General features: G+C 67.0%; 61 protein-coding genes and 2 tRNA genes (2 of these 63 running past the window's edge). 37 read left to right on the top strand and 26 right to left on the bottom strand.

Annotated features, from left to right (window positions below; translation table 11 throughout):
- The 5 genes from panB to ACG3SL_RS13870 all read left to right on the top strand — a co-directional run.
- Positions 1-59 carry the end of a 3-methyl-2-oxobutanoate hydroxymethyltransferase gene (gene panB / locus ACG3SL_RS13890; RefSeq protein ID WP_448661761.1) on the top strand. The gene continues 799 nt to the left of window position 1, outside the view, so only the last 59 of its 858 coding nucleotides appear in the window; its start codon lies off the left edge, out of view; it ends in the stop codon at positions 57-59.
- 80 nt (positions 60-139) lie between these two features.
- Positions 140-850, top strand: a complete 711-nt coding sequence (locus ACG3SL_RS13885; protein ID WP_448661759.1) for a tetratricopeptide repeat protein — start codon at positions 140-142, stop codon at positions 848-850.
- The gene (locus tag ACG3SL_RS13880) at positions 847-2,169 is read left to right on the top strand and encodes a PQQ-binding-like beta-propeller repeat protein (RefSeq protein ID WP_448661758.1); all 1,323 of its coding nucleotides are present in this window, start codon (positions 847-849) and stop codon (positions 2,167-2,169) included. Before ACG3SL_RS13885 ends, ACG3SL_RS13880 begins: the two co-directional genes overlap by 4 nt.
- A 108-nt stretch (positions 2,170-2,277) precedes the next feature.
- Complete coding sequence (gene der, locus ACG3SL_RS13875; RefSeq protein WP_448661757.1) at positions 2,278-3,651, top strand: ribosome biogenesis GTPase Der; 1,374 nt, start codon at positions 2,278-2,280, stop codon at positions 3,649-3,651.
- Between the two features lie 79 nt (positions 3,652-3,730).
- Positions 3,731-4,156 carry an Hpt domain-containing protein gene (locus tag ACG3SL_RS13870; RefSeq protein ID WP_448661756.1) on the top strand — a complete coding sequence of 142 codons (426 nt, stop codon included), beginning with the start codon at positions 3,731-3,733 and terminating at the stop codon, positions 4,154-4,156.
- A gap of 292 nt (positions 4,157-4,448) precedes the next feature.
- On the opposite strand, the gene bfr is transcribed toward ACG3SL_RS13870, so the two are convergent.
- The 6 genes from bfr to purL all read right to left on the bottom strand — a co-directional run bounded on the left by bfr (position 4,449) and on the right by purL (position 10,031).
- Positions 4,449-4,931, bottom strand: a complete 483-nt coding sequence (gene bfr / locus ACG3SL_RS13865; RefSeq protein ID WP_448661755.1) for a bacterioferritin — start codon at positions 4,929-4,931, stop codon at positions 4,449-4,451.
- Between the two features lie 80 nt (positions 4,932-5,011).
- On the bottom strand, positions 5,012-5,182 hold the full coding sequence (locus ACG3SL_RS13860) for a (2Fe-2S)-binding protein (RefSeq protein ID WP_448661753.1): 171 nt from the start codon (positions 5,180-5,182) through the stop codon (positions 5,012-5,014).
- 76 nt (positions 5,183-5,258) lie between these two features.
- Complete coding sequence (locus ACG3SL_RS13855) at positions 5,259-6,542, bottom strand: DUF418 domain-containing protein (protein WP_448661752.1); 1,284 nt, start codon at positions 6,540-6,542, stop codon at positions 5,259-5,261.
- A 12-nt stretch (positions 6,543-6,554) separates the two neighbouring features.
- Positions 6,555-7,235, bottom strand: coding sequence for a nitroreductase family protein (locus ACG3SL_RS13850; protein WP_448661751.1), 681 nt, complete (start codon positions 7,233-7,235; stop codon positions 6,555-6,557).
- A gap of 68 nt (positions 7,236-7,303) precedes the next feature.
- Positions 7,304-7,708: a hypothetical protein gene (locus ACG3SL_RS13845; RefSeq protein ID WP_448661750.1), complete on the bottom strand. Its 405-nt coding sequence runs from the start codon at positions 7,706-7,708 to the stop codon at positions 7,304-7,306.
- A 103-nt stretch (positions 7,709-7,811) separates the two neighbouring features.
- Positions 7,812-10,031 carry a phosphoribosylformylglycinamidine synthase subunit PurL gene (gene purL / locus ACG3SL_RS13840; protein ID WP_448661749.1) on the bottom strand — a complete coding sequence of 740 codons (2,220 nt, stop codon included), beginning with the start codon at positions 10,029-10,031 and terminating at the stop codon, positions 7,812-7,814.
- A gap of 152 nt (positions 10,032-10,183) precedes the next feature.
- On the opposite strand from purL, the gene ACG3SL_RS13835 reads away from it, so the two are divergent.
- Complete coding sequence (locus ACG3SL_RS13835) at positions 10,184-10,570, top strand: PAS domain-containing protein (RefSeq protein WP_448661748.1); 387 nt, start codon at positions 10,184-10,186, stop codon at positions 10,568-10,570.
- 7 nt (positions 10,571-10,577) lie between these two features.
- Here the strand turns inward: ACG3SL_RS13835 and ACG3SL_RS13830 are convergent, their stop codons facing one another.
- From ACG3SL_RS13830 to aroQ, 5 genes are all read right to left on the bottom strand, one after another.
- Positions 10,578-12,032 (bottom strand): phospholipase D-like domain-containing protein, encoded by a 1,455-nt coding sequence (locus tag ACG3SL_RS13830; protein ID WP_448661747.1) that lies wholly within the window; start codon positions 12,030-12,032, stop codon positions 10,578-10,580.
- Positions 12,029-12,364, bottom strand: a complete 336-nt coding sequence (gene arsC / locus ACG3SL_RS13825; protein ID WP_448661746.1) for an arsenate reductase (glutaredoxin) — start codon at positions 12,362-12,364, stop codon at positions 12,029-12,031. The genes ACG3SL_RS13830 and arsC overlap by 4 nt, the downstream gene beginning before the upstream one ends.
- A gap of 199 nt (positions 12,365-12,563) precedes the next feature.
- A complete protein-coding gene (accC, locus tag ACG3SL_RS13820) occupies positions 12,564-13,919 on the bottom strand; it encodes an acetyl-CoA carboxylase biotin carboxylase subunit (protein WP_448661745.1) in 1,356 nt (451 codons plus the stop codon).
- A 10-nt stretch (positions 13,920-13,929) separates the two neighbouring features.
- Positions 13,930-14,412: an acetyl-CoA carboxylase biotin carboxyl carrier protein gene (accB, locus tag ACG3SL_RS13815; RefSeq protein ID WP_448661744.1), complete on the bottom strand. Its 483-nt coding sequence runs from the start codon at positions 14,410-14,412 to the stop codon at positions 13,930-13,932.
- 36 nt (positions 14,413-14,448) lie between these two features.
- Positions 14,449-14,883, bottom strand: coding sequence for a type II 3-dehydroquinate dehydratase (gene aroQ / locus ACG3SL_RS13810; protein ID WP_448661743.1), 435 nt, complete (start codon positions 14,881-14,883; stop codon positions 14,449-14,451).
- Positions 14,884-14,964: 81 nt separating this feature from the next.
- On the opposite strand from aroQ, the gene thiS reads away from it, so the two are divergent.
- Both thiS and ACG3SL_RS13800 read left to right on the top strand, forming a co-directional pair.
- Positions 14,965-15,969 (top strand): sulfur carrier protein ThiS, encoded by a 1,005-nt coding sequence (thiS, locus tag ACG3SL_RS13805; RefSeq protein WP_448661742.1) that lies wholly within the window; start codon positions 14,965-14,967, stop codon positions 15,967-15,969.
- Complete coding sequence (locus ACG3SL_RS13800; RefSeq protein ID WP_448661741.1) at positions 15,969-16,733, top strand: alpha/beta hydrolase; 765 nt, start codon at positions 15,969-15,971, stop codon at positions 16,731-16,733. The genes thiS and ACG3SL_RS13800 overlap by 1 nt, the downstream gene beginning before the upstream one ends.
- Before the next feature lie 3 nt (positions 16,734-16,736).
- Here the strand turns inward: ACG3SL_RS13800 and ACG3SL_RS13795 are convergent, their stop codons facing one another.
- Positions 16,737-17,333, bottom strand: coding sequence for a class I SAM-dependent DNA methyltransferase (locus ACG3SL_RS13795; protein WP_448661739.1), 597 nt, complete (start codon positions 17,331-17,333; stop codon positions 16,737-16,739).
- 92 nt (positions 17,334-17,425) lie between these two features.
- Between ACG3SL_RS13795 and ACG3SL_RS13790 the strand changes: the two genes are divergently transcribed.
- The gene (locus ACG3SL_RS13790) at positions 17,426-17,596 is read left to right on the top strand and encodes a CsbD family protein (protein WP_448665130.1); all 171 of its coding nucleotides are present in this window, start codon (positions 17,426-17,428) and stop codon (positions 17,594-17,596) included.
- 66 nt (positions 17,597-17,662) lie between these two features.
- Here the strand turns inward: ACG3SL_RS13790 and ACG3SL_RS13785 are convergent, their stop codons facing one another.
- Both ACG3SL_RS13785 and ACG3SL_RS13780 read right to left on the bottom strand, forming a co-directional pair.
- Complete coding sequence (locus ACG3SL_RS13785; protein ID WP_448661738.1) at positions 17,663-17,902, bottom strand: hypothetical protein; 240 nt, start codon at positions 17,900-17,902, stop codon at positions 17,663-17,665.
- Positions 17,903-18,001: 99 nt separating this feature from the next.
- The gene (locus ACG3SL_RS13780) at positions 18,002-19,654 is read right to left on the bottom strand and encodes a thiamine pyrophosphate-binding protein (RefSeq protein WP_448661736.1); all 1,653 of its coding nucleotides are present in this window, start codon (positions 19,652-19,654) and stop codon (positions 18,002-18,004) included.
- Between the two features lie 47 nt (positions 19,655-19,701).
- Between ACG3SL_RS13780 and ACG3SL_RS13775 the strand changes: the two genes are divergently transcribed.
- Positions 19,702-20,436, top strand: a complete 735-nt coding sequence (locus ACG3SL_RS13775) for a glutathione S-transferase family protein (RefSeq protein WP_448661735.1) — start codon at positions 19,702-19,704, stop codon at positions 20,434-20,436.
- 63 nt (positions 20,437-20,499) lie between these two features.
- Here the strand turns inward: ACG3SL_RS13775 and ACG3SL_RS13770 are convergent, their stop codons facing one another.
- Positions 20,500-21,030, bottom strand: a complete 531-nt coding sequence (locus ACG3SL_RS13770) for an outer membrane protein (RefSeq protein ID WP_448661734.1) — start codon at positions 21,028-21,030, stop codon at positions 20,500-20,502.
- A gap of 252 nt (positions 21,031-21,282) precedes the next feature.
- Here ACG3SL_RS13770 and ACG3SL_RS13765 point away from each other — a divergent pair, with 252 nt between their 5' ends.
- The 4 genes from ACG3SL_RS13765 to ACG3SL_RS13750 are packed head-to-tail and all read left to right on the top strand — an operon-like array spanning position 21,283 to position 24,438.
- Positions 21,283-21,990: a CoA transferase subunit A gene (locus ACG3SL_RS13765; RefSeq protein ID WP_448661733.1), complete on the top strand. Its 708-nt coding sequence runs from the start codon at positions 21,283-21,285 to the stop codon at positions 21,988-21,990.
- Positions 21,987-23,039, top strand: a complete 1,053-nt coding sequence (locus ACG3SL_RS13760; RefSeq protein WP_448661732.1) for a 5'-nucleotidase, lipoprotein e(P4) family — start codon at positions 21,987-21,989, stop codon at positions 23,037-23,039. Before ACG3SL_RS13765 ends, ACG3SL_RS13760 begins: the two co-directional genes overlap by 4 nt.
- Positions 23,039-23,704: a 3-oxoacid CoA-transferase subunit B gene (locus tag ACG3SL_RS13755; RefSeq protein WP_448665129.1), complete on the top strand. Its 666-nt coding sequence runs from the start codon at positions 23,039-23,041 to the stop codon at positions 23,702-23,704. Before ACG3SL_RS13760 ends, ACG3SL_RS13755 begins: the two co-directional genes overlap by 1 nt.
- Positions 23,705-23,760: 56 nt before the next feature.
- On the top strand, positions 23,761-24,438 hold the full coding sequence (locus ACG3SL_RS13750; protein WP_448661731.1) for a ferritin-like domain-containing protein: 678 nt from the start codon (positions 23,761-23,763) through the stop codon (positions 24,436-24,438).
- Between the two features lie 38 nt (positions 24,439-24,476).
- On the opposite strand, the gene ACG3SL_RS13745 is transcribed toward ACG3SL_RS13750, so the two are convergent.
- Both ACG3SL_RS13745 and ACG3SL_RS13740 read right to left on the bottom strand, forming a co-directional pair.
- Positions 24,477-25,070 carry a hypothetical protein gene (locus ACG3SL_RS13745; RefSeq protein WP_448661730.1) on the bottom strand — a complete coding sequence of 198 codons (594 nt, stop codon included), beginning with the start codon at positions 25,068-25,070 and terminating at the stop codon, positions 24,477-24,479.
- Between the two features lie 403 nt (positions 25,071-25,473).
- Positions 25,474-26,850, bottom strand: coding sequence for a transposase (locus ACG3SL_RS13740; RefSeq protein WP_448661729.1), 1,377 nt, complete (start codon positions 26,848-26,850; stop codon positions 25,474-25,476).
- 313 nt (positions 26,851-27,163) lie between these two features.
- On the opposite strand from ACG3SL_RS13740, the gene leuC reads away from it, so the two are divergent.
- From leuC to nadA, 13 genes are all read left to right on the top strand, one after another.
- Complete coding sequence (gene leuC / locus ACG3SL_RS13735; RefSeq protein ID WP_448661728.1) at positions 27,164-28,609, top strand: 3-isopropylmalate dehydratase large subunit; 1,446 nt, start codon at positions 27,164-27,166, stop codon at positions 28,607-28,609.
- A 172-nt stretch (positions 28,610-28,781) separates the two neighbouring features.
- Positions 28,782-29,411: a 3-isopropylmalate dehydratase small subunit gene (gene leuD, locus ACG3SL_RS13730; RefSeq protein ID WP_448661726.1), complete on the top strand. Its 630-nt coding sequence runs from the start codon at positions 28,782-28,784 to the stop codon at positions 29,409-29,411.
- Positions 29,374-30,375 carry an NADPH:quinone oxidoreductase family protein gene (locus ACG3SL_RS13725; RefSeq protein WP_448661725.1) on the top strand — a complete coding sequence of 334 codons (1,002 nt, stop codon included), beginning with the start codon at positions 29,374-29,376 and terminating at the stop codon, positions 30,373-30,375. The genes leuD and ACG3SL_RS13725 overlap by 38 nt, the downstream gene beginning before the upstream one ends.
- Positions 30,376-30,433: 58 nt before the next feature.
- Positions 30,434-30,586, top strand: coding sequence for a hypothetical protein (locus tag ACG3SL_RS13720; RefSeq protein WP_448661724.1), 153 nt, complete (start codon positions 30,434-30,436; stop codon positions 30,584-30,586).
- Between the two features lie 70 nt (positions 30,587-30,656).
- Complete coding sequence (locus ACG3SL_RS13715; RefSeq protein ID WP_448661723.1) at positions 30,657-30,980, top strand: DUF1476 domain-containing protein; 324 nt, start codon at positions 30,657-30,659, stop codon at positions 30,978-30,980.
- 1 nt (position 30,981) lies between these two features.
- Entirely contained in the window at positions 30,982-31,221 is a 240-nt protein-coding gene (locus ACG3SL_RS13710; protein ID WP_448661722.1) for a BolA family protein, read from the top strand.
- A gap of 6 nt (positions 31,222-31,227) precedes the next feature.
- Positions 31,228-31,557: a Grx4 family monothiol glutaredoxin gene (grxD, locus tag ACG3SL_RS13705; RefSeq protein WP_448661720.1), complete on the top strand. Its 330-nt coding sequence runs from the start codon at positions 31,228-31,230 to the stop codon at positions 31,555-31,557.
- Between the two features lie 941 nt (positions 31,558-32,498).
- Positions 32,499-32,867 (top strand): BlaI/MecI/CopY family transcriptional regulator, encoded by a 369-nt coding sequence (locus ACG3SL_RS13700; protein ID WP_448661719.1) that lies wholly within the window; start codon positions 32,499-32,501, stop codon positions 32,865-32,867.
- Positions 32,864-34,465, top strand: a complete 1,602-nt coding sequence (locus ACG3SL_RS13695; RefSeq protein WP_448661718.1) for a M56 family metallopeptidase — start codon at positions 32,864-32,866, stop codon at positions 34,463-34,465. The genes ACG3SL_RS13700 and ACG3SL_RS13695 overlap by 4 nt, the downstream gene beginning before the upstream one ends.
- A 149-nt stretch (positions 34,466-34,614) precedes the next feature.
- Positions 34,615-35,472 carry an MBL fold metallo-hydrolase gene (locus ACG3SL_RS13690; protein WP_448661717.1) on the top strand — a complete coding sequence of 286 codons (858 nt, stop codon included), beginning with the start codon at positions 34,615-34,617 and terminating at the stop codon, positions 35,470-35,472.
- The gene (locus tag ACG3SL_RS13685; protein WP_448661716.1) at positions 35,454-36,176 is read left to right on the top strand and encodes a DUF4230 domain-containing protein; all 723 of its coding nucleotides are present in this window, start codon (positions 35,454-35,456) and stop codon (positions 36,174-36,176) included. Before ACG3SL_RS13690 ends, ACG3SL_RS13685 begins: the two co-directional genes overlap by 19 nt.
- Positions 36,177-36,241: 65 nt before the next feature.
- Positions 36,242-37,012: a hypothetical protein gene (locus ACG3SL_RS13680; RefSeq protein ID WP_448661715.1), complete on the top strand. Its 771-nt coding sequence runs from the start codon at positions 36,242-36,244 to the stop codon at positions 37,010-37,012.
- Positions 37,013-37,064: 52 nt separating this feature from the next.
- Entirely contained in the window at positions 37,065-38,093 is a 1,029-nt protein-coding gene (gene nadA, locus ACG3SL_RS13675; RefSeq protein WP_448661714.1) for a quinolinate synthase NadA, read from the top strand.
- Positions 38,094-38,271: 178 nt separating this feature from the next.
- On the opposite strand, the gene ACG3SL_RS13670 is transcribed toward nadA, so the two are convergent.
- A complete protein-coding gene (locus ACG3SL_RS13670) occupies positions 38,272-39,168 on the bottom strand; it encodes a phytanoyl-CoA dioxygenase family protein (protein WP_448661713.1) in 897 nt (298 codons plus the stop codon).
- 136 nt (positions 39,169-39,304) lie between these two features.
- Here ACG3SL_RS13670 and nadC point away from each other — a divergent pair, with 136 nt between their 5' ends.
- Entirely contained in the window at positions 39,305-40,150 is an 846-nt protein-coding gene (gene nadC / locus ACG3SL_RS13665; RefSeq protein ID WP_448661712.1) for a carboxylating nicotinate-nucleotide diphosphorylase, read from the top strand.
- A gap of 11 nt (positions 40,151-40,161) precedes the next feature.
- Positions 40,162-40,869, top strand: a complete 708-nt coding sequence (locus ACG3SL_RS13660) for a ribonuclease T2 family protein (RefSeq protein WP_448661711.1) — start codon at positions 40,162-40,164, stop codon at positions 40,867-40,869.
- Here the strand turns inward: ACG3SL_RS13660 and ACG3SL_RS13655 are convergent.
- Positions 40,859-41,272, bottom strand: a complete 414-nt coding sequence (locus tag ACG3SL_RS13655; protein ID WP_448665128.1) for a DUF4112 domain-containing protein — start codon at positions 41,270-41,272, stop codon at positions 40,859-40,861. The genes ACG3SL_RS13660 and ACG3SL_RS13655 overlap by 11 nt on opposite strands.
- Positions 41,273-41,294: 22 nt before the next feature.
- Positions 41,295-42,758: an ABC transporter substrate-binding protein gene (locus tag ACG3SL_RS13650; protein WP_448661709.1), complete on the bottom strand. Its 1,464-nt coding sequence runs from the start codon at positions 42,756-42,758 to the stop codon at positions 41,295-41,297.
- 209 nt (positions 42,759-42,967) lie between these two features.
- On the opposite strand from ACG3SL_RS13650, the gene ACG3SL_RS13645 reads away from it, so the two are divergent.
- Positions 42,968-43,198, top strand: a complete 231-nt coding sequence (locus ACG3SL_RS13645) for a hypothetical protein (protein ID WP_448661708.1) — start codon at positions 42,968-42,970, stop codon at positions 43,196-43,198.
- Positions 43,199-43,511: 313 nt separating this feature from the next.
- Here ACG3SL_RS13645 and ACG3SL_RS13640 read toward each other — a convergent pair.
- From ACG3SL_RS13640 to rpsA, 3 genes are all read right to left on the bottom strand, one after another.
- Positions 43,512-43,598: transfer RNA gene (locus tag ACG3SL_RS13640), tRNA-Leu, on the bottom strand.
- Between the two features lie 236 nt (positions 43,599-43,834).
- Positions 43,835-44,113 (bottom strand): integration host factor subunit beta, encoded by a 279-nt coding sequence (locus ACG3SL_RS13635; RefSeq protein ID WP_448661706.1) that lies wholly within the window; start codon positions 44,111-44,113, stop codon positions 43,835-43,837.
- Positions 44,114-44,297: 184 nt separating this feature from the next.
- Positions 44,298-46,019 carry a 30S ribosomal protein S1 gene (gene rpsA / locus ACG3SL_RS13630; protein ID WP_448661705.1) on the bottom strand — a complete coding sequence of 574 codons (1,722 nt, stop codon included), beginning with the start codon at positions 46,017-46,019 and terminating at the stop codon, positions 44,298-44,300.
- A gap of 356 nt (positions 46,020-46,375) precedes the next feature.
- On the opposite strand from rpsA, the gene ACG3SL_RS13625 reads away from it, so the two are divergent.
- Together ACG3SL_RS13625 and ACG3SL_RS13620 are read left to right on the top strand one after the other, a co-directional pair.
- Positions 46,376-47,110, top strand: coding sequence for an acylneuraminate cytidylyltransferase family protein (locus ACG3SL_RS13625; protein WP_448661704.1), 735 nt, complete (start codon positions 46,376-46,378; stop codon positions 47,108-47,110).
- A gap of 147 nt (positions 47,111-47,257) precedes the next feature.
- Complete coding sequence (locus tag ACG3SL_RS13620) at positions 47,258-48,478, top strand: HD-GYP domain-containing protein (RefSeq protein WP_448661703.1); 1,221 nt, start codon at positions 47,258-47,260, stop codon at positions 48,476-48,478.
- Between the two features lie 178 nt (positions 48,479-48,656).
- Here ACG3SL_RS13620 and ACG3SL_RS13615 read toward each other — a convergent pair whose 3' ends face one another.
- Together ACG3SL_RS13615 and aroA are read right to left on the bottom strand one after the other, a co-directional pair.
- On the bottom strand, positions 48,657-49,295 hold the full coding sequence (locus tag ACG3SL_RS13615; protein ID WP_448665127.1) for a (d)CMP kinase: 639 nt from the start codon (positions 49,293-49,295) through the stop codon (positions 48,657-48,659).
- A 15-nt stretch (positions 49,296-49,310) separates the two neighbouring features.
- Positions 49,311-50,636, bottom strand: coding sequence for a 3-phosphoshikimate 1-carboxyvinyltransferase (aroA, locus tag ACG3SL_RS13610; RefSeq protein ID WP_448661702.1), 1,326 nt, complete (start codon positions 50,634-50,636; stop codon positions 49,311-49,313).
- 102 nt (positions 50,637-50,738) lie between these two features.
- Between aroA and ACG3SL_RS13605 the strand changes: the two genes are divergently transcribed.
- The 5 genes from ACG3SL_RS13605 (at position 50,739) to ACG3SL_RS13585 (ending at position 53,021) form a co-directional block, all read left to right on the top strand.
- On the top strand, positions 50,739-51,062 hold the full coding sequence (locus tag ACG3SL_RS13605; protein WP_448661701.1) for a TIGR02300 family protein: 324 nt from the start codon (positions 50,739-50,741) through the stop codon (positions 51,060-51,062).
- A gap of 141 nt (positions 51,063-51,203) precedes the next feature.
- Positions 51,204-51,279, top strand: a tRNA-Ala gene (locus ACG3SL_RS13600).
- A gap of 125 nt (positions 51,280-51,404) precedes the next feature.
- A complete protein-coding gene (locus ACG3SL_RS13595; protein ID WP_448661700.1) occupies positions 51,405-52,418 on the top strand; it encodes a LacI family DNA-binding transcriptional regulator in 1,014 nt (337 codons plus the stop codon).
- Between the two features lie 100 nt (positions 52,419-52,518).
- Positions 52,519-52,680 (top strand): hypothetical protein, encoded by a 162-nt coding sequence (locus ACG3SL_RS13590; RefSeq protein ID WP_448661699.1) that lies wholly within the window; start codon positions 52,519-52,521, stop codon positions 52,678-52,680.
- Between the two features lie 101 nt (positions 52,681-52,781).
- Positions 52,782-53,021 (top strand): hypothetical protein, encoded by a 240-nt coding sequence (locus ACG3SL_RS13585; protein ID WP_448661698.1) that lies wholly within the window; start codon positions 52,782-52,784, stop codon positions 53,019-53,021.
- 43 nt (positions 53,022-53,064) lie between these two features.
- On the opposite strand, the gene ACG3SL_RS13580 is transcribed toward ACG3SL_RS13585, so the two are convergent.
- Positions 53,065-53,487 carry the 3' portion of an MFS transporter gene (locus ACG3SL_RS13580; protein ID WP_448665126.1) on the bottom strand. 870 nt of this gene lie beyond the right edge of the window, so only the last 423 of its 1,293 coding nucleotides appear in the window; its start codon lies beyond the right edge, outside the window; it ends in the stop codon at positions 53,065-53,067.

The raw sequence follows: 53,487 nt of genomic DNA, 5'->3' as shown, positions 1-53,487 counted from the left end.
CCGATGTCCGGTCGCGGGCCTTCCCGGGGCCCGATCAGGTCTATGCGGCGCGGGATTGAAGGTCTACCGAGCACAAGCTTTCCCTTCCCCGGCAGCGCGGCTAAGGTCCGCCCCCGCACCGACACCCATGGAGTAGATTTTGGCGCTTCCTCCCTCCGGCACGACTGACGAAGCCTTTCTGCGCGAAGTCGACGAAGAGTATCGCCGCGAACAGGCGATGCGGTTCTTCCAGCGCTATGGGCGCTGGATTCTCGGCGCGATCATGGTGGCGCTGATCGCGCTGGCCGCATTCCTGTACTGGCAGCACCGCCAGACCGTGCTCGCGGGCACCCGCGGCGAGGAATATGACGCGACGATGCGCCTGCTCGAACAGGGGCAGGCGGACAAGGCCGCGCCCGAGCTGGAAAAGATCGCTGCGTCGGGCGACAATGGCTATGCCGTGATGGCGCGCATCGCCCAGGGCAACCTGCTGCTCCAGAAAAAGGACGCCAAGGGCGCCGCCGCCAAGTTCGCCCAGATCGCGGGCGATACCAATGTGGCCAAGCCCTATCGCGACATGGCGCTGGTGCGCCAGACCGTCGCCGAATTCGATACGCTCAAGCCCGATGTGGTGATCGCGCGGCTCAAGCCGCTGACCGATCCCAACTCGCCGTGGCTGGGCACCGCCGGCGAAATGGTCGCCGCCGCCTATCTGAAGGCCGGCAACCGCGCCGAGGCCGGCAAGCTTTATGGCCAGATCGCCCAGGGTGGCGAGAAAGTCCCCGAATCGATTCGTCAACGGGCGGTTCAGCTCGCCGGCGTATTGGGTGTCGACGCCATCGATCAGTCGAAGGAAACCAAGACTCAATGAACAACAAGGTGAGGATGGCGGCCGCGATTGCGGCGCTCGCGCTCGTGAGCGGCTGCGGCGTGTTCAAGGGCGGGGGCAAGAAGACGCCCGTGCTCGGCGACCGCGTGCCGATCCTGATGTCGGAAAACGACATCCTGACCGACAAGACGCTGGCCAGCGTCGATGTGCTGCTGCCCCCGGCAGAGGCGAATGACGGCTGGCGTCAGCCGGGCGGCAATGCGTCCAAGTCGATGGGGCATCTGGCGCTGGGCACTTCGCTGTCGCGCGTCTGGTCGGCGAATGTCGCCCGCCCGTCCAAGCGCGAGCGGATGGCCGCATCGCCGGTCTTGTCCGACAACCGCCTGCTTGCGATCGATACCGATGGCGTCGTCCACGCGCTTGCTGCCGATACCGGCAGCGAGCTGTGGCGCGCGGCGACCGTGGCGGTGAAGGGCAACAAGACCGCGCGCTTCGGCGGCGGCGTCAGCGTCGAGGGCGAGCGCGCCTATGCCAGCAACGGGCTGGGCGACGTGGTGGCCTTCACCGTGGCGGACGGCAAGGAAGTGTGGCGCAAGCGTCCGGGCGGCCCGCTGCGCGGCGCGCCGACGCTGGCCAACGGCAACGTCTATGTGGTGACGCAGGACAACCAGCTGTTCGCGCTTTCGGAAGAGACCGGCGAGATTTCGTGGACGGCATCGGCCAGCCTCGAATCGCAGGGCGTGTTCGGCGTGGCGGCGCCTGCTTCGGCGCAGGGCACCGTGATCGCGGGCTTCTCGTCCGGCGAACTCAACGCCTATCGCTATGAAAATGGCCGCTCGCTGTGGGGCGACGTGCTGTCGAAGTCGAGCATGACGACGTCGGTGTCGTCGCTGTCCGATATCGATGCCGAGCCGGTGATCGACCAGGGCCGCGTCTATGCCGTCGGCCAGGGCGGGCGCATGGTGGCGATGGATATCGCCAGCGGCAACCGCATGTGGGAACAGAATATCGCGGGGCTTTCCACCCCCTGGGCGGCGGGCGAGTGGCTGTTCGTCATCACCGACGACGCCCGGCTGCTGTGCATGTCGCGCGGCAGCGGCAAGGTGCGCTGGATCGCGCAGATGCCGCATTTCCGCAACGCCAAGAAGTCGAAGGGCGAAATCGAATGGGTCGGCCCGGTGCTCGCCGGCGATCGCCTGCTGCTCGCCAATTCGCGCGGGCAGATCGTCTCGGTCTCGCCCAAGGATGGCAGCGTCGTGTCTACCATGGATACCAAGACGCCGATCACGCTGCCGCTCGTCGTCGCCAACAACATGCTCTATGTGCTCGACGACAAGGGGCGGGTTACCGCCTACCGCTGAGATCGTCTTCTCGATCATGGCATGCGGCCGGGGCATCTGCTCCGGCCGCTGTTTTTTTTGATGGCCCGGCAATTTCCCTTCCGCGCCTGACCGGATTAGAACCGCATTATGCACCTGCCCACAGTCGCCATCATCGGCCGCCCGAACGTCGGCAAATCGACGCTGTTCAACCGGCTGGTCGGCAAGCGGCTCGCGCTTGTCGACGACCAGCCCGGCGTAACCCGCGACCGGCGCGAGGGCGACGCGACGCTGCTCGGCATGGATTTCCGCATCATCGACACGGCGGGCTATGAGGACGAGGACGCGGCGACGCTGCCCGGCCGGATGCGCGCGCAGACCGAGGCGGCGGTGGCCGATTCGGACGTCGCGCTGTTCCTGATCGATGCGCGCGCGGGCGTGACGCCGCTGGACGAGGAAATCGCCCGCTGGCTCCGCAGCACCGATCGCCCGGTCGTGCTGATGGCCAACAAGGCCGAAGGCCGGGCGGGCGAATCGGGCATCCTTGAGGCGATGGCGCTGGGGCTGGGCGATCCCATCCCGTTTTCCGCCGAGCATGGCGAGGGGCTGGTCGACCTGTTCGAATCGCTGCGCCCGCATATCGATCGCGAGGATGTCGAGGACGAGCCCGAGGAAGACCCCGAATCTCCCGATGCGCCGCTGAAGCTGGCGGTGGTCGGCCGCCCGAACGCGGGCAAATCGACGCTCATCAACAAGCTGCTCGGCCAGGATCGCCTCATCACCGGGCCCGAAGCCGGGATCACGCGCGATTCGATCGCGATCGACTGGCAATGGACCGATGGCGAGGGCAAGAGCCGCGCCGTGCGGCTGATCGACACCGCCGGCATGCGCAAAAAGGCGCGCGTCCAGGAAAAGCTGGAGAAGCTGTCGGTCGCCGATGCGCTCCACGCCGTGGATTTCGCTGAAGTCGTCGTGCTGCTGCTGGATGCGACGCGCGGGATCGAGGTGCAGGACCTCAAGATCGCCGATCGCGTCCTGCAGGAAGGCCGCGCGCTCGTCATCGCGCTCAACAAGTGGGACGTGGCCGAAGACCCGTCGAAGCTGTTCAACGGCGTGAAGGGCGCGCTGGACGAGGGGTTGGCGCAGGTGAAGGGCGTGCCCCTGCTCACCGTGTCGGCGGCGACGGGCAAGGGGCTCGACGTGCTGATGAAAGTCGCGTTCGAAACGCGCGAGGCATGGTCGCGGCGCATCACGACGGGCCAGCTCAACCGCTGGTTCGAGCGCGCGATCGAGGCCAATCCGCCGCCCGCGCCCGGCGGCAAGCGGATCAAGCCGCGTTACGTCACGCAGAACAAGTCGCGCCCGCCCAGCTTCATCCTGTTCGGCACGCGCGTCGACCTGTTGCCGGTCAGCTATCAGCGCTATCTGATCAACAGCCTGCGCCGCGAATTCGACTTCGGCGCAGTGCCGGTCCGACTGACGCTGCGCGCGCCCAAGAACCCGTTCGACCACGATAAATCGTAAAAATCGCGGGTCGTAGATCAACGGCCTGTTTACGCAATTGGCCTAGATCAAGGCTAGTTGTTCGGGTCGGGAGTCTGCGATGGACGCGACATTTGGCGGCGCTCCGCTAGTGAACTGGGCTCGCTTTTCGCAGGCCCGGGCGGAGCTTGGCGCCAGTTTCGTTCGCATCCTCGGCTATTTCCGCGAAGACGGCATCAAGGCGCTCGCCCAGATCGAAGAGGCGATGCGCGCCCAGAATGCCACGGCGCTGGTGCTGCCCGCGCACAGCCTGAAGGGGAATGCCGGCCAGTTCGGCGCCGAGCCGCTGGCCGATCTGGCCGAACTGATTGAGACACTGGCCCGAGGATGCGTCGAGCGGCACGACACCCCCAGCGACGCGCTGGAGCATGTCGTACGGCTGCGTCCGCTGTTCGATGCCACGCTGGCGCTGCTGGAGCGCGAGGCGAACCCGCTGGTCGCCCGGCGCCCCGCAGTGTTTGGCAAGCGCCCCGCTGCGGGGATCTAAGTCGTAGGTTCGTAAAGCGGACTGTCGAAGCCGCGCTCATTCCTCCCCCGGAGGGGGAGGGGGACCGGCGAAGCCGGTGGAGGGGTAGTCTCCGCAGGCGATAAATACGATGTGGCGGATCGCGGCGTCCGGCTCAGACAGGATTATCTGCGCGGAGTCGCTGGCCCTGGGTGTTCTGACAAGTAACTTCTTTGGGCCGGGAAGCATGCGGAGACTACCCCTCCACCAGCCTGCGGCTGGTCCCCCTCCCCCTCCGGGGGAGGATCAAAGAAGCGCCCCGGCTCCTGCCCCTTCAGCTCGGGTCTTCGGCCTTGCTGTTGAGCTGGATGTAATTCTCGATCCCCATCCGCGCGATCATGTCGAACTGGCGCTCCAGCGTGTCGACATGTTCTTCCTCGCTCTCGAGGATGTCGGCGAACAGGTCGCGGCTCACATAGTCGCGCACGCTCTCGCAATGCTGGATCGCGTCGCGCAGGATGGCGATCGCCTCGACTTCCACGGCCAGGTCGGCGCGCAGGATTTCCTCCACCGTCTCGCCGATCCGCAGGCGGCCGAGCAGCTGGAAATTGGGGAGGCCGTCGAGGAACAGGATGCGCTCCGCCAGCTTGTCGGCGTGCTTCATCTCGTCGATCGATTCGTGGCGCTCCAGCTCGGCGAGCTTCTTGACGCCCCAATTGTCGAGCATGCGGTAATGCAGCCAATATTGGTTGATCGCCGTCAGTTCGTTCTTGAGGACCTCGTTCAGAAATTCGAGGACCTTGGGGTCGCCCTTCATGCGCTGCATCCTTGTGGTTGTGGATGCAGCCCTAGCCCCAAATCGCGTTCAGGAAAACTGCGGAAAGCCCGCAAGGGCGATCAGGCGGCGGCGCGCTCGGCGTTGATGATCTCGCGGGCGAAGGGGACGCACTGCCCGCATTTCGCCTGCATCCCCAGCGCGCGATACGCCTGACAGGCGCTGGTGGCGCCGCTGCGCGCGGCCTGGCGGACATCCTTTTCCCGGATAGCATTGCAAACGCAGACGACCATGGAAACCCTCGCGAATCGTTCGCAACAATTATGCGGTCCGCGCGATATGTGCAAGGGTATTGCGACGCATTCGCAGCTATGGCGTGCTGCGTACGATCCGAAAGGGCTCGACGCGCGCCCGCGACAGGCTGCGCCACAGCCATTCGAGGGGCCCGAAGCGGAAGCGCGCGAGCCAGGGCTGCGACCATAGCAGGATCGCCGCCCACACCAGCGCGACGACCGGATAGAGCTGCCAGCGCGACAGCGTCCCGTACCAGCCCAGCCCATAGCCATAGAAGATCGTGGTGCAGATCAGGCTGGTCGCCAGATAGTTGGTAAAGGCCATGCGCCCCGCCGCCGCGATCCGCGCGGTCAGCCGGCCGCCGGGGCGGACCAGCAACAGGATCAGGCAGATCCAGCCGACGATCATCAGCGGGCGCAGCGGCGAGGCGAGCGCCAGTGCCGCCAGCGCGACCGAGAACAGGCTGAACTGCGCCGCCACCATATAGGCCGCGAGCGCGATATAGCCGGGCAGGGCGATCCCCCAGCTGATCCGCAGCCAGCGGCGATACCGTTCGCGCGGCCAGGCGCCGGTGAGCATCCCGCTGCGCAGCGCGGCCATGCCGAACAGCATATAGCCCAGCGTCTCGGGGCCGAGCAGCGTCAGCACGCCGAGCGGAGTCGCGAGTTCCTCGTGAAAGCGGGTCCGCAGGATCGTGGCATAGTCCCCGCGATACTCGGCCAGGCTGCGCGCGATTTCCTGCGCCGACGGCACCCCCAGCCCCTCGGCCAGCCCGGCAAGCTCGCGCGCATTGGCTGCGGCCTGCTGCGGATCGCTGACCGGCAGGGCGAGCTGCCACGCAGCGACTGCCATCAGCGCGAAGAAAAGTGCCGTTAGTGCTGCGGCGACGATGCCCAGCGATACCATGCGCTCCACCGGCAATCGGCGGCATCCAAAGGCAAGCATCCCGACCAGAGCATAGTGCGCCAATATGTCGCCGTCCCAAACCAGCCACAGATGGGCGAGCCCGAAGACGAGCAGCCACCCCATGCGCGCATAATGGACGCGCGCGACGCTGCGCCCGCTCGCCGCCGCCCGCTCGATCACCAGCAGCATGGATGCGCCGAACAGGAACGAGAACAGCCCCCGCATCTTCCCGTCGAACAGGACGAAATTGATCAGATAGGCCGCCAGATCGGCCCCGTGCCAGCCGCCATAGGCGCGCGGGTTGCTATAGGCGGCAAGCGGCATCGCGAAATGGACGATGTTCATCAGCAGGATGCCGAGCACGGCCACGCCGCGCACCACGTCCAGCGACAGGAAGCGGTCACCGCCGGGGACGGTCGCGGCGGACAGGAGCGGGGGTGCGGTGCCGGGCATGGGACGCCAGCGCTACAGCCAGGTCGTGATCTGCTCCAGCGTCTTCTTTTGCAGCGCAAAGGCGGGGATCGTCGCGTCGGGCGCGGGATGGCCGATCGCGATCAGCATCAATGGGCGGTCGTCCAGCGGGCGTTCGCAGATGCGGTTGAGGAATCGCATCGGATTGGGCGCATGGACCAGCGTCGCCACCCCCGCCTGATGCAGCGCGGCGAGCAGCAGGCCACAGGCGATCCCGACCGATTCGGTGACGTGATAGTTGGTCGCCGCTGCCTGCATCCCTTCGCTCTCGCCCTCGCGGCGCTTGGCGAAGACGACGATCAGCCAGGGGGCGATTTCCAGATACGGCTTGTCCGCGCCGGTGCCGAGCGGCGCGATGGCGCCCAGCCATTCCGATCCGCCCGCGCCGCTGTAGAACCGGCGTTCCTCGCCCTCGGCGGAAATGCGGATCGCGGCCTTTGCCTCGGGCGATTCGATCACGGCGAAGTGCCAGGGCTGGCGATTGGCGCCGCTGGGCGCAGAGCCCGCCGCCGCAATCGCGGCTTCGATCACCGCGCGCGGGACGGGGGTGTCGGAAAACTGGCGGCAGCTGTGGCGCAGGCGCATATGCGCGGCAAACGCTTCCGCGCGAGCGGTGCGTTCGGCGTCGGTCATTGCGGAATAGGGCTGCCACGGGACAGCCGGATGATCGCCCATGCACACTCCCAGAGCGGCGATCATGCCAGCGCCGGATCAGACCGGCCAGTCCGCACTTCTCCGGAGGGTCAGCGTAACGCTTTGCGGACGACCAGTTTTAGCGCGGACCACACATCGTCCACCGCGCACACCTTGATATCCACCAGCCCCATCGGCAGCGCGACTTCGCGGACCACGTCCTCGGTGATGTCGGTCGCGACCTTGGCGGCCTTTTTGGGCCAGGATATCCAGATGAAACCGTTCTGCGCCATCAACGGACGCAGTGCCGTCAGCTCACGCTCCAGCCGGTCCCGCTCGGTCAGGAACAGATGCGCGCATTGCAGTCCGTCAGAGGCGCTGGACTGTTCGTCGATCGACAGCGTCTCGGGCTCGATCGCCGCGCGGACGCTGTCGGGCATGTTGTGGAACCAGCAGCGAATGCCCGGCTTGAGGCCCAGCTTACTGGCAAGCGGTGTTTCCGAATAACCCGTCATGCGCGTCACCTCCACAGCCATGGTACTGCGAATCGGACGCGGGGTAACCCGCTGTATTCCCTATTGCACACGGCGCCCGTCGGACGCCGTGTGCAGGCGGGTTTCACGCCAGCGCGGCGTCGCTGCCCATCAGTGCGGGGAAAAAGCCTTCATGCGCATTGCGCAGGTCGGTCAGGTCGACGCAGAAATCGCCGTCTTCCAGCTCGAAGATCAGCCGGCTGGCGATCGTGCGACCGATCGGGTCGGCGGCCAGGCCCGCATTGTCGGCGGCGACGAGGAAATCGGCCAGCGCCTCGTCCGCGACAGTGACGACATACAGGCCCTGGTCCTCGCCGAAGAAGCTGCCGGCAATGCCAAAGGGCTGGGGCTGGTCGATGATCGCGCCGATCCCCGATGCCAGCGCCATTTCGGCCAGCGCCACGGCAAGCCCGCCGTCGGACACGTCATGGCACGCCGTGATCGCGCCGCCACAGATCGCCTTGCGGACGAACGCGCCCAGCCGGCGCTCCATCATCAGGTCGACGGGCGGGGGCGGGCCGTCCTCGCGGCCATGGATTTCGCGCAGCCAGATCGACTGGCCCAGATGGCCCGAACGCTCGCCCAGCGCGATGATGATGTCGCCGGTGCCCTTGAAGCCGATCGTGCAGCTCTTGGTATAATCCTTGAGCAGCCCCACGCCGCCGATCGCGGGCGTGGGCAGGATCGCGCTGCCGCCGCCGGTCGCCTTGCTTTCGTTGTACAGCGACACGTTGCCCGAAACGATCGGGAAATCGAGCGTCCGGCACGCCTCGCCCATGCCCTCCAGGCACCCGACCAGCTGGCCCATGATCTCGGGGCGCTGGGGGTTGGCGAAGTTGAGGCAGTTGGTCACGGCCAGCGGCGTCGCGCCGACGGCGGACAGATTGCGATAGGCCTCGGCAATCGCCTGCTTGCCGCCCTCCACGGGGTCGGCGAAGCAATAGCGCGGGGTGCAATCGGTGGTGATCGCCAGCCCCTTTTGCGTGCCATGGACGCGCACCACGGCGGCGTCGCCGCCCGGGCGCTGCACCGTGTCGGCGCCGACCATGTGGTCATACTGCTCCCAGATCCACCGCCGGCTGGCGATGTCGGGCGATGCCATCAGCTTGAGCAGGTCGGCGGCGATGTCGGTGGTTTCCGGCACGTCGGTCAGCTCGGCGCGCTTGGGCGTCGGTACATGCGGGCGATCGTACAGCGGGGCTTCGTCGGCCAACGGGGCGAGGGGGATGTCGGCGACGACGTCGCCCTTCCACTTCAGCACCATGCGGCCGGTATCGGTGACGTGGCCGATCACCGCGAAATCCAGTTCCCATTTGCGGAAGATCGCCTCGGCGAAATCCTCGCGGCCGGGCTTGAGCACCATCAGCATGCGCTCCTGCGATTCGGAGAGCATCATCTCGTACGGCGTCATGCCGGTTTCGCGCTGGGGCACGTCGTCCATGATAAGCTCGATGCCGACGCCGCCCTTGGACGCCATCTCGACGCTCGACGAAGTGAGCCCCGCCGCGCCCATATCCTGGATCGCGACGATCGCGTCGGATGCCATCAGCTCCAGGCACGCCTCGATCAGCAGCTTCTCGGTGAAGGGATCGCCGACCTGCACGGTGGGGCGCTTGTCCTCGGTCTCGTCCGAGAAATCGGCCGATGCCATGGTGGCGCCGTGGATGCCGTCGCGCCCGGTCTTCGACCCGACATAGACGATCGAATTGCCCACGCCCGATGCGGCGGAATAGAAGATCTTGTCCTGATCGGCGATGCCCACGGTCATCGCGTTGACCAGGATATTGCCGTCATAGGCGGGGTGGAAGTTCACTTCGCCGCCCACCGTCGGCACGCCGACGCAATTGCCATAGCCGCCGATGCCATGGACGACGCCGGCGATCAGGTGCTTCATCTTGGGATGATCGGGCCGCCCAAAGCGCAGCGCGTTCATGTTCGCCACCGGGCGGGCGCCCATCGTGAACACGTCGCGCAGGATGCCGCCCACGCCGGTCGCCGCACCCTGATAGGGCTCGATGTAGCTCGGGTGGTTGTGGCTCTCCATCTTGAAGATCGCGGCCTGGCCGTCGCCGATGTCGATCACGCCGGCATTCTCGCCGGGGCCGCAAATGACCTGGGGGCCTTCGGTCGGCAGCTTCTTCAAGTGGATGCGGCTCGATTTATAGCTGCAATGCTCGGACCACATGACCGAGAAGATACCCAGTTCGGTCAGGTTGGGCTCGCGGCCCATGGCGCTGAGCACGCGCGCATATTCTTCGGGGGAAAGGCCGTGCGCGGCCACGGTCTCGGGCGTGATCTGAGTCATGCGCGTGCCCTTAGCGATGTCTGCGGCGCGCGTCACCCGCCTGTCGCGGATTTGGTGCGTGCTGGCGGCGCTATCGGTAACGCGGCGTTAAGCGCGCGTTGCGATGGGGGGATATGCAGTTCCCCTCGATTCCATCGCTGTGGAGACACGCGGTGCAGAGCGCGCCCATTCCCGGCGCCGACTATTTCAGCGTGGCGCGTGAGGTGCCGCTGGCCGGCACCTGGGAATGCGACCTCGCCGACGACTCGCTACGCTGGTCCACCGCCGTGTACGACATTTTCGGCATCGCGCCCGGATCGCGGCTCGACCGGCAGGGAATCGTACAGCTTTATGCGCCCGAATCGCGCGACACGCTGGCGGTGCTCCGTGCCGATGCGATTGCGCGGGGGAGCAGCTTCACGTTCGAGGCGCGGATTTGCCGCCCTGATGGCGCGACGCGCTGGGTACGAATCACCGCGGATATCGCCTGCCGCAACGGCCGCCCGGCGCAGCTCTATGGCACCAAGCAGGACATTACCGAGGAGTGGGTGCCGCGCTGAGGCGCCTTTAGCCGCGCGGCTTGCGCAGGCGACGGAACAGCCCGCCGCTGGCGACCGGCTCGAACAAATCCTCCGGATTCTCCGGGTCGAGCACTTCGTTATCGGCGAGCCACGCGGTCACGCCCTCAAGGTCGGGCACTTCGTACGGCCGCAGCGTGCGCCCAGCGCCGCCGCGCAGCGATTCGATCGCCGCGATCAGCGACCCCTTGGCCTCGATCGCCGCCGCCACGTCCTCGGGCATGCACCCCAGATGCTCGGCGAGCAGGCCGTCGCGAATCGCCCGGATGCGCGCGCTGTTCTCCGCGCCCGGCGCCTCGCACTCGATCGTCACGTCGCATTCGGTGTCGAGCCGCAGCGAGCGGTTGTTGAAGTTCGACGAGCCGACGCGCAGCACCGTGTCGTCGACCACCAGCACCTTGGCATGGACATAGATCGGCGCGCCCTCGGCGGTGAACGGGTGATAGATGCGCAGCCGCCCGTGCGGGTCGCGCTGGTGCAGCGCCTCGAACAGCCGGGCGCGGGCGGTGTCCATCGCCATCTGTTCCAGCCAGCCATCGGCCTGTTCGGGATTGATGATGACGATTTCGGGGCCATCGGTCTCCGCGAGCCGGCGCCCGATCGCCTCGGCGATGCGGCGCGACGCGAAATACTGGCTCTCGGCGTAGATGACGTGGCGGGCGGCGGCGATCAGATCGAGGTACAGCGCCTCGATCTCGCGGATCGGCGCCACGTCGGGCAAATCGGGCTGGCTGCGCGAAATGGCGGCGGGGACGTCGGTAAAGTCGGGCTCCAGGCTTTCGGGCCAGCACTGGCCGCGCGGCGGCGGCGGCGCGATGGGTTTGCCGCCCGCCAGTGCCCAGCGCTCGCGGCACAGATCGCCCAATGCGGCGGCGACCGGCCCCTGGAGCGCGGTGGTCGCGTCGTGCCACGGCATATAGGGCTTGCCGTCCGGGCCGACGCGGCGGGGATCGTCGTCGCGGTGCGCGCGCGTGTCCCAGCGCCCGGCAGTCATGTCGATCCCGCCGCAGAACGCCAGGCAATCGTCGATCACCACGATCTTCTGATGGTGTGACGCGCCGGTCGGGTGCGTGCTGTCGAGCTTCGGATGGATGCGGCCATGCGCCATCCAGCGCAGCGTCGTCGCCAGCGTGCGCGGACGCAGGAACGTCTTGAGCGCGCCCATGTCCCAGCGCAGCAGATAGATGTGCAGCGCCGGATTGCGGTGCGCGAGCCAGGTGATGAAGGGACCGACATGTTCCGGCGCCTCGGGCACGCGATCGGAGCGATCGGCCAGCCGGATGCGCGCGTCGAAATCCCATCCGATCAACAGGATCTGGTGCTTGGCCTCCAGCATCGCGTCTCGCGCGGCGCGGAAATAATCCTCCGCATCGACGATGATCGACACGCGCTCGGCGGGCTCGATGCGCCACGCATTGGTGCCTGCGCGGACGATCCTGCTCACAGGATCTCGCGAATCTTCTCGGGCGGGCGGCCCAGCCGGACGCCCTTGTCGGTTTCCACCAGCGGGCGCTCGATCAGGATCGGGTTCGCGGCCATCGCATCGAGGATGGCGTCGTCGTCGGCGCCCTTCAGCGCCTTCGCCTCCGTCTCGGCGGTGCGCAGCCCCTCGCGCGCGGTCATGCCCGCACGCGCATAGAGGCGGGCGAGCGTGTCGCGGCTCGGCGGCGTCTTCAGATACTCGACGATGGTCACGTCGGCGCCGGCCTCCTGAAGGATTGCCAGCGCCTCGCGCGATTTCGAGCAGCGGGGATTGTGGTAGAGCGTGGCCTTCATGCGCAAATTCCGTTTTGACGAACGCGGTGACGGCTCTACCTTCCGTCACCCTGAACTCGTTTCAGGGGCCAACCCTCCACCGGGCGAGAGTCTCGCCTGTTGCCCGATGGATGCTGAAACAAGTTCAGCATGACGGCGCAGAATGGGGCGAGTGCACCCAAAGCCGGGTCGCCCTGCGACACGCGCAGGGCGAACCGGGTTATTCCGCAGCCTGCTTGGCCAGCCATTCCTCGAGCCACTTGATCGTATAGTCGCCGCGCTGGAACTCGGGATCGTCCAGCAGCGCCTGGTGGAGCGGGATCGTGGTCTTGACGCCCTCGATCACGAATTCCTCCAGCGCGCGGCGCAGCCGCATCAGACAGCTTTCGCGCGTCCGGCCATAGACGATCAGCTTGGCGATCATCGAATCATAGTAAGGCGGGATGCGATAGCCGGAGTAGATGCCGCTATCGACGCGCACATGCATGCCGCCGGGGGCATGGAAATGCGTGATCTTGCCGGGCGAAGGCGCGAAGGTCTTCGGGTCTTCGGCATTGATGCGGCATTCGATCGCGTGGCCGCGAAATTCCAGTTCCTCCTGGCGCACCGACAGCGGATGGCCTTCGGCGACGCGGATCTGTTCGCGCACCAGGTCCATGCCGGTGATCATCTCGGTCACCGGATGCTCGACCTGGAGCCGGGTGTTCATTTCGATGAAATAGAACTTCCCGTCTTCCCACAGGAATTCGATCGTGCCCGCGCCGCGATAACCCATATCGGCCATCGCCTTGGATACGATCGCGCCCATTTCCGCCCGGTCCTCGGGGGTGATGGCGGGGGACAGCGCCTCTTCGAGCACCTTCTGGTGGCGGCGCTGGAGCGAGCAGTCGCGCTCGCCCAGGTGGATCGCATTGCCGTTGCCGTCGCCGAACACCTGGAATTCGATGTGGCGCGGATTGCCGAGATACTTTTCCAGATACACGGTGGCGTCGCCGAACGCGGCCTTCGCCTCGCTGCCCGCCTGCTGCATCAGCGTCTCGAGCTGGTCCTCGCTCGTGCACACCTTCATGCCGCGACCGCCGCCGCCCGATGCCGCCTTGATGATGACCGGATAGCCGGCCTTGGCCGCGATCGCCTTGGCCTCGGCCAGGTCGCTGATCGGGCCATCCGATCCGGGGACGAGCGGCAGGCCGAGTGCGCCGGCGGTGCGCTTCGCCTCGATCTTGTCGCCCATCGTGCGGATATGCTCGGGCTTGGGCCCGACGAAGATGATGCCGTGCGCCTCGACGATCTCGGCGAACTGCGCATTCTCGGACAGGAAGCCATAGCCCGGGTGAATCGCGTCTGCGCCCGAAATCTCGGCCGCTGCAATGATGCGCGGGATGTTGAGATAGCTTTCCGCAGCCGCAGGCGGCCCGATGCAGATCGCCTCGTCCGCCAGCCGCACATGCATGGCGTCGGCGTCGGCGGTGGAGTGCACCGCCACCGTCTTGATCCCCATTTCGTGACAAGCACGATGGATGCGCAAAGCGATCTCGCCGCGATTGGCGATCAGGAGCTTCTTGATTTCGGGCATGGTGGCGCCGTTACTCGACCACGACGAGCGGCTGGTCGAACTCGACCGGCTGGCCGTTCTCGACCAGGATCGCCTTGACCGTGCCGGCGCTGGGCGCGTGGATCGGGTTCATCACCTTCATCGCTTCGATGATGAGCAGCGTGTCGCCGGCGGCGACCTGTTGCCCGATCGACACGAAGTTCTTCGCTTCGGGGTTCGAGGCGAGATAGACGGTGCCGACCATCGGCGATTTCACAGCGTTCAGCGCGACGGGCGCCGCCGCTTCGATCGCCAGCGGCGCGGCGGCGGGAGCCGCTGCGGGGGCGGGCGCCGCCGGGGCGGGCGCATAGTGCACCGCCGGCGCGGCGGTCACGGTGCGGGCCACGCGGACGCGGCGTTCGCCGTCCTCGACTTCGATTTCGGTCAGCTGGGTGTCGTCGAGCACTGCGGCAAGCTGCCGGACCAGGTCGATATCGACCTGCATCGCGCCCGATTGTTTAAGTTCGTCGGCCATTGCGACCCTTCTTGAAGGATGAAACCGCGCCCTGTGTCAGATGCGTGCCGCGGCTTCAAGCGCAAGCAGATAGGAAAGCGCGCCAAAACCAACGATGGTGCCGCGCGCCGCGCGACCCACATAGCTGATATGACGAAATTCCTCGCGTGCATGCGGGTTGGACAGATGCACTTCGATCACCGGCGTCGTGATGCTCTTGATGGCATCGTGCAACGCGATCGAAGTATGCGTGAAAGCTGCGGCGTTGAGAAGTACCGCCTTTGCACCGCGCGCCTGCGCTTCGTGGAGCCAGTCGACCAGATGCCCTTCGTGATTCGACTGGCGCAGGTCGATCTCCAGCCCCAGTTCCTGGGCACGGTCCTCCAGCTGTCCGGCGATGTCGTCCAGCGTGTCGGTGCCATAGATATGCGGCTCGCGCAGGCCCAGCAGGTTCAGGTTGGGGCCGTTCAGGACAAAGATCGTTTCGGCCAAGGCCAAGCCTTTCGGTTGCGGGCGGAGCGGCGCCCTCCCTATATGAGGCTGCGTCCCCGATCAAATATTCCAAGGACCCTCATGCACACCGACGGCACCGTCAGCATCGTCGTGAACGGCGAACACAAGCGTATCACTGCGGGACTGAGCATCGCCCAGCTCGCCGAGCAACTGGGGCTGGTCCCCGAAAAGATCGCGGTCGAACGCAATCTGGAGGTCGTGCCGCGCTCGACATTGGGCGCGGTCATCGTCGCGGATGGCGACGAGCTGGAGATCGTCCACTTTGTCGGCGGCGGCGATCATGGCGCGCCGGTGGATGCCGATAGCTGGACCGTCGCGGGCAAGACCTTCCGCTCGCGCCTGATCGTCGGCACCGGCAAGTACAAGGATTTCGAGCATAACGCGGCGGCGGTCGCGGCATCGGGCGCGGAAATCGTCACCGTCGCGGTGCGCCGCGTCAACGTGTCGGACCGCAACGCGCCGATGCTGACCGACTATATCGATCCCAAGAAGATCACTTATCTGCCCAACACCGCCGGCTGTTTCGATGCCGAATCGGCGATCCGCACGCTGCGGCTGGCGCGCGAAGCCGGCGGCTGGGATCTGGTGAAGCTGGAAGTGCTGGGCGAGGCGCGCACGCTGTATCCCGACATGGTCGAGACGCTGCGCGCCACCGAAATCCTCGCGAACGAAGGCTTCAAGCCGATGGTCTACTGCGTCGACGATCCGATCGCGGCGAAGCGGCTGGAGGATGCGGGCGCGGTGGCGATCATGCCGCTGGGCGCGCCCATCGGCTCGGGGCTGGGCATCCAGAACCGCGTCACGATCCGCCTGATCGTGGAGGGCGCCAAGGTGCCGGTGCTGGTCGATGCGGGCGTCGGCTCCGCATCCGATGCGGCGGTGGCGATGGAGCTGGGCTGCGACGGCGTGCTGATGAACACCGCGATCGCCGAGGCGAAGGACCCCGTGCTGATGGCGGCGGCGATGAAGGCGGCGGTCGAGGCCGGGCGCCTGTCGTACCGCGCCGGGCGGATGGGGCGGCGGATGTATGCCGATCCGTCCAGCCCGCTCGCCGGGCTGATCTGATGCGCCGCATCGCCCTGGCCGCCGCGCTCGCGCTCGGTGCCTGCCACGCCGCGCCCGAACAGGCGGCGATGGGCAATGCGGGGATGATCTCCGCCGCGCCGGTCACGCTGACGGCGGCGGACGGGGTGAAGATCGCGGGCGTGGTCACGCGCCCCGAAAAGCCCAGGGCGATGATCCTGCTGTTCCACCAGGCGGATTCGGGCAAGGACGAATATGCGCTGATCGCCCCCCGGCTCGCGCAGGTGGGCTATGCCACGCTGCGGATCGACCAGCGCGCGGGCGGCGCGATGTTCGGCGGCAACGAGACGGTCAAGGCGCTGGGCAAGGCCGCGTCCTACCTGGATGCGCAAAAGGACGTGGAGGCCGCGCTCGACTGGGCGGGGCTGCAAAAGCTGCCGGTGCTCCTGTGGGGCAGCAGCTATTCGGCATCGCTCGCGCTGATCGTCGCTGCCGAACGCCGCGATGCAGTGAAGGGCGTGCTGGCCTTTTCCCCCGGCGAATATTTCGACGACAAGGGTCTGGTCGCGCGCTCGGCGGCCAAGGTGACGGCGCCGCTGTTCGTCACCTCGGCACAGGACGGCAGGGAAATCGACGCCGCCCGCGCAGTGGTCGCGGCGTCGCCGGCCCAGGACAAGACCCAGTTCGTGCCCAAGACCGGCGGCATCCATGGCTCGTCCACGCTGCTGCGCGAAAAGAACCCCGACGGCGCCGAACCGGCATGGAAGGCCGTGCTGGCGTTCCTGTCGCGGGTGACGGGCGGGTAGGGGTTACCGCGCTTTCCGCACCAGCCACACCGATCGCCCGCCGGCATGGGGGTCTTCGGGGGTGAAGGCGATTTCGATCAGTCGGTGTGCGGCAAACAGCGCGCGATAGTCCTCCGGCGCAAGGCTGGCGTGGTACAGCGGCTCGCCGAACTGGCATCCCATCGCTTCGCCCCGCGCGGGGCCGGTGTTGAACAGGAAGGGCGCGGTCGGCGCCAGCCAGCCGGCGACGCGCGCGATCATCGCCGCCTGGTCGTCGGGCGGCAGGTGGAACAGGCTGTCCCACGCCAGCACCCCGTCGAACGGCCCCTCGATCGCGACGCTGCGCATGTCCGCGCACAGCCAGTGGTGGCGGCCGAAGCGCGTGCGGGCGACCGCGATCATCGGTTCCGATGCGTCCACGCCGGTCAGGCTGTGCCCCGCATCGATCAGATAGCGCGCGATCGGCTCCCCCGCGCCGCAGCCCAGATCGAGCACGCGCGCGCGCTTCGGCATCGCCAGCAACATCCGGTCGAGCCAGCCGCGTTCGACGAAGCGCGAACGGCGGGCATCGTCGAACGCATGGGCATGCCGGTCATAATGGGCGCCGATTCGATCGGGCATCGCGGAACCCTCTCCCGGCATGGGCCGTTCTATCCCCAAGGCCGGACTTGCTGGCGCGCACCGCGCCGATCCGCCTGCAGGAGCTTGAAATCATGGGTGAACTCACCGACAAGATCAAGGGCAACGTCAATGAGGCGATTGGCAAGGCCAAGCAGCACAGCGACAATCCGGCAACCCGCGACGAAGGCGCTGCGCAGGAGCTGAAGGGCAAGGGCCAGCAGGTCGCCGGCAAGGTAAAGGGCGCGCTCGGCGACGATATCTGACGCCTCGCAGTACAAACCTGAAAAGGGCCGTTCCGCAGATGCGGGGCGGCCCTTTTGCGTGCGCGGTCAATCCTGGACGTAAAAGGCCCAGAGGTCGCCGTGCAGCTTGCACGCGGCGAAGCGCGCCGGCTGGCGGGTATTGCCCGCCTCACAGATCATGAACGAATGCAGCTGTCCGGGTTCGAGCGGGTTGGGCAGGGGAATCGTCTTTGCATTCTGCCAGCGCCATTCGGTTTTCCACAGGCGGACCCCGTCTATGGTGACGCGGTCGCCCTCTTTCCCGATGTGCACATTACTCCAGGCCACAAATCCCTCCCTCAGTCCTTCTCCTTATAGAGCGGGCGGGGGCCGGGGTGGTGCGATTGGCCGGCAATCGCTTCATATATGTGGATAAAATTTCGCGCTTCAGCGGCTCCGGATCGCAGCGATCGTGGTCGCAGGCGTGATGATCTCAACATCGGTCTTCAGATGGAGCAGCTTCACCCCCGGCTGTGCCAGCGCACGGTCCAGCGCCGGGGCAAAGGCGTCGGTCGTCTCCACCGTCTCCGCCCAGGCGCCATAGGCGCGACCGAGCGCGGCGAAATCGGGGTTGCGTAGCGTCGTGCCCGACAGGCGCGTGGGATATTCGCGCTCCTGGTGCATGCGGATCGTGCCATAGGCGCTGTTATCCACGACGATGACCAGGATGTTGGCGCCATGCTGGACGGCGGTGGCGAGTTCCTGTCCGTTCATCAGGAAATCGCCGTCCCCGGCCAGCGCAACCACCGCGCGCTCCGGTGCGCGCAGCGCGGCGGCGACGGCGGCGGGCAGGCCATAGCCCATTGCGCCCGAGGTGGGGGCCAGCTGGCTCGGCTGCGGGCCATAGTGCCAGTAGCGGTGCCACCAGCCCGAGAAATTGCCCGCGCCGTTGCAGATGATCGTGTCCGCCGGCATCGCGGCGCGCATCGCTGCCACGCATTGGCCCAGGTCCAGCGTCACGCCCTCGCGCGGGTTGGGGGTGGACCATTCCAGCCATTCGGCATGGGCATGGGCGGCGGCATCGCCGCGCACCGGTGACACATCCTCCATCGTCGCGGCGGCGGCAAAGCTGGCCATGTCGGCACAGATCGCCACATCGGCGCGATAGACGCGGCCCAGTTCGCTCGGGTCGGGGTGGACATGCACCAGCGTCTGGCCGGGATGGTCGGGCGTGATCAGCGTATAGCCATCGGTGGTCGCCTCCCCCAGCCGCGCGCCGACTGCCAGGATCAGGTCCGCGCCCTTGATCCGCGACACCAGCTTGGGGTTGGGGCCGTAGCCGAGATTGCCGGCATAGACGGGCGAGTGGACCGGCACGGCATCCTGCCGGCGGAACGCGGTGGCCACGGGCAGGCCGATCCGCTCGGCAAAGCGGATGAACGCCGTGCCCGCAGCGGGCGTCCAGCCCGCGCCGCCTACGATCGCCACCGGCCGCTCGGCCTGTTTGAGCAATGCCGCCATGGCGTGGAGCGCGTGCCGATCGGGCACCTGGCTGATGCGGGGCAAAGGCGGGCGGTCCACTGCCTCCACCACGTCGCACAGCATGTCCTCGGGCAGCGCGATCACTACCGGGCCGGGGCGCCCGTGCGTGGCGACGTTCCAGGCGCGCGCGACATATTCGGGGATGCGCGCGGCATCCTCGATCCGCGTCGCCCATTTGGCCAGGGGAGCGAACATCGCGGGGAAATCGACTTCCTGGAATCCCTCGCGGTCGCGCATCCCGCGATCGACGTCGCCGATGAACAGGAGCATCGGCTGCGAATCCTGCATCGCGACGTGCACGCCGATGCTGGCATTGGTCGCCCCCGGCCCGCGCGTGACAAAGGCGATGCCCGGCCGCCCGGTCATCGCGCCATCGGCGCATGCCATGAAGCCGACGCCGCCTTCCTGCCGGCACGTCACCACGTCGATTTCGGGCGTGTCGTGCAGAGCGTCGAGCACGGCGAGGAAGCTCTCGCCCGGCACATGGAAAATGCGGTCGCAGCCCTGTGCCACCAGATTGTCGACGAGGATCCGGCCCCCGGTACGTTTCGCAGTCATGGCGCAAGCCTAGACCGGGGCGGGGCGGTTCGGGTAGCCCTGTCGCCATGCTGATCGTTGGTAATCCTGTGTCACCCTATGCCCGCAAGGTATTCGTCGCCCTCGCGCTGAAGGGGGTTGCCTATGAAATGGACCCGATCGTGCCCTTTTTCGGCAATGACGATTTCACGCGGATCAGCCCCTTGCGGCGGATACCGGTGCTGATCGACGGCGATCTGGTGCTCAACGATTCGACCGTCATCTGCGAATATCTCGACGAAGCCTATCCGGGCGCGCCATTGCTGCCGCGCGATCCGGCCGATCGCGCCCGCGCGCGCTGGATCGAGGAATATGCCGACAGCCGGCTGGGCGATGTCGTGATCTGGCGGCTGTTCTTCCCGACCAAGGTCGCGCCCCGCGTCTATGGCCGCGAACCCGATGCAGAGGCGATCGCGCGTATCCACGCGGTCGAACTGCCGGAGACGCTCGACTGGATCGAGGCGCAGGCCCCGGCGCAGGGCTTTCTGTTCGGCACGATGATGACGGCGGACATCACCATCGCCGCCTTCTTCCGCAACGCGCTGCTCGCGGGCTTTACTGTCGATCCGTCGCGCTGGCCGCGCACCGCCGCATGGATCGCGCGGGTCGAGGCGGAGCCCGCCTTTGCCGAATCGATCCGGCTGGAGCAGGTCACGCTTTCGGTCGGGATGCGCGACCGTGCCGACGCGCTGCGCGCCGCGGGCGTGCGCGTTTCCGCCCACAGCTATGCCGGAACGGCGCCCCAGCCGCGGATCGGCGCATGAAAAAAGGGCCGCGCAGCCATGCCGCGCGGCCCTTTCCTTCAACTGGTCCAGATACGCGGACAATCAGAAGCGGTAGCCGATCCCTGCCAGCACCTGGTGGCGCTCGAAATCCTGGCTGTAGTTCGAATAGCGATACTCGATCTTGCCATAGGCCTTGCCGAAGCTGCGCTCGACGCCCGCACCCAGACGGAAACCGTCGAGGTTCTCGCCGTCGTGGATCGTCGGCGTGTCGAGGATGAAGCGCGCGTTGGTGTAGCCGCCCTTGACGTACAGCAGCGTGTTCGGCGCTGCGATCACGCCGGCGCGGACGCCTGCGTACAGGTCGCGGCCTGCCTTGATGCAGCTGTTCGCGACGCAATCCTTGGTGGTCGAGCCGGTGACTTCGCCGTCGACGCCGAACACGGCGGTGCCGCGCTGCAGGTCATAGCCGATGGCGCCGCCATAGGTGAAGCCGCTCTGGCTCTCGCCGTCGCTGCGCGCATGGTCCCAGCCGCCGACGACTTCGGCGCGCGGACCCGAGAACTGGCCATCCTGTGCGAGCGCGGGGGTTGCGGCTGCCGTCAGGGCGAGCGCCATGGTTGCGAGAATACGCATTGAAATTCCTACTCTGTGGACTTTTATACTGTTCGGTCGGATGGCCATCCGAGGGGCTACGTAAGCCTCCGGTTCCGCAGCGCAATATGTCAGTTCAATTACATACCAAAGTGTGACCAAAAAGTCCCACATGCAGACCTTTGGCGGGCAATTGCAAAAAACGCACACAAAGTTGAACCACCATTCAGCTTTGCTTGACGCACCGGCGCGCGCGGGATTATCGCCGCGGCGAAGCAGGAGAGAGAATCGCGCATGGACAAGCTCTACCCCAACGCCGCTGCAGCGCTGGAAGGGTTGCTGTTCGACGGCATGACCCTGTGCGCGGGCGGCTTCGGCCTGTGCGGCATCCCGGAACGGCTGATCGATGCGATCCAGGCTTCGGGCGTCACCGGCCTGACGATCGCCAGCAACAATGCCGGCATCGACAATGAAGGCCTCGGCAAGCTGCTGCGCAGCCGCCAGGTGAAGAAGATGATCTCGTCCTATGTCGGCGAGAACAAGGAATTCGAGCGCCAGTATCTGTCGGGCGAGCTGGAAGTGGAATTCTGTCCCCAGGGCACGCTGGCCGAGCGCTGCCGCGCGGGCGGGGCGGGCATCCCCGGTTTCTATACCAAGACCGGCGTCGGCACCAAGGTGGCCGAGGGCAAGGAAGTGAAGAGTTTCGACGGCGAGGACTATATCCTCGAACGCGGCATCCGCGCCGATGTGTCGATCATCAAGGGGTGGAAGGCCGACGAAGCCGGCAACCTGATTTTCCGCAAGACCGCGCGCAATTTCAACCAGCCGATGGCGACCGCAGGCAAGGTCTGCGTGGCGGAGGTCGAGGAAGTGGTGCCCGTGGGCGCGCTCGACCCCGACCAGATCCATCTGCCCGGCATCTATGTGAAGCGGCTGATCGTCGGCGCGCCGTACGACAAGAAGATCGAATTCCGCACCACCCGGCCGCGCGAGGCGGCGTGACGACGGGGCCGGTGCGGCTGGCGCTGGGCGCCGGGGTAGCGTCGCTGCTGCTGTCGGGCTGTGTCGCGGCGGCGGTGCCCGCCGTGGCTGCGGCCGGGCTCTTCAAGTCGAGCCAGGACAGCAACGCCCGCAAACGCGCCAAGCGGCCCAAGTCTGCCGCCGGGCAGGTCGTCACAACGCCCACCGGCACGGTGCGCATCACCGATATGAAGGCGCTGCCCGCGCCCGACGGCACCGTCGCACCCCCGCGCGCGGCGGAAGCCAAGAGCCCGCCGGAGATGCAGTATCTCTACGGCTCCGGCGAAGCGGCGGCGCTGAGTGTCCAGGCCTATCAGGCGATGTATTACTATCTCCGGATGGAAATCGGCTATCTGCGCGACAAGCAGGATGCCCGCTCGGTCGTGCTCTCGCCCGGATCGACGATCGAAAACCCGAAGTTCGACCGCTGCGGCCCCCGCCCGCTGGCGATCGTGCTCGACGTGGATGAAACCGCGCTGCTCAACCTGGGCTATGAAGCGGATTCGGTGACGCGCGGCGGCGCCTATGATCCCGCCCGCTGGGCGCGCTGGGAACAGACCGGCGCGGACAAGGTGGCGGCAGTGCCCGGCGCGGCGGAGACGCTGGCGGCGCTGCGGCGCGATGGCTACACCGTGATCTTCAATTCCAACCGCGCCGTCTCCAGCGCGGACCAGACGGTCGCGGCGCTTGCCCATGCCGGGCTCGGGCCGGCGGTGCTGGGCGACACGCTGTGGCTGCGCGGTGATGGCGACGGCAGCGGCAAGGATGCCCGCCGTGCCAAGATCGCCGAGCGCTATTGCATCGTCGCGATGGCGGGCGACCAGCTGGGCGACTTCACCGATCTGTTCAACGCCCCCGCCCAGTCGGTCCGCGCGCGCCGCAACAGCGTGAGCGAAACCCCGCTTGCGCCGCTGTGGGGGGCGGGATGGTTCCTGCTGCCCAACCCGGTCTATGGCACCGGGCTCAAGGGCAGCCTCGACGAGATATTTCCGCCAGACGTGCGCTGGACGGACCCGCAGGAGAAGAAATGATGCCGCAGGACAGCAAGGGCTGGACCCGGGACGAAATGGCCGCCCGCGCGGCGCGCGAGCTTCAGGACGGCTTCTACGTCAATCTGGGCATCGGCATCCCCACGCTGGTCGCGAACCACATTCCCGACGGGGTCGAGGTCACGCTCCAGTCGGAAAACGGAATGCTCGGCATCGGGCCCTTCCCCTATGAAGGGGAGGAAGACGCCGACCTCATCAACGCCGGCAAGCAGACGATCAGCGAACTGCCCAGCTCGGTCTATTTCAGCTCGTCGGACAGTTTCGCAATGATCCGCGGCGGGCATATCGACCTGACCGTGCTCGGCGCGATGGAAGTCAGCGAGGGCGGCGACATCGCCAACTGGATGATTCCGGGCAAGATGATCAAGGGCATGGGCGGCGCGATGGACCTGGTCGCGGGCGTCAAGAAGATCATCGTCGTGATGGAGCACAACGCCAAGGACGGCAGCCCCAAGTTCATCCCCGAATGCACGCTGCCGCTGACCGGCAAGAACGTGGTCGACATGATCATCACCGACCTCGCCGTGTTCCAGCGCGTGGACCATGCCAGCCCCTTCCGCCTGATCGAACTGGCCCCCGGCGTGACCGAGGCGGAAGTCGCTGCCAAGACCACGGCGCACTACGACGTGGCGCTGGTCGCCGCCTGATTTCCCGCTCCGGGGGCCGCGTTGACGTGCCCCCGGGCCGGGCCTAGCGTCCGGCGATGTGGACCGCGTTGCGCACCCGGTATCTCGACCTGCTCGGCTCGATTTACCTGTATAACGAGCATCGCGGCTATACGAGCATCGACCGGGTGCTGGACGCGGTGCGCGTGCGCGAACCCGGCAACACCGCGCTGATCGCCGCGATCGAAAAGCACCGGGCGGACGAGCGCAAGCACTATGCGATGTTCAAGCGCTGGTTCGAGCTGCGCGGCGTGATGCCGCTGCGCGTCGATCGCACCTGCGGCCATATCGACCGCTTCGTCGAAATCATGTTCGGCCGCGCCATCGACGCGCTCGACACCGACCGGATCATCGCCGAGGATGCCCAGTTCGAGAAGCTGTGCCGCGTCATCGCGCTGACCGAAAAGCGCGGGCACCGGCAGGTCCACGTCCTGCTGAACCACCCGGTGGTGCGCGGCGACAAGACGCTGATGCGCATCTTCGCCATCATCGAGCGGGACGAACCGAGCCACTGGGCACCCTATGACGGCTGGCTGACCGCCAACGGCAAGCGCGACTCGAAATGGTGGGAGCGGGCGATCGACGGCTTCATCCATTCGGAACTGCTGTTCCTGAAACTGCCCGCGCTGTTCGCGAACCCCTGGGTCGCCCGGCGCACCGACTGGCCCGATGCGCAGGATGGCGAAGGAGCGGGGCGCGTGCCGATCGCGGCTTGAGGGGGGCGTTGTCCTGATTCTTCTGTGCGGGAAGGGCCCTACACGGCGTTTAAGATCGCGGCAAACGCGCTGATGAGCGGTACAAAGTGGCTTTTCAGAGGTTCGCGGTCGGCGTCGAATCCGTTTCCAAGCTGCATCTCGACTCGAGCCTCGGTGGGCCGGCACAGCGGCTCTGTCGCGTTCGCCTTCTTGTCGCGCACGGCGAAAACCTTCTGAAGCTTTAAGTCGATCCGGGTTGAGTAAGTGACGCAGAGGTGATGGGCGCTTTCGTATGAAATAGAGTCCTTCGTGAACGTCGCGGGATAAATGTTCACGTCAGGCGCGGAGACATAAGTGCCCAAGACGCGAACGGCGGCCTCGACACATTCACTACGCTCGCGCACACATTGGATCGTAACCGTAGCGGGCATTAGCGCACCGCCACCGTCGACCCTTGTCCATCGCCCTTTCGCGACAGTGTAGCCTTGGAAACTCGTTACAGACGCCGCGACGTTCGGTTGTGCCTTCGTCGCTACACCGAGGACAGCAATCTCACGTGCGAACTCGAACAGGACTAGCATCACGAAGAAGCCGACCTTCCACCAGTTCCAGCGCTGATAAAAGCGTATTTTCTTAGTGATGCCGTCAGTCATGCCGCCCCCTCCCGCCAGGAAGCAGCACCGGCCGCCCGCTGTCTACCCTGCAGCGATCCTGCGGATCATGGCCGCTAGAATCGATCTGGTAAACACCCTACCATCTGCCTCGGAGGCGGATTATGAAGGTGGCAGCGATATGCGTGGTAATGCTTGCGACCTCGGTTGCGCCGCCCGCAGAACCCTATCGTTGCGACTTTACCGTCAAGCGCCAGTGCTCACCGGACGGCCAGTGCAGAGCCCTGCCACCCGTTGTCTGGGCGACATTCGACGAAAGAACTAGAACCTACTCGCGCTGCGATACGAATGGGTGCGATTCCTATCAGGCCGATTGTGTTGAAGAAGTCGGCGCGCGGGGGGATTGATTGGCTGGGGCGATTGGCGTGAGCGCGAGTGCTGGGCCTCAGGCGGGCACCGTCTGCGCCGGCATCGGGATGATCTTGGCCATCTTGCGGAGGTTCTGGGCGGTGGCGGCGAGGAGGAACTCGTCTTTTGCACCATTTGGTCCGCGCAGGCGCAAGCGATCGAGCTTCAGGATTCGTTTGAGGTGCGCGAACAGCATCTCGACCTTCTTTCGCTGGCGTCGGGACGTGACATAGGCGTCGCTCGTCGCGATATCGCGGGCCATGTCGCGTGCGCCTTCGTGGATCGAGCGCAGGATTTTGCGGGCTGGCGCGTTGGGGCAGCAGCGTGGCTTGAGATCGCAGGCATCGCAGTCGAGCTTGCTGGCGCGATAGCGCATCAGGCCATTCTCATCGACGAACGGGCGTGGTTCACGATAGGTCTTCTGCCGTTGCCGCAACCGCTTGCCGCCTGGGCAGATGTAGCTGTCGTCCTCCCGGTCGAACGCGAACGCCGGGCGCTCGAACGTGCCATCGCGGCGGGCGGACTTGTCGAACACGGGGATATGTGGCGCGATGCCCTTTTCCTCAACCAGCCAGGCAAGGTTGGCCGCATCGCCGTAGCCGGTATCGGCCGCGAGCCGCTCGGGCCATAGTCCGAACCGCGCCTGGGTGCGCTCGATCATCCTTCGTTGCGCCGTTACTTCGGCCTGGCGGATCGATGTGGTCGCCTCAACGTCGACGATTACCGCATGCTCAAGGTCGATCAGATAGTTGGTCGAGTACGCGAAGAAGGCGCGCTCGCGTGTTGCCGCGGTCCAGCGTGCGGCCGGATCGGCCACCGCCAACTGCTTGGGCGCGACCGGCGTTGCCCCGCCGAACGCGGCATCGTCGAGCACCGCGAGATACTCGCGCACCGCATGGCGGGTGGACCCGTCCGGCAACTGCTCGGGGCGATCGACGGCGTGCTGGCGGCTCACATCGGCGCGGATCAGGCTGGCATCGACCGCAAAGCCCTCGCCGCCGACCAGGCCTTCAGCCATGCACCGCGCGACGGTCGTCTCGAACAACGCACGCAGCAGATCGCTGTCGCGGAAGCGGCCATGGCGGTTCTTCGAGAAGGTCGAGTGGTTGGGCACATTGCCCTCCAGCCCCAGCCGGCAGAACCAGCGATAGGCGAGGTTGAGATGCACCTCCTCGCACAGCCGCCGCTCGGATCGGATGCCCATGCAATAACCGATGATGAGCATCCGGATCATCAACTCCGGGTCGATCGATGGCCGACCGGTCTCGCTGTAGAAGGGCCGAAGATGCTCGCGGATATCGGACAGGTCCACGAACCGGTCGATCGAGCGCAGCAGATGATCCGGCGGCACATGCCGGTCCAGGTTGAAACTGTAGAACAACGCTTCCTGCGCCACCGTCCGCTCGCCCATCATCGGCCCGCCCTCCGACTGCTTGCGAAGAGTGAATCAGACCCTCAGTGCAACTTCAAGGGCGAGTTTTTCAACAGAATCAGGCCGTTACCAGTCGCTCGGGCATTTTCCGAATCGTGGCGCTCCCCGCAAATGGGGTTTTTACGAAGATCGCAGATGACGGTTCGGCGGTGGAGGTCGCTTCAATCGGGACCGATGTGCTTATCAGCTATGGCACCTGCAAGCGGTAGAGATAGCCGCTGCCGATCAGCCATCGACCACAGCACAAAATTGCGTTCAGCCTTGCCTCTGCGCACGATTGGACTAGATCGCCCGCATGTCTAGCCAACCCCGCACGCTGTACGAGAAGATCTGGGCCGACCATGTGGTCGAGCGCCGGGACGATGGAACCTGCCTGGTCTATATCGATCGGCACCTCGTCCACGAAGTCACCAGCCCCCAGGCCTTTGCCGGGCTTCGCGCCGCTGGCCGCCCCGTGCGGCGGCCCGACCTGACGCTTGCGGTGCCCGATCACAACCTGCCGACCACCGCGCGCGTCGATGCCGCCGGCAATCCGCTGCCGATCGCCGATCCGGCCAGCGCGGGGCAGCTTTCGGCCCTGCGCGCGAACGTCGCCGAATTCGGCGTGCCCTATATCGACGCGCTCGATGCGCGGCAGGGGATCGTCCACGTCATTGGGCCGGAACAGGGCTTCACCCTGCCGGGCACCACGCTGGTATGCGGCGACAGCCACACTTCGGCGCATGGCGCGCTGGGAGCGCTGGCGTTCGGGATCGGCACGTCCGAAGTCGAGCATGTGCTGGCGACGCAGACGTTGCTGCTCGCGCAGTCGAAGACGATGGAAGTCCGCGTCGACGGCACGCTCGGCCACGGCGTCAGCCCCAAGGACGTGGTGCTGGCGATCATCGGCAAGATCGGTGCGGCTGGTGGCACGGGCTATGTCATCGAATTCACCGGCGAAGTGATCCGCGCGATGTCGGTCGAGGGGCGGCTGACCGTGTCGAACATGTCGATCGAGGGCGGCGCACGCTCGGGCCTGATCGCGCCGGACGAAAAGACGTTCGAGTATCTGAAGGGCCGGCCGATGGCGCCGACGGGCGCGGCATGGGACCGCGCCGTCGCCTATTGGCGCACGCTGCCCAGCGACGCGGGCGCGGTGTACGACAAGGTGGTGACGCTCCACGCCGACGAGATCGCACCCTCGCTCACCTGGGGCACCAGCCCGGAGGACGTCGTGCCGATCACCGGCGTGGTGCCCGATCCGGAGAGCTTCCCCGATCCGTCGAAGCGCGTCGCGGCGCAGAAATCGCTCGATTACATGGGCCTCACGCCGGGCACGCGGATGCAGGACATCGCCATCGAGAATGTCTTTATCGGCAGCTGCACCAACAGCCGGATCGAGGATCTGCGCGCCGCCGCCGCCGTGGTGCGCGGGCGCAAGGTTGCGAATCGCGTGCGCCAGGCGCTGATCGTGCCGGGCTCGGGCCTGGTCAAGCAGCAGGCCGAGGCCGAGGGATTGGACCGCGTGTTCCTCGACGCGGGGTTCGAATGGCGCGAGCCGGGCTGTTCGATGTGCCTCGCGATGAATCCGGATAAAGTGCCGCCGGGTGAACGTTGTGCTTCAACTTCCAACAGAAATTTCGTAGGACGCCAGGGTCCGGGCGCCCGGACGCACCTCGTCTCACCCGCAATGGCGGCGGCGGCGGCGGTGACGGGGCGGCTGACCGACGTCAGGGATTTGATGGCGGCAGCGGACGCATGAGGGGGACTACCCATGAAGCGCGCGTTGATCGCATTGATTGCCGGAACCGTGTTGAGCGGCCTCGCCGCCGCCTACGCGACCGCGCAGAGCAAGCCGCTGGCCCCCGCCGGCCAGACCGCCCGACGCTGAGGCCCCTTTGCGGCCCGGCGGGGCAGCACAGGAGGAACAGCTGATGGAACCCGTTTGCCAGGTGCACGGGCGCGCCTATCCGTGGGGCGCCAAGAATATTGACACCGACATCATCATCCCGGCGCACTGGCTGAAGACCACGACGCGGGAGGGATTGGGCAAGGGCGCGTTCGAAAGCGTGCGCGCACAGCCTGACAATATCTTCGACGATCCTCGCTATGCCGGCAGCCCGGTGCTGATCGCCGGCGACAATTTCGGATGCGGCTCCAGCCGCGAACACGCCGCCTGGGCGCTGGCCGACATGGGGATCAAGGCCGTGATCGCGCCCAGCTTTTCCGACATCTTCTCGGGCAATGCGTTCAAGAACGGCATCGTCCCCGTGGTGCTGCCGCAGGACGCGATCGACCGGCTGGTCGAAGTTGCGCAGACCGACGAAGTGACCGTCGACCTGGAGACGATGAGCGTCACCACGCCGTTCCAGGACCGCTTCCCCTTCCACCTCGATCCGTTCCGCCGCGACTGTTTGATGCAGGGGCTGGACGAGATCGGCATGACACTGGCAAAAGATACCGAGATTTCGAAATACGAATCCGGTGTCGCCGCTTCGCGCCCCTGGATCACAGTAGGAGCAGGGCATGAAGGGATTGCTGTCGACGGCGCCGGGCGGACCTGAAACCCTAAGTCTGGCGGAACTGCCCGATCCTGTCCCGGCCAAGGGGCAGGTGGTCGTCGCGGTGCGCGCCTGCGCGATCAACTATCCCGACGTCCTCATCATCGAGGACAAATACCAGTTCAAGCCGCAGCGCCCCTTCGCACCGGGCGGCGAGATTGCCGGCGTGGTCGAATCGGTCGGCGAAGGCGTGACCGAATGGGCGCCGGGCGACCGCGTGATCGCAGTGCCGGGGCATGGCGGGCTGGTCGAGAAACTCGCGCTGGGCGCGGGGCAGCTCTATCGCCTGCCCGAAGGCCGCAGTTTCGAGGAGGGGGCGGCGCTGCTGCTCACCTATGCCACGACCATCCACGCGCTGCTCGATCGCGGGCATCTGCGCGAGGGGCAGACGCTGCTCGTGCTGGGCGCGGCGGGCGGCGTCGGGCTGGCGGCGATCGAACTGGGCAAGGCGTTCGGCGCCACCGTGGTCGCGGCGGTATCTTCGGAGGAAAAGGCCGCGGCCGCGCGCGCGGCGGGCGCCGACACCACGCTGGTCTATCCCCGCGCGCCGTTCGACAAGGACCAGTCCAAGGCGCTGGCCGAGGCATTCAAGGCGGCGGTCGGCCCGCGCGGGGCGGACGTGATCTACGATCCGGTCGGCGGCGACTATGCCGAACCGGCCCTGCGCGCGATCGGGTGGGAGGGGCGCTATCTGGTCGTCGGCTTCCCGGCGGGCATCCCCCGGCTGCCGCTCAACCTGACGCTGCTGAAAAGCTGCGACGTGTGCGGCGTGTTCTGGGGCGCCTTCGCGGCGCGCGATCCGCGCGCGAACCAGGCGCATGTCGATCATCTGTTCCGCCTGTGGAGCGAAGGCCGGATCGCCCCCAACGTCACCGAAACGTTCGCGCTGGCCGATGCGGGGCAGGCGATCGCCCGCATGGCGAGCCGCGCCGCGATCGGCAAGCTGGTGGTGCGGGTTAGCGACTGAGCCTCGCGGGCATCGCAGCCTCGTTGCATTCGGCCTGTGGCGGCGGCACGCTGCGGCGATGCCTGAGTTGATCGAAGCCCTTTTGCAACTCCTGTTCGAAGGCGGAGTCGAATTTGCCTATCGCAAATGGGGATGGCCGGGCGTGATCGCCGCGTTTTCCGCGCCGGTGCTTCTCATCGGCGGCATGATCCTTCTCGCTCTGCGCGTCTGAACCGCGCCACCCCGTTGCCAGTGCGACGCCGCCCCCCTATCTCGGGGGCTAGTTTAGCAAAGGGCCAACAATGACCACATTCGACGATCGGGAACGGGCATTCGAAGCGAAATTCGTTCGCGACGAGGATATGGCGTTCCGCATCGCCGCGCGCCGCAACAAGCTGCTGGGCCAATGGGCGGCGGCCAAGATGGGGCTGACCCCTGAGGAAACCGATGCCTATGCCAAGGCCGTGATCCAGGCCGATTTCGAGGAATCGGGCGATGAGGACGTGATCCGCAAGCTGGTGGGCGATCTGCTCGCCGCCGGGGTCGAGATCGACGAGGCGACCGTGCGCCGCGCCGTGGCGGAGCAGACCGTCGAGGCGCGTCGCCAGCTGATGGAATCCAAGTAACATGGCGATGGCCGCTGCCGATATCGAGGCGCTGATCCGCGCAGGGATTCCCGATGCGCGCGTCGAGATCACCGATCTGGCCGGCGATGGCGACCACTATGCAGCGCGCGTCGTCGCCCCCATGTTCAAGGGCATGCCGCGCGTGCGGCAGCATCAGGCAGTATATGCGGCGCTGGGCGGACGGATGGGCGGCGAGCTTCACGCGCTCCAGCTCACCACCGAAGCGCCAGTCGAGGAGTAAGACGACGTGACCGACGAAGTGCAGGATCGTATCCGGGGCCTGGTGGATGCCAGCCCCGTATTGCTGTTCATGAAGGGCAGCCCGCTGTTTCCGCAATGCGGCTTTTCCAGCCGTGCGGTGGCCATCCTCAACCATCTGGGCGCAGAATTCGACAGCGTCGACGTGCTCCAGGACCAGGGCGTCCGCCAGGGGATCAAGGCCTTCTCCGACTGGCCGACCATCCCCCAGCTGTACGTGAAGGGCGAATTCGTCGGCGGATCGGACATCATGATGGAGATGTACGAAAGCGGCGAACTGGCCCAGCTGCTCGCCGACAAGGGCGTGACGGCGGCCTGATTGGGCTGTGCCCCTGCAAAGGGGCAGGCTCGGGATCTGATACCGCACCTGTTCCCCTGCGAAAGCAGGGGCCCAGAGAGCCCAGAACGAGTCGCCCGCGACTCTGGGCCCCTGCGTTCGCAGGGGAGCGGGACGGTCTTATTGCGATCTGACAGGCTTGAGCCCCTGCGAAGGGGCGGGGTTTGGATACCGTTTCAACCCCTCCCTGTTCCCCTGCGAAAGCAGGGGCCCAGAGCCCAGAACGAGTTGCGTGCGACTCTGGACCCCTGCGTTCGCAGGGAACGGGACGGCCTATTGCGATCGGAAAGAATCGCCCCCTGCGAAGGATGAAAGGCTCGCCCCCTGTGAAGGCCGCGCGGGCTGCGCTACCGTTTCCCTCCTCAGTGCCCCTGCGAAAGCAGGGGCCCAGAGCCCGAACGAGTCGCTCGCGACTCTGGCCCCCTGCGTTCGCAGGGAAGCGGGGCGGCCTATTGCGATCTGACAGACTTGCCCGCTGCGAAGGGCCAGGTAGGCGCTCACATATCGTTTCCTCCCTGTTCCCCTGCGAAAGCAGGGGCCCAGAGGCGCAAACGAGTCGCCTGCGACTCTGTTCCCCTGCTTTCGCAGGGGAGCGGTGCTGTTTCATAGGCTGAAAAACCCCGGGGCGGGTGGGTCGACGCGAGACCGGAGCTGGTCGACCCACCCTGAACGAAGCGCCGAAGCGCTCGGGTTGCGCATGACGATGCACCAGCCGTGCCAGCGTCGCGGATCCCCGGTTTTCCGAGGCTTCCCTTGGTTAACGGCCCGTCGCTACCCCGGCCCACTGTAAGCATTTCCGACAGTTTAGGGCCGCCCCTTCGACGCGCCCCGCCGCGCCGCACCCGAAACATTCATCCCGCATTCAGCCTATTGACTACACACGTAATCGAGACGATTACAGGCGTAGTCATAAGAGGGATGTCATGACCGAACGGATCAGCGAAGCCGAGCATGCCGTGATGGAGGTGCTGTGGGAGCGTGCACCGCTCACCGCGCAGGAAGTCGCCGAGCGGGTGCCCGCCGAGCGCGGCTGGAGCGCCAATACGGTCAAGACGCTGCTCGGGCGTCTGCTCGCCAAATCGATCATCGCGCATGAAGAGGAAGGGCGGCGCTATCTGTATCGCCCGCTCGTCCAGCGCGCCGATTATGTCGCGGGCGAATCGCGCAAGCTGATGGACCGGCTGTTCGGCGGCAAGCTGATGCCGCTCGTGGCGCACCTCGCCGAACGCGACCAGATCACCGACCAGGACATCGTCGAGATCGAGGCTTTGCTGAAGGATCTGAAATCATGATCGGCTGGGCAGTGGAAACCTTTGTCGCGACCACCGCGCTGATGCTGGTGGTGCTCGCGATCCGCGCCCCGGTGCGCAAGGCGTTCGGGCCCCACATGGCCTATGCCCTGTGGCTGTTGCCGGTCATCCGGCTGGTGATGCCGCCGCTGCCGGGGGACTGGCATCTGTCGCGGCTGCTCGCGCCGCTGGCCCGCCAGGCAGAGGATGCCCCGGGCATCGCTGTCGGCGTGATGAACCCCGCCACGCTGCCGCCCGAGCTTGCGGGCGACGCCATCGTCACCCAGGTTGAGCTGGCCGGCCATGCCGCGAATGTCGCGCTGGTGCCGCCCACCACGGTCGCCGGCGGTCCCAGCCTGCTCGTGCTGGCGCTGGGCGTGTGGGCGATCGGCGCGCTGCTGTTCCTCGGCTACCACCTGATCGCGCATCGCCGCTTCTGCGTCGCGCTGCTGCGCCGGGCGCGCGTCGATCGCACAGTGGCACAGGGGCGGGTGCGGGTGATCGAGACCGATGCCGCGCATGGCCCGCTCGCCTTCGGCATCTTCCGCAAATATGTCGCCTTCCCCCGCGATTTCGCGGAGCGCTATGACGAACTGGAGCGCGACCTCGCGCTGGCGCACGAGCTGGGCCACCATGTTCGGGGCGATTTGATCGCCAATTGGGTCGCGTTGGTCGTGCTGGCGCTCCACTGGTTCAATCCCGTCGCCTGGCGCGCCTTCCGTGCCTTTCGCGCCGATCAGGAAATGGCGTGCGATGCGCTGGTCCTGGCCGGTCGCGCCCAGGCGCTGCGCCACGCCTATGGCCGCGCGATCGTGAAGTCCGCCCATGGCGGCGCGGTCTCGGCGGCCTGCCATCTGCACACGATCAACGAAGTGAAAGGGAGGTTACGGATGCTGTCGAAGACCACGAAGACGTCGCCCCGTCGCGTTGCCGCCGGGCTGGTGGGGATGAGTGCGCTGTCGCTGGCAGCGCTGGGGCTGACTGCCTCGGGCACGCAGGCGGCGGCGGAGATCCGTACGTCGGTGGGCAAGGGGGTCAGCGCGCTGGCGCAGGACCTGCCCGCTCCGCCTGCCGCCCCCTCGGCACCGGCAGCGGCCAGCGCTCCCGAAGCGCCGGACCCCGCCCTTGCGCCGGTGGTTCCCGCTGCGCCGGCGGCCCATGGCGTGCGCAGTATCAGCACGACCACCACCACCACGACCGACAAGGACGGCAAGCGCATCAAGAAGATCGTGATGGTCCGCGCCGATGGCGGGAAGACCGAGTTTGCGATGCCCGACGAAGCGGCGATCAAGGCATCGATCCCCGAAGTACGCGGCGGCAATTGCGGCCCCGGCACCGCCACGGTCGAGCATCGCACGGTCAACGGACGCGATGTCATGACGGTCTGTTCCGACCGCATCGAGATCATTGCTGCGAATGCCGAGGCCTCGGCGGCGCGCAGCAAGGCGCTGGGCCTGCGCACCGCGATCGCCAGCCTGCACAGCGCGCGCGCCTCGATCGCCAACGAAAAGAGCCTGACCGCCGAGGCGCGTGCCGAAGCGCTTGCCGGGATCGACGAGGCGATCGCCGAAGTACGCAGCCAACAGTCCGAAAAGGACTGAACAGAGGGAAAGGGCGGCGTTTCGGGTCTCGCGTTCACGCGAAACGCCGTCTTTCGGGCGGGGCCGGCCGGTCTCCAACTCCTTCGCGGCCGGCCTCGTCCACATCCCTCGCCCTTGTGTTCGGGCGCCGCAGCCGCCATCTCGGGCCCATGACCGAGGCCATGAAAGGCGCAGCGCTGGCGATGGAGCCGCTGGTGACGCGAGTGCTGGCGCCCAATCCGTCGCCCTATACCTATACCGGCACCCAGACCTATCTGGTCGGCACCACCGACGTGGCGGTGATCGATCCGGGTCCCGACAGCCCCGAGCATCTGGCCGCGCTGGTCGCGGCGATCGCGGGGCGCCCGGTCGTGGCGATCCTGTGCACCCACACCCACCGCGACCATAGCCCCGCCGCCGCCCCGCTACAGGCGCTGACCGGCGCGCCGATCATCGGCTGTGCACCGCTGTCGATGGACGATGCGGGCCCGCGCGCCGACGCCGCGTTCGATACCGCCTATGCCCCGGATCGCGTGCTGGCCGATGGCGAGAGCGTGGACGGCGCGGGCTGGACGCTCACCGCGGTCGCCACGCCGGGGCACACGTCCAACCATCTGTGCTTCGCGCTGGCGCCTTCGGGCGCGCTGTTCACCGGCGATCATGTCATGGGCTGGTCGACCACGGTGGTCGCGCCGCCCGATGGCGACATGGCGAGCTATATGGACAGCCTCGCCCGGCTGATCGACCGCGACGACCGCGTCTATTATCCCGCGCATGGCGATCCGGTGGAAAAGCCGCAGCGCTTCGTGCGCGGGCTGATGGGCCACCGCAAGCAGCGTGAGGGCCAGATATTGCGCCTGTTGCGCGAGGAACCCCGCGACGTGCCCGCGATGGTCGAGCGCATGTATGTCGGGCTCGATCCGCGCCTGACCGGCGCGGCGGGGCGTTCGGTGCTGGCGCACCTGATCGACCTGCGCACGCGCGGCATCGTGACCGAGGAGGGCGAACGATGGAAGATGGCGGCGTAACCCCGCGCCCGCGCCCCTGGGGGTGCCTGAAATTCGCGCTGCTGCTCGGCGTACTGGTCCTGTCGATCGGCGCGGGCTTCTGGTTCCTGGGCGACACGGTGAAGCGCGAGTGGTTCGGCGGCACCAGCCCGGAGACGATCGCGCGCGCCAGCCTGGAGGGGCTGCGCGAACAGAACCGTCTGTCCACCTTTGCCGCGCGCTATGTCGCGGTAGTGACGTCGAAACAGTCGCGGCTGGGGCTGACGGCGGAAAAGACGCTCATCATGCCCGGCACGGTCCGCTACGAAGTCGACCTGTCCAAGCTCCAGCAGCAGAACGTCGTTTGGGATGCGGCGGCCAAGCGCATGACGATCACGCTGCCCCCGGTCGAAGTGGTCGGCCCCGAGGTCGATGTCGATGCGATCCGCCAATACAGCAATGGCGGCATCCTGATGCGCATCACCGATGTGGAGGGGCAGCTCGATGCCGCCAACCGCAAGGCGGGGCAGGCCGAACTGGTGCGCCAGGCGCGCGAGGCGACGCCGATGAAGCTGGCGCGCGAATCCACCCGCCGCGCGGTCGAGCGCAGCTTCGCCATGCCGCTCAAGGCCGTGGGCATCGACGCGACGGTCCAGGTGTATTTCGCCGGCGAGCGCGGCAGCCGCGACGGCGAGCGCTGGGACGTGTCGCGCCCGGTCGAGGACGTGCTGGCCAATCGCCGCTGAAGGCGTTGAACCTGCACGATTGATGAGGTATTCTGCGCCCCGGCTCGGGTCTGGGGGGATTACCGATGGCGACGATGGCACCGCCGACACCGCGTATAGTGGACGACCGGCGTTTTTTCCTGATCATGGCGATCGTGATGGCGGCGACCATCGCGGCGGGGTTTTCGGTCCAGCTGGCGATGGGGCGATCCAGCTTCGGCGCGCCGCTCTATGTCCATTTCCATGCCGTGGTGTTCTTCGGCTGGGTCGCGCTGTACCTGCTTCAGAATGTGCTGGTCGCGAACGGCGCGGTCGCGCTGCACCGCCGGCTGGGCTGGCTGGCGGTGGTCTGGGTGCCGCTGCTGGTGGTGGTCGGCACCTTCACGACGGTGGAAATGGCGCGAAGGGCCGCCGTGCCGTTTTTCTTCACGCCCGCCTATTTCCTGCTGATGAACCCGTTGACCGTGCTGGTGTTCGCCGCGCTGGCCGGGGCGGCGATCGTGCTGCGGCGGCGCACCGACTGGCATCGCCGGCTGCTGTATTGCGGCATGGCGATCCTGACCGGCCCGGCGTTCGGAAGGTTGCTGCCGGTGCCCTTCCTGATTCCGTTCGTCGGCCTGTCGGTGTTCGCGGCGGTGATGCTGTTCCCGTTGATCGGTGTCGCAAGCGATCTGCGCCGGCGCGGTTCGGTGCATCCGGCGTGGTGGTGGGGGATCGGCGCGATCGTGGCGATGCAGTGCGCGATCGAACTGGTCGGCAACAGCGCCGCGATGCTCCCCGTTTATGCCTGGGCCACGGCAGGCTCGCCGGGGGCCGGGGTGGCGCCGCTCGCCTATCCGCCGTCTCCGCTCCCTTGATCCCGGCGCCTGCGCGCGCCATGTGCAGCCGCGCAGTATCAGGGGATCGGACATGGACGCACGGAACGGTATCGGCGGAAGCCTGAGCGGGCTCGACCTGCGCGCCGAAATCGAACGGCTGCGCAAGGAGCGCAACGCCGTCATCCTCGCGCATTATTACCAGAAGCCCGAATTGCAGGACCTGGCCGATTTCGTCGGCGACAGCCTGGACCTCAGCAAGAAGGCGGCGGAGACCGACGCCGACGTGATCGCCTTTTGCGGGGTGCGCTTCATGGCGGAAACCGCCAAGATCCTGTCGCCCGACAAGATCGTGGTGCTGCCCGACATGGACGCCGGATGCAGCCTGGAAGACAGCTGCCCGCCCGATCAGTTCGCCGCCTTCCGCGCCGCGCACCCGGATCACATCGCGCTCACCTATATCAACTGCTCGACCGAGGTGAAGGCGCTCAGCGACATCATCGTCACCAGCTCGTCGGCGGAAAAGATCCTCAGCCAGATTCCGCGCGACCAGAAGATCATCTTCGGCCCCGACAAGAATCTGGGCGGCTATCTCCAGCGCACGCTGAACCGCGAGATGCTGCTGTGGCCGGGCGTGTGCATCGTGCACGAGGCATTCAGCGAAACCGAACTGCTCAAGCTGCGCGCCCAGCACCCCGGCGCGCCGATCGCGGCGCATCCCGAATGCCCGCCGCACATCCTGGACCATGCCGATTATGTCGGATCGACGCGCGGCATCCTCGAGTTCGCCCAGGCCTTCCCCGGCGACACGCTGATCGTCGCGACCGAGCCGCACATCATCCACCAGATGGAAAAGGCGCTGCCGGAGAAGACCTTCATCGGCGCGCCGGGCGCGGACGGGAACTGCAACTGCAACATCTGCCCGTACATGGCGCTCAACACGATGGAAAAGCTCTACCTCGCGCTGCGCGACCTGACGCCGCGCATCGAAATCGAGGAAGGCCTGCGCCTGCGCGCCAAGAAGAGCCTCGACCGCATGCTCGAAATGGCGAGCGGCACGGTGGGGCAGGGTGACCTGGGGCCCGTGCCGGCGGTGGCGGGACCGGTCGACAAGGGCGACTGATCGCGGGATTTGCGCGTCGCGTTCCCGGTGCGCGTGCGTCTAGCGGCGCGTAATACTCTTCGGCGGCCCTCTCGCCGTCACCCCGGCGAAAGCCGGGGCCTCAGGGGTTGCGATGCTGCCCGAGATACCGGCGTTCGCCGGCATGACGGAGAAGGTGTCCGCGCGCCTGGCCAGCGGCTCAGAGCCACACCGGGTGGCTGGTCAGGTCGGGCGAATAGCGGTTCACATACTGCGCCATGCGGGGCCGCGACGCGCGGTTCGGGCTGGCGCCGTGCGGCAGGTCCTGGCGCCAGAGGATCAGGTCGCCGGCCCCGGCGGGGATCGGCACGGCTTCCGCGCTCAGGTCGACCGTGCGCGGATTGGCATCGCCCAGTTCCGCCAGCCACGCCTCCAGCCGATGGTGAAAGCCGGGCACCAGCGACAGCGCACCCTGATCGGCGGCGGTGTCGGTGAAATACAGGATTCCCTGCGTCGCAAAGGGGATGGGCAGCATCAGGCTGACGTCCCAATGCAGGTGCGGCCCCGGAAAGCGATAGTCCCCCCGCTCCGGCGGATTGAAGCTCATCCGATCCACCGACGGCCAAAGATCGGCGGTGCCCCATAGCTGGGCGAATGCCTTGTGCACGCGCGGGCTGTGGCGGGCGGCATCGAGTGCGGGGTCCTGAAAATGCTGGACCATGATGCCGTGCGTGCGCGGCCCGTACCAACTCTCCGGATCATCGGGTGCAGCGCCCATCACGCGCCACAGCAGCGCTTCGGCAGCCGCCGCCTCGTCCCGGCTGATCGCGCCGCGCAGGATGACATAGCCCTGCGCGTCCCAATGGGCGAGGTCGGCGGCGTCGAGCACCGGCGGGGCCGTCTCCACCGCCTCAAGCCATGCGCGGACATCGTCGGGCATCGGCGCGCCCGCGACTCGCGCCTGATAGCGCGCCCATTGCATCGGATCGGGCGCCCCCGCTGTCTCCATGACCCACGCCGCAAACTGCTCGGACGACGGCTGTTCGGCGAGCTTGGTAAAGGTCTGTTCCAGCCCGAGCCCCAGCGTGTCGAGCAGCATCCGATCGGCCCCGGTCAACGGGCCTCCCCGGCCCCGACTCCTTCTCGCGCGGAAATCCTCGATCGTAGCGATCATTTGTTGGCCCCCTCCGTCCACGATCTAACCCGCTCGCGCGCGGGCTGACAATGCCCGCGGACGCGGCTAGACCCCGCGCATGACCTTTGCGCTCCCCGGTTTCGATCTCCCCGCCTTCATCGCCTCCACCCTCGCCGAAGACTTGGGCGGCGCGGGCGACATCACCTCTGCGGCGGTCATCCCCGCCGATGCGCGCTTCGATGGTGTGATGGACACGCGCGACGCGATCGTCGTGGCGGGGCTGGGCATTGCCGAGGCGTTTTTCCGCACGCTCGACCCGGCGGTGGCGATCGAGCGGCTGGTCGCGGACGGCGCGGTCGCGCCTGCGGGCACCGATCTGCTGCGGCTGCGCGGCCAGGCGCGGGCGATGCTCACGGCCGAGCGATCCGCGCTCAACACCGTCCAGCACCTTTCGGGCATCGCCACGCTGACGCGCAGCTATGTCGATGCGATCGCCGGCACCGGCGCGACGCTGCTCGATACGCGCAAGACGCTGCCCGGCCTGCGCCTGCTCGAGAAATACGCGACTCGCATGGGCGGCGCGCGCAATCACCGCATGGGGCTGTGGGATGCGGCGATGATCAAGGACAATCACGTCGCCGTCGCCGGATCGGTGGGCGAGGCGGTGCGCCGCGCCGTCGCGGCGGGGATCGCGCAGATCATCGTCGAGGTCGACCGGATCGATCAGATCGCGCCCGCGCTCGATGCCGGCGCCACGCACCTGCTGCTCGACAACATGGCCCCGCCGATGCTGCGCGAGGCCGTGGCGCTGGTCGCCGGGCGTGTGCCGACCGAGGCATCGGGCGGGGTCCGGCTCGACACGATCCGTGCCATCGCGGAAACCGGCGTCACCTATATCAGCGTCGGCCGGCTCACCCAATCGGCGCCCGCCGCCGATATCGGCCTCGATTTCAGCGCGGCATGAGGAGCGAGCGCATGCGACGGATCGGGTTTGTCACCGCAGCGGCATTGGCCATGCTGCTGCCCCAGGCCGCGCTCGCGCAGGCGCAGATGTGCAGCATCCCCGCCCGCGTGCCGGTGCCGCGCCCCGACTTGCCGAGCGAAAGCCAGCCGCGCCGCATTCTGCCGATCGGCAGCTACACGCTGGCGCTAACCTGGAGCCCCGGCTTCTGCCGCGCGAACGGCAATCGGCCCGACGCGGCGTTCCAGTGCGGCGGCGCGAACCGCTTCGGCTTCACGCTCCACGGCCTGTGGCCCGACGGCTATGGCAAGGATTGGCCGCAATATTGCAAATCCACGCCGATCCTGCCGCCCAGGGTCATTCGCGCAACCCTATGCAGCACGCCCTCGGCGCAGCTCATCCAGCACGAATGGGCCAAGCACGGCACCTGCACCGCGATGACGCCGACGCAGTATTTTGCCAAGGCGCGCCAGCTTTACGCGGCGCTGCGCTTCCCCGACAGGGCAGCGCTGGCACGCGGGCCGCTGACGGTCGCGCGGTTCCGCGCGGCGATGGCGGCGGTCAATCCGGGCCTGCCCGCGACGTCGATCCGCGTCACCACCACGCGCGACGATGCGCTGGACGAGCTGTGGCTGTGTCTCGACAAACGCTTCCGCTACGAACGGTGCAAGCCCGGCACCGGCGGCGCGCCCGACGCGGCGGTGCTGAAGATTACCGGCTAAGCGGGTTCTCGACCACCACCGTCGACGGGTGGTGCCTGTCCAGGTGGCGGCGGATGATCCGCAGGTTGCGCGTGTTCGACCGAAAGAAGAAATCGGGCACAGCGCCGACAAAGGGGATCAGCCCCAGCGCCCAATCGATGCCGACATTGCCCGCCATGCGCACCATCGCGGTCCTGGACATGTTCAGGTTGCGCGCTTCCCACACCATGTACATCCCCATCGCCGCCGCGATGAAAGTGCCGCCGACCGGGATCAGATTGAGCAGCACGTCCAGCCCGAACGCCTGCCGGGTGCCGGGAATCGTGAAGCCGCGCTCGAGCAGTCGCTCCATTGTCTCGACGCGCACGCGCACGGCGGCCGCATCCCTGCCGATCGGCAGGTTGCCCAGTCCGATCGATCCCATCCGCGTCGGCTTTGCCACGTTGCTATTCCTTTTCGTTTCGCAGGTGGTTCAACGGGTGCCACGCGCGCGTGTTCCGTTGCCACGCACCCAGCCGCAACGCGACGATCGACCAGCGCAAAGGCCGCGCGATCGGGATATAGGCCGCATCGGCGGTCAGCGCCGCATCCGCCTCTGCAATGCGCGCCGCGCGGGCGGGGAGATCGGGCGCGTCACGCCCCGCCAGTATCGCCGCGCGCGCGGCATCCGAACAGGCATGGCACGCGGTCTGCACGAACCAGCGCCCGCTGTCATAGGGCGCGACGGCATCGATCAGGCGCAGGTCGGCGGCGTCCTCGGGGCCGACACGTTCTGCCGTCACGCCGATGCGCACCAGCGATGCGGCGATATGCCCCCAGACCAGCGTCGCGCCGGGGCCCTGCGGCAGGGCGATCCGCAGCGTGAGCGCGCCCGGATTGTCGCGCTTCCACCATTGCACGCGTGCCCGTGCGGCCAGCCGGCGATCGTCGAGCGTCAGTGCCTGCCACGCCGGCTGCGCGGGAGGGGCGGCGGAATCGAGCGTCTCGGGCAACAGCGTTTCCACCGGCGTCCAATCCGGGTGCAACGCCGCAGTCAGCGCCGCGCGGTCGATCGCCATGGCGATGGCGGCGCGGTTGGCCGGATCGGCCAGGAAGCCCTCTCGGCGCTCGATCGCCAGCCCGAACAGCCCCGCGGGCTGCTCCAGCTGGATGTTCGCCGGCGCGATCCCGGCGATCCCGACGATCGGCCAGTCGACGAAGCTGCCGCCCAGCACGAGGTCGGATTGCGCGGCGCGGAAGCGGGCGATCGCCGCCGCTGCCCGTTCGCCGCGCAATCGGACGGTTTCCTCGGGCGTGGGGCTGGCTTCGTCGCGCGGCACATCCGCCATTGGCCGCAACAGCACGTCGCCGCCGCGCAGCGGCTGGGGCCGCATCGGGCCGCTGCCGATGAAGCCGGGCTTGCGGAACAGCGCCAGCTCGGGTTGCGCAAAGAGCTTGAGCAGGTCGGGGCGCGGTCGTTTCAGCCGCACTTCGATCACTTGCGGCGTCATCTCGACGATCTCGTCGATCACCGCGAGGAACGGGGCAAGGACATTGCGGCTGCCGGGTGCGGCGGCGCGGCGCAGCACCCGCACCACCTGCGCGGCGTCGACCGGCGTGCCGTCCGACCAGCGCGCGTCATCGCGCAGGCGGAAGATATAGCTGCGCCCGTCGTCGATCACGATCCAGCGCGCCGCCAGCCCCGGCTCGATCTGGCCGCTTGCGTCGAAACGGACCAGCCCCTGCGCCGTCGCGCCCATCAGCACGCGCTGTGCCATGTCCAGCGGCCCCGCGCTGGGGTCGGCGGGCGTGGCCGCGGTGCCGATCGCGCTCACCACGACGGGCGCATTGTCCTGGCGCTGCCCCGGCGTGCCGCACCCGTCCAGCATCAGCGCAAGGCCGAACAGGAGGGGAAGGGGGCGGCGGATCATCTTGGCTTCCGTTTTTCAAGCGACGCGGGCCGGGTGGATGCTGTCCCGGGTGTATGGCGGCGCCTGCACGATGCCAACCCCTGGACGGCCCCGCCGCACGGCGCAACTTGCGCGGCGCTCGTTCTGCCGCAGTGCAGCGCGAAGACGGAACCCAATGGAATATCGGCGGTTTTCGCAGTTGGCACCACAGCCAGAATGGAGGTTCCCCCATGCGTATCCTTGGTAAAACCGCTGCCGCCGTCGCGGCCCTGTCGCTGGCGGCGACCCCGGCCCTTGCGGCACAGAGCGGCGCCTCCGCGCTGTCGCTGCGCGCGGCAACGAAATCGGACAAGTCGGAAAATCTGGCCGGTGCGCCGATCATCGCGCTCATCGGCATTGCGGCGATCGTGGCGGGCGGCGTGATTATCGCCACCGACGACGATGATCCCGACAGCAACTAAACACGCCTGGTAAGGCGCACTGCCGATCGGTCGCGCGCCTTGCCGAACCTGCGACGCCGTCTCCCCATCCGGGGGAGGGCTATCGTACAGGTCAGTTGAACAACCATAAATTCCGTCATCCCGGCGCAGGCCGGGATCCATTCGGTGCTCCGTTGCAACAAGAAACGCAGGCGTAGCACCGAATGGATCCTGACTTTCGTCAGGATGACGCGGTGTGTTTCATATGCGATTGCCCTGCCCACCCATGTGGGGCGGCGTTTGCAGTTTGGGGATAGCCGATCGCGCTACCCGGCCTGCGGCCACGGGCGCCAGATGGTGCGGACGGCGGGACTCGAACCCGCACGCCCCGAGGGGCAGAAGATTTTAAGTCTCCGGCGTCTACCGGTTCCGCCACGTCCGCATCGCCGGGAGGCAAGCCTCAACCGGCTTTTCGCGTCAAGCGTCTAATCGCCTGCGTGGCCTGTGCTCCGACAGTTCCGGCTCAGAGCCTGTTGAGAAATGCGCCTTAGCGCATTTGCGGTACCGGCCCGCTCCCCCACCCGGCCACCCATAGAATACTGCCGGTGGGTGGCCGGGTGGGGGAGCGGGCCGGCACCGCCTTGAAATTCGCTCTTTCGCGAATTTCCAAACGGCATCTCAAACGTTGAGCCGGATGCGCATTTCCTTGCCGGGCTTGAAATAGGGGACGCGCTTGGGCTCGACTTCCACCGTCTCGCCGGTGCGCGGATTGCGGCCGACGCGGCCGTCGCGGGCGCGGGTGGAAAAGGCGCCGAAGCCGCGCAGCTCGACGCGACCGTCCTCGGTCAGCCGGCTGACGATCTCGTCGAAAAAGACCGACACGATCTTTTCCACTTCGCGCATGGACAGGCCTGGATTGTCCTGCACCAGCATTTGCACGAGTTCCGACCGGATCATCCGCAGCCTCCCTTTGCGCGCGCGGATCGCGGGTCTTTCCGCGGCGCGTTCCACATGGCGCCAACCCTAGCGCCGTTCAGCAATCTTCATCAACCCGCAGATTTACGGATTTGCGCATTAATTTCAGACGAAAAGGGGGAGCGCCGCACGGTGCGGCACTCCCCCCATCCGAACGGGTAGAGACTTAGTTCTTCTCGTTGCGCGCCTTCAGGGCCTCGCCGAGAATGTCGCCCAGCGACGCGCCCGAGTCGGACGAGCCATACTGCTGCACGGCCTGCTTCTCTTCGGCGATCTGCATCGCCTTGACCGAGAAGGTCGGCTTCTTCGAACGATCGAAGCCGGTGACCATCGCGTCGAACTTCTGGCCCACCTGGAAACGCTCCGGACGCTGCTCGTCGCGGTCGCGGCCCAGGTCGGTGCGCTTGATGAAACCGGTCGCGCCATCGTCGCCAACCTGCACTTCGAGGCCCGCGTCGCGGACTTCGAGGACAGTGACGGTGACGACTGCGTTCTTGTTGACGCGGTCGCCCGCTGCAGCGCCGCCTGCGGCAGCAGCCGCCGACGGGCCACCACGCTCAAGCTGCTTCATGCCGAGCGAGATGCGCTCCTTGTCCGGCTCGATCGCGAGCACGACGGCCTGAACGGTCTCGCCCTTGCGATGCAGGTTGAGCGCGTCTTCGCCCGAAATGCCCCACGCGATGTCGGACATGTGGACCATGCCGTCGACGTCGTTGTCCAGGCCGATGAACAGGCCGAACTCGGTCGCGTTCTTGACTTCGCCTTCGACGGTCGAACCCACCGGATGCTCTTCTGCGAAGCGCTCCCACGGATTGGCCTGTGCCTGCTTGAGGCCCAGGCTGATGCGGCGCTTTTCCTGATCGACCTCGAGCACGACGACTTCGACTTCCTGCGAGGTCGAGACGATCTTGCCCGGATGGACGTTCTTCTTGGTCCAGCTCATTTCGGAAACGTGGACCAGGCCCTCGATACCGGCTTCCAGCTCGACGAACGCACCATATTCGGTGATGTTGGTCACGCGGCCCGACAGCTTGGCGCCCAGCGGGTACTTGGCGGCTGCGCCATCCCACGGATCGCTCTCAAGCTGCTTCATGCCCAGGCTGATGCGCTGCGTGTCGCGGTTGATGCGGATGATCTGCACCTTCACCGTGTCGCCGATGTTCAGCACTTCGCTCGGGTGGTTGACGCGCTTGTAGCTCAGGTCGGTGACGTGCAGCAGGCCGTCGATGCCGCCCAGGTCGACGAACGCACCGTAATCGGTGATGTTCTTGACGACGCCGTCGATCACCTGGCCTTCGGCCAGCGACTGGATCAGGCCCGAACGCTGCTCGGCGCGGGTTTCTTCCAGAACGGCGCGACGCGACACGACGATGTTGCCGCGCTTGCGGTCCATCTTCAGGATCTGGAAGGGCTGGGGGATGTCCATCAGCGGAGTGACGTCGCGCACGGGGCGGATGTCGACCTGCGAACCGGGAAGGAACGCCACGGCGCCCGACAGGTCGACCGTGAAGCCGCCCTTGACGCGGCCGAAGATGACGCCTTCGACGCGGGCCGACTTGGCGAATTCGGTTTCCAGCTTGTCCCAGGCGGCTTCGCGGCGGGCGCGGTCGCGGCTGAGCATCGCTTCGCCGTTCGCGTTCTCGACGCGATCGACATAGACCTCGACTTCGTCACCGATCTTCAGATCGGCCTTCTGGCCGGGGGCTGCGAATTCGCGCAGCGGCACGCGGCCTTCGGACTTCAGACCAACGTCGATGACCGCCAGGTCGTTTTCGATGCCGGTGACGGTGCCGATGACGACGCGGCCTTCAAAGCCGTCTGCCGCACCAAGCGTCTGTTCGAGGAGTGCCGCGAAATCGTCGCGGCTCGGATTTGCCGTAGTGGCCATATGAATGTCGTTTCCTAAGTTCGTCATTTCCGGCCGGCCGGTTGAATCCGGCGGTCTTTTAGGCCGAAATTGCCACGGTGGCCGAACGCCGGCCGCGGCATCCCAGGGGCGAAGGGTCGCAGGGCGATTTTCACAGGGTTCCCAGTGTGAAAAGCTACGCGGAAGGCCATGCGCCTTGCCGTGCCCCCGCAAACAAACGCTCGCAGAACCGGCGCGCCATAGCGGAGAGCCAGGCAATTCGCAAGGTAAACCCATGTCGTGCGAAATCCCGCTTCGCCGCGTCGGCGGTTCCCCGCGCCGTTCTATAATGCGTGGATGGCGCACAAGGGCGCCGGTGCCGCGGCGGGAGTGTGATCATGGCGGAGACGACCAATCCCTATCACGATATTTCGGTCATCATCCCCGTCCGCGAAGGCAGCAGCCGCGTGCGCGAGAAGATTTTCCTGCCGTTCCACGAACATCTGACGCTGCTCGACTGGAAGATCGCACAGATGCTGGAGGTGCAGCATCCCTCGCGCATCTTCCTCAGCTCGAACTCCGATCGCGTCCGCGCAGTGGCGGAGCGCGCCGGCATCGGCTTCCTGCCGCGCAGCGACTATCTCAGCACCGGCCACGACGCCTCGTTTACCGAAGTCATCAGCGGCGTGGTGAAGGACGTGACGACGACGCATTTCGCATGGGTCACCGTCGTCGTGCCGCTCATGAAGCCTTCCGAATATCGCGAGGGATTCGACCTGTATCTCGAAAAGGTCGCAGGCGCGCAGAGCCATGACAGCCTGGTGTCGGTGAACCAGGTGAAGGAATATTTCTGGGACGCCGCGGGCCCGCTGAATTACCGCGCCGACCGGCACCACACGATCAGCCAGGAGCTGCCCGACTGGTTCCGTGTGACCAACGGCCTCTACATGCGCTCGGTCGCCGATACGCTGCGCGAGGGCTATTTCCTCGGCCCGCGCCCGGTGATGCACCGCGTCGGCAAGGCGTCCGGCATCGATATCGACGAGTATGAGGACTACGAATGCGCCGTCGCGCTCAAGGCGGACTATCTGAAGGGGCTGGCACTCGGCGGGGCACCGCGCATCGCCGCCTGAAGGCAGGGGCTGCGCGGCCCATGGGGGCGGGTGCGGCAAGAACGGTACAATAAGAAATCAAGGCGTGCGTGTGCTTAGCATCGGATTGAAGCCCCTGTTCCCACGATCCTGCCGCCGCGTCCCGGCGCGCGGGTATTGAGGCGCGCGATGCTGAAGCGGATTTCCCCGGCCGAAGTCACGTTGGGCATGTATGTCCATTCGCTGCAGGGCGCGTGGCTGTCGCACCCGTTCTGGCGCACGCGCTTCCTGATTCGCGACGCGGACCAGATCGCCGCCCTCCGCCAGAGCGGGGTCTCGTCGGTCGTCATCGACCTGGAGCGCAGCCGCCTGCCCAAGAACCGTGCCGGCGGCAGGCGTTCGTCCGCCGCAGTGCAGTCGCGCCCCCGCGCCGCCGAACGGCTCGCCGAAGACCGCCGCTTCGCCGCCAAGATCACGACCGAAGCCCGGCGCGTGATGAAAACCGTATTCGACGGCGCGCGGCAGGGCGAGATGACGTCGCCGGCCGAGATCGAGACCGTGCTCAAATCGATCGCCGAGGCGCTGGATCGCAACCGCCCGATGCTGTTCGACGTCCTGCGCCTGCGGGGCCGCGACGAATATACCTATTACCACTCGGTCTCGGTCGGCGCGCTGATGGTGAACTTCGCGCAGGAACTGCGGCTCGACGAGGACCAGGTGCGGCTGATGGGCATCGCCGGCCTGTTCCACGACATCGGCAAGACCCAGGTGTCGACCGAAATCCTGAACAAGCCCGGCAAGCTGACCGACGAGGAATTCGACGAGATTCGCGAACATCCGGGCCGTGGCCACGCGATGCTCCAGCGGCTGTCCGAAGTGCCCCCGATCGCGCTCGAAGTGTGCCTGCACCACCATGAAAAGATGGACGGCACCGGCTATCCGCACGGCCTTGCCGGCGATGCGATCAGCCTTGCGGCGCGCATGGGCGCGATTTGCGACGTCTATGATGCGCTGACCACGGCGCGCGCCTATAAATCGGCCTCGTCGCCGGTCGCTGCGATCACGATGATGGCCGGGTGGAAGGGGCATTTCGACCCCGAATTGCTGTTCGTGTTCATGAAGAGCATCCGCGTCTTCCCCGTCGGGCTGTTGCTGCGGTTGCGCAACGATCAGCTCGCGGTGGTGCGCGACAATGGCCGCCGCGCCAGCCGCGCGCGGCTGACCTGCTTCTACGACATTCCCACCGGGTGCCTGGTGCCGCCGCGTGACATCTATCTGGCCGATGTGGTCGGGGACGACGTCATCGCCGAGCGCGCCTCGCCCGATGACTATGGCCTGATCGGCTGGCCCGAACTGCGCACGATGCTGCTCGAAGGGCGCGATCCTTCCGGCCCTATCGGTCGCTCCTGACGCGGCGGGGCCATCGCAAAGGTATTTGGACAAGCCCAAATTCCGTCATCCCGGCGCAGGCCGGGATCCATTGCCGCTCCGTTGCGTGAGAAAGCGCAGGCGTAGCACAGAATGGATCCTGACTTTCGTCAGGATGACGGCGCGTTCTCCATATGCGACTGCCCAGCGTGACGCGGGATCAGCCGGCCGCCTTGCGCGCGCCGGTGCGCGCCTCGACCAGTGCGATCGCGCGCTGGGTCGCCGCGTCGATCGACAGGAAGCTGGTGTCGAGCAGCGCCGCGTCCGGCGCCTGCACCATCGGTGCCTCGGATCGCTTCGAGTCGCGCTCGTCGCGGGCGCGGATGTCGGCCAGCACCTTGTCCAGGCTGGTGTTGATCCCGCCCTTGCGCAGTTCCAGGTGGCGCCGCTGGGCGCGGATCGTGGGGGTCGCCTTGACGAACAGCTTCACGTCCGCATCCGGCGCGATCACCGTGCCGATGTCGCGCCCGTCGAGCACCGCGCCGCCGGGCTGGTGCGCGAACTTCTTCTGCCGCTGGAGCAGGGCCGATCGCACCAGCGGGTGCGCCGACACGACCGACGCGACCTTGCCCACATCGTCGGTGCGCAGCCAGGGATCGGCGAGCAGCGCGTCGTCGAATCCGCACGCCGCCACTGCATCGGCCTCCTTCGCCGGGTCCAGTTCCTCGCGCAGCGCCGTTGCGGCGACGGCGCGGTACAACAGCCCCGTGTCCAGATGCGGCAGCCCGTAATGGCGGGCGAGTGCGCGGGCGATCGTGCCCTTGCCCGATGCGGCGGGCCCATCAACGGCGATAATCATGGCAGCCACGGTGTCTTACTCGCTCAGCGCGTCAAGGGTTGCAAAGAAATCGGGGTAGCTGGTCGCGACCGGGCCGACATCGTCGATCGTGATCGCCGCCGCGCTGGCAAGTCCAGCCACGGTCATGCTCATCGCGATGCGATGGTCCAGTTTCGAGGCGACCTGTGCGCCGCCGGGCAGGGGGGCACCCGCGCTGCCGCGAATCGACAGCCCGTCCTCATGCTCTTCCAGCGTGACGCCGGCGGCGACCAGCGCCTCGGCCATGGTGGCGATGCGATCCGATTCCTTGACGCGCAGCTCGTGCGCGCCGCGCGCCACCGTCGTCCCCTCGGCCATCGCGGCGGCGACGAACAGGATCGGATATTCGTCGATCATGCTGGGGGCGAGTTCGGGCGGCACCTCGATCGCGGTCAGCGGCGCGTGGCGCACGCGCAGGTCGGCCACGTCCTCGCCGCCCACGTCGCGCGGATTCAATTCGGTAATGTCGGCGCCCATCAGCTTGAGCGCGGCGATCAGCCCGGTGCGCGTCGGGTTCATGCACACGTTGCGAATCGTCACGTCCGATCCCGGCACGATCGACGCGGCGACCATCCAGAATCCGGCGGAAGAGGGATCGCCCGGCACGGTGATCGCCTGCGGCTTCAGCTCGGCCTCGCCGGTGATCGAAATCACCTTGCCCTCGGCGCTGTCCTCGACGGTCAGCTCGGCGCCGAACCCGCGCAGCATCCGCTCGCTATGGTCGCGCGTCGGCACCGGCTCGATCACGCGGGTGATGCCGGGGGTGTTGAGCCCTGCCAGCAGCACCGCCGACTTCACCTGCGCCGATGCGACCGGCAGCGTATAGGTGATCGGCACCGCCGGGTTCAGCCCGCGCACCATCAGCGGCAGCCGCCCGCCGGGGCTGGCGGTGATGTCCGCCCCCATCTGCGACAGCGGCTCGATCACGCGGCCCATCGGCCGGCCCGACAGCGAGGCGTCGCCGGTGAAGGTCGCGGTGATCGCGTGGCTCGACACCAGTCCCATCAGCAGCCGAGTCGAGGTGCCCGAATTACCCATGTCGAGCGCGCCCTCGGGCTGGAGCAGCCCGCCCACGCCCACGCCGTGGACGCGCCACACGCCGTCCTCGCCCCGCTCCACGCTGGCGCCCATCGCGCGCATCGCGGCGGCGGTGGCAAGCACGTCCTCGCCCTCCAGCAGCCCTTCGATTCGACTTTCGCCGACTGCGAGCGCAGAAAACATGATCGCGCGGTGGCTGATCGATTTGTCGCCCGGAACGGCGATGGAACCGCGCAGCGGGCCGCGTGCGGAGACGGTGAGGGGGCGGGGGGATGTGTGCGTCATTTGGGGGCGGCTTTGACAGCCGCCTTGCGCCATGGCAAGGCGCGCCCCACTTTCCGGGTCGACTCCCGAAATCACGATATTTTGAAAGGCAAGAGGCAACACATGGTGAAGCCGGAATGGGGCACCAAGCGCGCGTGCCCGAAGTGCGGGACGCGGTTCTACGATCTGACCAAGGACGAACCGGTAACGTGCATCAACTGCTCGTTCTCGTGGGAGCCCGAGCCGATCCTGAAATCCAAGCAGCCGCTGCCGTTCGAAGCGGCCAAGACGGCTGACAAGCCCGCGACCGAGGATGGCGATCTGGGTGACGAGGATCTGGACATCGCAGCAGCCGATGACGAAGAGCCGTCGCCCGACGACGACGTCGATCTGGGCGGCGACGACGACCTGGGCGTCGAAACCGGCGGCGACGAAGACGAACATTAAGACGCGTTGACCGGCGCCTTGCCCTTCGGGCGGGCGCCGGTTTCCGGCTTCCCGGCAAGGGAAACGGAAAAATTCGGACAAGCGCAGTTCGGTGCTTGCCAAACCTGCGAGGGCCATCTAATGGCCTCGCTCCCGGGATTTGGGGCCGTAGCTCAGCTGGGAGAGCGCTGCAATGGCATTGCAGAGGTCAGGGGTTCGATCCCCCTCGGCTCCACCAAATCCCCCCTTCACACAGCATTGATCCCACGCCCTCGGGGCGCCCGCGCGACTCAACGCTTGCGTCCTGCCAGCGCTGTCCAATATGTCAGCACCGCTGGCCGTATCCGCCGGCGGGGGAGCAATATGAGCGGCCGTCCCACGATCAAGGAAGTGTCGAAGATCGCCGGGGTCTCGTTCAAGACCGTCTCGCGCGTGCTCAACAACGAGAAGCACGTCAGCGAAGAGACGCGCCGCCGCGTCGAGGAAGTCGTCGCGCGGCTCAATTTCCGGCCCAGCCATGCCGCGCGCACGCTGGCCGGGCGGCGCTCGTTCCAGGTCGCGCTGCTCTACGACAACCCCAGCCCCTATTATGTCTATCATACCCAGGCCGGCGCGCAGCAGCGCTGCACCGAACTGGGGTTCCGCCTGCTGCTCCAGCCGGTCGACACGCTTTCGCCCGATCTGGTCCAGAACGTGCTGGCGCTGATCGACGAGACGCATCTCGACGGGCTGATCCTGTCGCCGCCCGTGACCGAGGCGACGGCGCTGCTCGACGAGCTGGACCGCCGCGGCATCCCCTATGTCCGCATCGTGCCGGGCAGCCGCAAGGATGCGGGGATGAGCGCGACGATGGACGACATCGCCGCCGCGCGCGCGCTGACCCGGCACTTGGTCGACCTGGGGCATCGCGCGATCGCCTTTATCAGCGGCCCGGAAAGCCATCCCTCGTCGGCGGACCGGCTTGCCGGCTATCGCGCGGCGCTGGAGGCGGCGGGAATCGCCTTCGATCCTGCATTGGTGGTGGCCGGGGACTATAGCTTCGCCTCGGGCGGGCAGGCGGCGCGGGCGCTGCTGGCGCGCACCCCGCGTCCCACGGCGATCTTCGCGGGCAATGACGACATGGCCGCCGGCGCGCTGGCCGTCGCGCATGAGGCCGACATCGCCATTCCCGATGCGCTGTCGATCGCCGGGTTCGACGATTCGGATCTCGCCAAGGCGGTGTGGCCGCCGCTGACGACGATTCGCCAGCCGGTGCGCGAACTGGCCTGGGCCGCCGCCGATCTGATGCTGGCGGGCACGGCCCCGCATCCGCGCATCACGCTGGACCACGAACTGATCGTACGCGCCACGACCGGTCCCGCACCCGGCGCCCGCTGACGCAGTTCGTCGCGGAAATGCCCCGGCTGTTCCGAAGCTGGACGATTGCGGCGCGGCTGCGCTCTGGCGCAATTCGTAAACGCGGCGTTAACTGCCCGCCATGCACCGCGTCCTCCTCACGGCCCCGCGCCGCCACCCGTTCCGCAGCTATGTGCACCGGGTCGTCGCCTATGAGCGCAAGGTCCGCGACGACAGCGACGTGCGGCTGTTCGCGCTGAGCTTCAGCGCGTTCTTCGTCTGCATCTACACCTTCATCTTCTAGGCCCCGCCCGGAACCTCCCGCCGCGCGCGACGTTGCGCAGCCTCCCCGAAGGGGTGCCGCACGGCGCGGCGCTCGCGTCTTCGGGTGGTGAAGGGGTGCGTATGAAAAAGCTGGTGCAGGTCGTGGTCGTCGTTCTGGTGGCCGCTGCCGTCATGTTCGGGGGGCGCTGGTACATGTATGTCGCGCATGGCGACACGCCGTACAACGAAGTCGGCATCGCGCTGAACGGCTATGCGCCGGGCCCGCTCAAGCGCTGGGGATGCGCGAAGATGCAGGCGCGCTTTCCGGGACAGCTGCCGCCCTATGGCTGCGCCGGGCCCGACGGGCGCAGCTGGATCTGAGTTCGCCGCCTGCCGCTCCCCCTTGGGGCGGCAGGCGCGCGCCTCAGGGCAGTTCGTCGGGCACGTGGGGCAGCGCCTCGGCCTTGTGCAGCCGCCAGGCGCAGAAGGCGGAGGCCAGGCACAGCCCGACGACGAACCACAGCGCGTCATCCACGCTGATCGACGGCACCTTGGTCACGCCGAAGATGATGAGCGATCCCGCAACCATGAAGCCCGAATTGACGATGTTGTTCGCCGCCACCGTCCGCGCGGTCTGCGACTTGGCGACCGTGGTGGTCAGGAACGCATAGAGCGGCACCACGAACATGCCCCCGGTGATCGCGATCATCCCCAGGTCGCCCAGCACGCGCCAGCCCTCGATCATGCCCAGGAAGGACGCGGTCTTGAGCAGCGGCCCCTCATGGATCGGCCAGAAGCGCGCGGAAAAGTGGAAATCGATCACGAACACCGCCATCGCCAGCACCGA

It is taken from the genome of Sphingomonas degradans, assembly GCF_053502645.1.
The sequence above is the reverse complement of the archived record's forward strand: the minus strand, read 5'-3'. Positions and strand labels throughout refer to the sequence as shown.

Coding starts and splice junctions, on each gene's coding strand:
- ACG3SL_RS13590 (WP_448661699.1), top strand. CDS start 52,519: ATGCACCGCGTCCTCCTCACGGCCCCGCGCCGCCACCCGTTCCGCAGC.
- purL (WP_448661749.1), bottom strand. CDS start 10,031: ATGACTCAGATCACGCCCGAGACCGTGGCCGCGCACGGCCTTTCCCCC.
- ACG3SL_RS13780 (WP_448661736.1), bottom strand. CDS start 19,654: ATGACTGCGAAACGTACCGGGGGCCGGATCCTCGTCGACAATCTGGTG.
- nadA (WP_448661714.1), top strand. CDS start 37,065: ATGGACGCACGGAACGGTATCGGCGGAAGCCTGAGCGGGCTCGACCTG.
- bfr (WP_448661755.1), bottom strand. CDS start 4,931: ATGAAGGGCGACCCCAAGGTCCTCGAATTTCTGAACGAGGTCCTCAAG.
- ACG3SL_RS13720 (WP_448661724.1), top strand. CDS start 30,434: ATGCCTGAGTTGATCGAAGCCCTTTTGCAACTCCTGTTCGAAGGCGGA.
- ACG3SL_RS13790 (WP_448665130.1), top strand. CDS start 17,426: ATGGGTGAACTCACCGACAAGATCAAGGGCAACGTCAATGAGGCGATT.
- ACG3SL_RS13690 (WP_448661717.1), top strand. CDS start 34,615: ATGACCGAGGCCATGAAAGGCGCAGCGCTGGCGATGGAGCCGCTGGTG.
- arsC (WP_448661746.1), bottom strand. CDS start 12,364: ATGAAGGCCACGCTCTACCACAATCCCCGCTGCTCGAAATCGCGCGAG.
- ACG3SL_RS13695 (WP_448661718.1), top strand. CDS start 32,864: ATGATCGGCTGGGCAGTGGAAACCTTTGTCGCGACCACCGCGCTGATG.
- ACG3SL_RS13795 (WP_448661739.1), bottom strand. CDS start 17,333: ATGCCCGATCGAATCGGCGCCCATTATGACCGGCATGCCCATGCGTTC.
- ACG3SL_RS13680 (WP_448661715.1), top strand. CDS start 36,242: ATGGCGACGATGGCACCGCCGACACCGCGTATAGTGGACGACCGGCGT.
- ACG3SL_RS13880 (WP_448661758.1), top strand. CDS start 847: ATGAACAACAAGGTGAGGATGGCGGCCGCGATTGCGGCGCTCGCGCTC.
- ACG3SL_RS13595 (WP_448661700.1), top strand. CDS start 51,405: ATGAGCGGCCGTCCCACGATCAAGGAAGTGTCGAAGATCGCCGGGGTC.
- ACG3SL_RS13605 (WP_448661701.1), top strand. CDS start 50,739: ATGGTGAAGCCGGAATGGGGCACCAAGCGCGCGTGCCCGAAGTGCGGG.
- ACG3SL_RS13770 (WP_448661734.1), bottom strand. CDS start 21,030: ATGCGTATTCTCGCAACCATGGCGCTCGCCCTGACGGCAGCCGCAACC.
- ACG3SL_RS13635 (WP_448661706.1), bottom strand. CDS start 44,113: ATGATCCGGTCGGAACTCGTGCAAATGCTGGTGCAGGACAATCCAGGC.
- ACG3SL_RS13585 (WP_448661698.1), top strand. CDS start 52,782: ATGAAAAAGCTGGTGCAGGTCGTGGTCGTCGTTCTGGTGGCCGCTGCC.
- ACG3SL_RS13650 (WP_448661709.1), bottom strand. CDS start 42,758: ATGATCCGCCGCCCCCTTCCCCTCCTGTTCGGCCTTGCGCTGATGCTG.
- ACG3SL_RS13765 (WP_448661733.1), top strand. CDS start 21,283: ATGGACAAGCTCTACCCCAACGCCGCTGCAGCGCTGGAAGGGTTGCTG.
- ACG3SL_RS13685 (WP_448661716.1), top strand. CDS start 35,454: ATGGAAGATGGCGGCGTAACCCCGCGCCCGCGCCCCTGGGGGTGCCTG.
- ACG3SL_RS13775 (WP_448661735.1), top strand. CDS start 19,702: ATGCTGATCGTTGGTAATCCTGTGTCACCCTATGCCCGCAAGGTATTC.
- ACG3SL_RS13855 (WP_448661752.1), bottom strand. CDS start 6,542: ATGCCCGGCACCGCACCCCCGCTCCTGTCCGCCGCGACCGTCCCCGGC.
- accC (WP_448661745.1), bottom strand. CDS start 13,919: ATGCCCGAAATCAAGAAGCTCCTGATCGCCAATCGCGGCGAGATCGCT.
- ACG3SL_RS13645 (WP_448661708.1), top strand. CDS start 42,968: ATGCGTATCCTTGGTAAAACCGCTGCCGCCGTCGCGGCCCTGTCGCTG.
- ACG3SL_RS13845 (WP_448661750.1), bottom strand. CDS start 7,708: ATGACGGGTTATTCGGAAACACCGCTTGCCAGTAAGCTGGGCCTCAAG.
- ACG3SL_RS13755 (WP_448665129.1), top strand. CDS start 23,039: ATGCCGCAGGACAGCAAGGGCTGGACCCGGGACGAAATGGCCGCCCGC.
- ACG3SL_RS13625 (WP_448661704.1), top strand. CDS start 46,376: ATGGCGGAGACGACCAATCCCTATCACGATATTTCGGTCATCATCCCC.
- ACG3SL_RS13850 (WP_448661751.1), bottom strand. CDS start 7,235: ATGGGCGATCATCCGGCTGTCCCGTGGCAGCCCTATTCCGCAATGACC.
- aroA (WP_448661702.1), bottom strand. CDS start 50,636: ATGACGCACACATCCCCCCGCCCCCTCACCGTCTCCGCACGCGGCCCG.
- ACG3SL_RS13750 (WP_448661731.1), top strand. CDS start 23,761: ATGTGGACCGCGTTGCGCACCCGGTATCTCGACCTGCTCGGCTCGATT.
- ACG3SL_RS13660 (WP_448661711.1), top strand. CDS start 40,162: ATGCGACGGATCGGGTTTGTCACCGCAGCGGCATTGGCCATGCTGCTG.
- ACG3SL_RS13615 (WP_448665127.1), bottom strand. CDS start 49,295: ATGATTATCGCCGTTGATGGGCCCGCCGCATCGGGCAAGGGCACGATC.
- leuC (WP_448661728.1), top strand. CDS start 27,164: ATGTCTAGCCAACCCCGCACGCTGTACGAGAAGATCTGGGCCGACCAT.
- nadC (WP_448661712.1), top strand. CDS start 39,305: ATGACCTTTGCGCTCCCCGGTTTCGATCTCCCCGCCTTCATCGCCTCC.
- ACG3SL_RS13725 (WP_448661725.1), top strand. CDS start 29,374: ATGAAGGGATTGCTGTCGACGGCGCCGGGCGGACCTGAAACCCTAAGT.
- accB (WP_448661744.1), bottom strand. CDS start 14,412: ATGGCCGACGAACTTAAACAATCGGGCGCGATGCAGGTCGATATCGAC.
- ACG3SL_RS13870 (WP_448661756.1), top strand. CDS start 3,731: ATGGACGCGACATTTGGCGGCGCTCCGCTAGTGAACTGGGCTCGCTTT.
- ACG3SL_RS13710 (WP_448661722.1), top strand. CDS start 30,982: ATGGCGATGGCCGCTGCCGATATCGAGGCGCTGATCCGCGCAGGGATT.
- thiS (WP_448661742.1), top strand. CDS start 14,965: ATGCACACCGACGGCACCGTCAGCATCGTCGTGAACGGCGAACACAAG.
- ACG3SL_RS13700 (WP_448661719.1), top strand. CDS start 32,499: ATGACCGAACGGATCAGCGAAGCCGAGCATGCCGTGATGGAGGTGCTG.
- leuD (WP_448661726.1), top strand. CDS start 28,782: ATGGAACCCGTTTGCCAGGTGCACGGGCGCGCCTATCCGTGGGGCGCC.
- der (WP_448661757.1), top strand. CDS start 2,278: ATGCACCTGCCCACAGTCGCCATCATCGGCCGCCCGAACGTCGGCAAA.
- ACG3SL_RS13800 (WP_448661741.1), top strand. CDS start 15,969: ATGCGCCGCATCGCCCTGGCCGCCGCGCTCGCGCTCGGTGCCTGCCAC.
- ACG3SL_RS13620 (WP_448661703.1), top strand. CDS start 47,258: ATGCTGAAGCGGATTTCCCCGGCCGAAGTCACGTTGGGCATGTATGTC.
- ACG3SL_RS13860 (WP_448661753.1), bottom strand. CDS start 5,182: ATGGTCGTCTGCGTTTGCAATGCTATCCGGGAAAAGGATGTCCGCCAG.
- rpsA (WP_448661705.1), bottom strand. CDS start 46,019: ATGGCCACTACGGCAAATCCGAGCCGCGACGATTTCGCGGCACTCCTC.
- ACG3SL_RS13745 (WP_448661730.1), bottom strand. CDS start 25,070: ATGACTGACGGCATCACTAAGAAAATACGCTTTTATCAGCGCTGGAAC.
- ACG3SL_RS13655 (WP_448665128.1), bottom strand. CDS start 41,272: ATGGGATCGATCGGACTGGGCAACCTGCCGATCGGCAGGGATGCGGCC.
- ACG3SL_RS13740 (WP_448661729.1), bottom strand. CDS start 26,850: ATGATGGGCGAGCGGACGGTGGCGCAGGAAGCGTTGTTCTACAGTTTC.
- ACG3SL_RS13715 (WP_448661723.1), top strand. CDS start 30,657: ATGACCACATTCGACGATCGGGAACGGGCATTCGAAGCGAAATTCGTT.